51 protein-coding genes are annotated in these 57,671 nt (G+C 53.6%); 22 read left to right on the forward strand and 29 right to left on the reverse strand.

Features of this window, described 5'->3' with window-relative positions:
• The first annotated feature begins 143 nt into the window (after positions 1-143).
• From KOI40_RS01040 to glnG, 3 genes are all read left to right on the forward strand, one after another.
• Positions 144-668, forward strand: a complete 525-nt coding sequence (locus KOI40_RS01040) for a DUF4124 domain-containing protein (RefSeq protein WP_216095555.1) — start codon at positions 144-146, stop codon at positions 666-668.
• Between the two features lie 403 nt (positions 669-1,071).
• The gene (glnL, locus tag KOI40_RS01045) at positions 1,072-2,145 is read left to right on the forward strand and encodes a nitrogen regulation protein NR(II) (RefSeq protein ID WP_216095557.1); all 1,074 of its coding nucleotides are present in this window, start codon (positions 1,072-1,074) and stop codon (positions 2,143-2,145) included.
• Positions 2,135-3,568 (forward strand): nitrogen regulation protein NR(I), encoded by a 1,434-nt coding sequence (gene glnG / locus KOI40_RS01050; RefSeq protein ID WP_216095558.1) that lies wholly within the window; start codon positions 2,135-2,137, stop codon positions 3,566-3,568. Before glnL ends, glnG begins: the two co-directional genes overlap by 11 nt.
• Here glnG and KOI40_RS01055 read toward each other — a convergent pair.
• Positions 3,565-4,797, reverse strand: coding sequence for a tetratricopeptide repeat protein (locus tag KOI40_RS01055; RefSeq protein WP_216095560.1), 1,233 nt, complete (start codon positions 4,795-4,797; stop codon positions 3,565-3,567). The two genes, glnG and KOI40_RS01055, sit on opposite strands and share 4 nt — an antisense overlap.
• Before the next feature lie 207 nt (positions 4,798-5,004).
• Between KOI40_RS01055 and KOI40_RS01060 the strand changes: the two genes are divergently transcribed.
• Positions 5,005-6,630 (forward strand): peptide MFS transporter, encoded by a 1,626-nt coding sequence (locus tag KOI40_RS01060; protein WP_216095561.1) that lies wholly within the window; start codon positions 5,005-5,007, stop codon positions 6,628-6,630.
• Between the two features lie 123 nt (positions 6,631-6,753).
• On the forward strand, positions 6,754-7,236 hold the full coding sequence (locus KOI40_RS01065) for a GFA family protein (RefSeq protein WP_216095562.1): 483 nt from the start codon (positions 6,754-6,756) through the stop codon (positions 7,234-7,236).
• A gap of 192 nt (positions 7,237-7,428) precedes the next feature.
• Here KOI40_RS01065 and KOI40_RS01070 read toward each other — a convergent pair whose 3' ends face one another.
• On the reverse strand, positions 7,429-8,979 hold the full coding sequence (locus KOI40_RS01070; protein ID WP_233709863.1) for an arylsulfatase: 1,551 nt from the start codon (positions 8,977-8,979) through the stop codon (positions 7,429-7,431).
• Between the two features lie 171 nt (positions 8,980-9,150).
• Here KOI40_RS01070 and KOI40_RS18800 point away from each other — a divergent pair, with 171 nt between their 5' ends.
• From KOI40_RS18800 to KOI40_RS01085, 3 genes are all read left to right on the forward strand, one after another.
• On the forward strand, positions 9,151-9,756 hold the full coding sequence (locus KOI40_RS18800) for a tautomerase family protein (RefSeq protein ID WP_369413127.1): 606 nt from the start codon (positions 9,151-9,153) through the stop codon (positions 9,754-9,756).
• Positions 9,757-11,199, forward strand: coding sequence for a cardiolipin synthase (gene cls / locus KOI40_RS01080; RefSeq protein ID WP_369413128.1), 1,443 nt, complete (start codon positions 9,757-9,759; stop codon positions 11,197-11,199).
• Positions 11,200-11,437: 238 nt separating this feature from the next.
• The gene (locus tag KOI40_RS01085) at positions 11,438-12,820 is read left to right on the forward strand and encodes an amidohydrolase (RefSeq protein ID WP_216095564.1); all 1,383 of its coding nucleotides are present in this window, start codon (positions 11,438-11,440) and stop codon (positions 12,818-12,820) included.
• Positions 12,821-12,917: 97 nt separating this feature from the next.
• Here KOI40_RS01085 and KOI40_RS01090 read toward each other — a convergent pair whose 3' ends face one another.
• From KOI40_RS01090 to KOI40_RS01100, 3 genes are all read right to left on the reverse strand, one after another.
• Positions 12,918-14,147, reverse strand: a complete 1,230-nt coding sequence (locus KOI40_RS01090) for an MFS transporter (RefSeq protein ID WP_216095566.1) — start codon at positions 14,145-14,147, stop codon at positions 12,918-12,920.
• Between the two features lie 89 nt (positions 14,148-14,236).
• Entirely contained in the window at positions 14,237-15,448 is a 1,212-nt protein-coding gene (locus tag KOI40_RS01095; protein ID WP_216095567.1) for a serine hydrolase domain-containing protein, read from the reverse strand.
• Positions 15,449-15,604: 156 nt separating this feature from the next.
• Positions 15,605-17,845, reverse strand: a complete 2,241-nt coding sequence (locus tag KOI40_RS01100) for a TonB-dependent receptor (RefSeq protein ID WP_216095568.1) — start codon at positions 17,843-17,845, stop codon at positions 15,605-15,607.
• 123 nt (positions 17,846-17,968) lie between these two features.
• Between KOI40_RS01100 and KOI40_RS01105 the strand changes: the two genes are divergently transcribed.
• Positions 17,969-19,003, forward strand: a complete 1,035-nt coding sequence (locus KOI40_RS01105) for an AraC family transcriptional regulator (protein ID WP_216095569.1) — start codon at positions 17,969-17,971, stop codon at positions 19,001-19,003.
• A 35-nt stretch (positions 19,004-19,038) separates the two neighbouring features.
• Here KOI40_RS01105 and KOI40_RS01110 read toward each other — a convergent pair whose 3' ends face one another.
• The 12 genes from KOI40_RS01110 to KOI40_RS18315 form a co-directional block, all read right to left on the reverse strand.
• Positions 19,039-19,929 carry a chemotaxis protein gene (locus KOI40_RS01110; RefSeq protein ID WP_216095571.1) on the reverse strand — a complete coding sequence of 297 codons (891 nt, stop codon included), beginning with the start codon at positions 19,927-19,929 and terminating at the stop codon, positions 19,039-19,041.
• A gap of 105 nt (positions 19,930-20,034) precedes the next feature.
• On the reverse strand, positions 20,035-20,328 hold the full coding sequence (locus tag KOI40_RS01115; protein WP_216095572.1) for a hypothetical protein: 294 nt from the start codon (positions 20,326-20,328) through the stop codon (positions 20,035-20,037).
• 36 nt (positions 20,329-20,364) lie between these two features.
• The gene (locus tag KOI40_RS01120; RefSeq protein WP_216095574.1) at positions 20,365-21,324 is read right to left on the reverse strand and encodes an ABC transporter ATP-binding protein; all 960 of its coding nucleotides are present in this window, start codon (positions 21,322-21,324) and stop codon (positions 20,365-20,367) included.
• On the reverse strand, positions 21,318-22,382 hold the full coding sequence (locus KOI40_RS01125) for an ABC transporter ATP-binding protein (RefSeq protein WP_216095575.1): 1,065 nt from the start codon (positions 22,380-22,382) through the stop codon (positions 21,318-21,320). The genes KOI40_RS01120 and KOI40_RS01125 overlap by 7 nt, the downstream gene beginning before the upstream one ends.
• Before the next feature lie 2 nt (positions 22,383-22,384).
• Positions 22,385-23,827 carry an ABC transporter permease gene (locus tag KOI40_RS01130; RefSeq protein WP_216095577.1) on the reverse strand — a complete coding sequence of 481 codons (1,443 nt, stop codon included), beginning with the start codon at positions 23,825-23,827 and terminating at the stop codon, positions 22,385-22,387.
• A 4-nt stretch (positions 23,828-23,831) separates the two neighbouring features.
• Complete coding sequence (locus KOI40_RS01135) at positions 23,832-24,776, reverse strand: ABC transporter permease (RefSeq protein ID WP_216095579.1); 945 nt, start codon at positions 24,774-24,776, stop codon at positions 23,832-23,834.
• Between the two features lie 48 nt (positions 24,777-24,824).
• A complete protein-coding gene (locus tag KOI40_RS01140) occupies positions 24,825-26,477 on the reverse strand; it encodes a peptide ABC transporter substrate-binding protein (protein ID WP_216095581.1) in 1,653 nt (550 codons plus the stop codon).
• Between the two features lie 199 nt (positions 26,478-26,676).
• Positions 26,677-26,919: a GrxA family glutaredoxin gene (locus KOI40_RS01145; protein ID WP_216095582.1), complete on the reverse strand. Its 243-nt coding sequence runs from the start codon at positions 26,917-26,919 to the stop codon at positions 26,677-26,679.
• A gap of 143 nt (positions 26,920-27,062) precedes the next feature.
• Positions 27,063-27,413 carry an MGMT family protein gene (locus KOI40_RS01150; protein ID WP_369413129.1) on the reverse strand — a complete coding sequence of 117 codons (351 nt, stop codon included), beginning with the start codon at positions 27,411-27,413 and terminating at the stop codon, positions 27,063-27,065.
• 90 nt (positions 27,414-27,503) lie between these two features.
• On the reverse strand, positions 27,504-28,004 hold the full coding sequence (gene secB / locus KOI40_RS01155) for a protein-export chaperone SecB (protein WP_216095583.1): 501 nt from the start codon (positions 28,002-28,004) through the stop codon (positions 27,504-27,506).
• A gap of 146 nt (positions 28,005-28,150) precedes the next feature.
• Positions 28,151-28,408, reverse strand: a complete 258-nt coding sequence (gene grxC, locus KOI40_RS01160) for a glutaredoxin 3 (protein WP_216095585.1) — start codon at positions 28,406-28,408, stop codon at positions 28,151-28,153.
• A gap of 26 nt (positions 28,409-28,434) precedes the next feature.
• Positions 28,435-28,833 carry a rhodanese-like domain-containing protein gene (locus KOI40_RS18315; RefSeq protein WP_304504156.1) on the reverse strand — a complete coding sequence of 133 codons (399 nt, stop codon included), beginning with the start codon at positions 28,831-28,833 and terminating at the stop codon, positions 28,435-28,437.
• Positions 28,834-29,071: 238 nt separating this feature from the next.
• Between KOI40_RS18315 and gpmI the strand changes: the two genes are divergently transcribed.
• The 5 genes from gpmI (at position 29,072) to KOI40_RS01190 (ending at position 35,248) form a co-directional block, all read left to right on the forward strand.
• Positions 29,072-30,619 (forward strand): 2,3-bisphosphoglycerate-independent phosphoglycerate mutase, encoded by a 1,548-nt coding sequence (gene gpmI / locus KOI40_RS01170; protein ID WP_216095588.1) that lies wholly within the window; start codon positions 29,072-29,074, stop codon positions 30,617-30,619.
• Between the two features lie 168 nt (positions 30,620-30,787).
• Positions 30,788-31,927 carry a murein hydrolase activator EnvC family protein gene (locus KOI40_RS01175; RefSeq protein WP_216095590.1) on the forward strand — a complete coding sequence of 380 codons (1,140 nt, stop codon included), beginning with the start codon at positions 30,788-30,790 and terminating at the stop codon, positions 31,925-31,927.
• 275 nt (positions 31,928-32,202) lie between these two features.
• On the forward strand, positions 32,203-33,606 hold the full coding sequence (locus tag KOI40_RS01180; RefSeq protein WP_216095592.1) for a S41 family peptidase: 1,404 nt from the start codon (positions 32,203-32,205) through the stop codon (positions 33,604-33,606).
• Positions 33,607-33,726: 120 nt separating this feature from the next.
• On the forward strand, positions 33,727-34,704 hold the full coding sequence (locus tag KOI40_RS01185) for a divergent polysaccharide deacetylase family protein (RefSeq protein WP_216095593.1): 978 nt from the start codon (positions 33,727-33,729) through the stop codon (positions 34,702-34,704).
• Between the two features lie 316 nt (positions 34,705-35,020).
• Positions 35,021-35,248: a DUF6316 family protein gene (locus KOI40_RS01190; RefSeq protein ID WP_216095595.1), complete on the forward strand. Its 228-nt coding sequence runs from the start codon at positions 35,021-35,023 to the stop codon at positions 35,246-35,248.
• A 74-nt stretch (positions 35,249-35,322) separates the two neighbouring features.
• Here the strand turns inward: KOI40_RS01190 and hisF are convergent, their stop codons facing one another.
• From hisF to hisB, 3 genes are all read right to left on the reverse strand, one after another.
• On the reverse strand, positions 35,323-36,096 hold the full coding sequence (gene hisF, locus KOI40_RS01195) for an imidazole glycerol phosphate synthase subunit HisF (protein WP_216095598.1): 774 nt from the start codon (positions 36,094-36,096) through the stop codon (positions 35,323-35,325).
• Positions 36,097-36,152: 56 nt separating this feature from the next.
• Complete coding sequence (hisH, locus tag KOI40_RS01200; protein ID WP_216095599.1) at positions 36,153-36,806, reverse strand: imidazole glycerol phosphate synthase subunit HisH; 654 nt, start codon at positions 36,804-36,806, stop codon at positions 36,153-36,155.
• A gap of 77 nt (positions 36,807-36,883) precedes the next feature.
• Complete coding sequence (hisB, locus tag KOI40_RS01205) at positions 36,884-37,477, reverse strand: imidazoleglycerol-phosphate dehydratase HisB (protein WP_216095600.1); 594 nt, start codon at positions 37,475-37,477, stop codon at positions 36,884-36,886.
• A 303-nt stretch (positions 37,478-37,780) separates the two neighbouring features.
• Here hisB and KOI40_RS01210 point away from each other — a divergent pair, with 303 nt between their 5' ends.
• The 3 genes from KOI40_RS01210 (at position 37,781) to KOI40_RS18560 (ending at position 40,682) form a co-directional block, all read left to right on the forward strand.
• A complete protein-coding gene (locus tag KOI40_RS01210; protein ID WP_216095601.1) occupies positions 37,781-38,089 on the forward strand; it encodes a hypothetical protein in 309 nt (102 codons plus the stop codon).
• A 138-nt stretch (positions 38,090-38,227) separates the two neighbouring features.
• Positions 38,228-40,348 carry a TonB-dependent receptor gene (locus KOI40_RS01215; protein WP_216095603.1) on the forward strand — a complete coding sequence of 707 codons (2,121 nt, stop codon included), beginning with the start codon at positions 38,228-38,230 and terminating at the stop codon, positions 40,346-40,348.
• Positions 40,349-40,550: 202 nt separating this feature from the next.
• On the forward strand, positions 40,551-40,682 hold the full coding sequence (locus KOI40_RS18560) for a hypothetical protein (protein WP_255568198.1): 132 nt from the start codon (positions 40,551-40,553) through the stop codon (positions 40,680-40,682).
• Between the two features lie 187 nt (positions 40,683-40,869).
• On the opposite strand, the gene KOI40_RS01220 is transcribed toward KOI40_RS18560, so the two are convergent.
• Together KOI40_RS01220 and KOI40_RS01225 are read right to left on the reverse strand one after the other, a co-directional pair.
• Positions 40,870-42,612, reverse strand: coding sequence for a phytoene desaturase family protein (locus KOI40_RS01220; RefSeq protein ID WP_233709865.1), 1,743 nt, complete (start codon positions 42,610-42,612; stop codon positions 40,870-40,872).
• A gap of 46 nt (positions 42,613-42,658) precedes the next feature.
• Positions 42,659-43,156: a DoxX family protein gene (locus tag KOI40_RS01225; RefSeq protein WP_216095604.1), complete on the reverse strand. Its 498-nt coding sequence runs from the start codon at positions 43,154-43,156 to the stop codon at positions 42,659-42,661.
• A gap of 171 nt (positions 43,157-43,327) precedes the next feature.
• Here KOI40_RS01225 and KOI40_RS01230 point away from each other — a divergent pair, with 171 nt between their 5' ends.
• The 4 genes from KOI40_RS01230 (at position 43,328) to ppk2 (ending at position 47,101) form a co-directional block, all read left to right on the forward strand.
• Entirely contained in the window at positions 43,328-43,888 is a 561-nt protein-coding gene (locus KOI40_RS01230; RefSeq protein WP_216095606.1) for a PadR family transcriptional regulator, read from the forward strand.
• A 132-nt stretch (positions 43,889-44,020) separates the two neighbouring features.
• Positions 44,021-44,911 carry a helix-turn-helix domain-containing protein gene (locus tag KOI40_RS01235; protein WP_216095608.1) on the forward strand — a complete coding sequence of 297 codons (891 nt, stop codon included), beginning with the start codon at positions 44,021-44,023 and terminating at the stop codon, positions 44,909-44,911.
• 268 nt (positions 44,912-45,179) lie between these two features.
• Complete coding sequence (locus KOI40_RS01240) at positions 45,180-46,058, forward strand: helix-turn-helix domain-containing protein (protein ID WP_216095609.1); 879 nt, start codon at positions 45,180-45,182, stop codon at positions 46,056-46,058.
• A gap of 257 nt (positions 46,059-46,315) precedes the next feature.
• Positions 46,316-47,101: a polyphosphate kinase 2 gene (gene ppk2, locus KOI40_RS01245; RefSeq protein ID WP_216095611.1), complete on the forward strand. Its 786-nt coding sequence runs from the start codon at positions 46,316-46,318 to the stop codon at positions 47,099-47,101.
• A gap of 59 nt (positions 47,102-47,160) precedes the next feature.
• Here the strand turns inward: ppk2 and KOI40_RS01250 are convergent, their stop codons facing one another.
• The 4 genes from KOI40_RS01250 to KOI40_RS01265 form a co-directional block, all read right to left on the reverse strand.
• Positions 47,161-47,496 carry a hypothetical protein gene (locus tag KOI40_RS01250; protein WP_216095612.1) on the reverse strand — a complete coding sequence of 112 codons (336 nt, stop codon included), beginning with the start codon at positions 47,494-47,496 and terminating at the stop codon, positions 47,161-47,163.
• Between the two features lie 198 nt (positions 47,497-47,694).
• Entirely contained in the window at positions 47,695-48,336 is a 642-nt protein-coding gene (locus tag KOI40_RS18805; RefSeq protein WP_216095613.1) for a YajG family lipoprotein, read from the reverse strand.
• Between the two features lie 264 nt (positions 48,337-48,600).
• Complete coding sequence (locus KOI40_RS01260) at positions 48,601-49,668, reverse strand: Glu/Leu/Phe/Val family dehydrogenase (protein ID WP_216095614.1); 1,068 nt, start codon at positions 49,666-49,668, stop codon at positions 48,601-48,603.
• A 53-nt stretch (positions 49,669-49,721) separates the two neighbouring features.
• Entirely contained in the window at positions 49,722-53,267 is a 3,546-nt protein-coding gene (locus tag KOI40_RS01265; RefSeq protein WP_216095616.1) for an indolepyruvate ferredoxin oxidoreductase family protein, read from the reverse strand.
• Positions 53,268-53,499: 232 nt separating this feature from the next.
• Here KOI40_RS01265 and KOI40_RS01270 point away from each other — a divergent pair, with 232 nt between their 5' ends.
• Positions 53,500-53,976 (forward strand): Lrp/AsnC family transcriptional regulator, encoded by a 477-nt coding sequence (locus KOI40_RS01270; RefSeq protein ID WP_216095618.1) that lies wholly within the window; start codon positions 53,500-53,502, stop codon positions 53,974-53,976.
• 83 nt (positions 53,977-54,059) lie between these two features.
• Here the strand turns inward: KOI40_RS01270 and KOI40_RS01275 are convergent, their stop codons facing one another.
• The 3 genes from KOI40_RS01275 to KOI40_RS01285 form a co-directional block, all read right to left on the reverse strand.
• Positions 54,060-54,416 (reverse strand): DUF6164 family protein, encoded by a 357-nt coding sequence (locus KOI40_RS01275; RefSeq protein ID WP_216095619.1) that lies wholly within the window; start codon positions 54,414-54,416, stop codon positions 54,060-54,062.
• Between the two features lie 49 nt (positions 54,417-54,465).
• A complete protein-coding gene (locus KOI40_RS01280; RefSeq protein ID WP_216095621.1) occupies positions 54,466-55,170 on the reverse strand; it encodes a 2'-5' RNA ligase family protein in 705 nt (234 codons plus the stop codon).
• A 202-nt stretch (positions 55,171-55,372) separates the two neighbouring features.
• Positions 55,373-57,616, reverse strand: a complete 2,244-nt coding sequence (locus KOI40_RS01285; RefSeq protein WP_216095622.1) for a PHA/PHB synthase family protein — start codon at positions 57,614-57,616, stop codon at positions 55,373-55,375.
• Positions 57,617-57,671: the final 55 nt, after the last annotated feature.

The raw sequence follows: 57,671 nt of genomic DNA on the forward strand, positions 1-57,671 counted from the left end.
CCGCTTTTGCGGCCTTTTTTTGTTTCTTCAGCACACCTCTAAAAGCTCACACCCCACGCGCCTGTCACTCGCCACACCAGCAAAAACCCGCTAATCTAAGCGACATGACCTTCACCGGTATCACTTTCGACACGGACAGCGATATGAAAATCACTTACGCAGTTTTGTTGTGCTTCACCCTGTTTGGCCTCGCCGCACACGCCGAAATTTATAAAACCGTGGATGAACATGGCAATACGGTTTATACCGACAATCCCGGCCACAATGACAAGGCCGAGCCAGTGGATCTGCCGGAGCTGAACACCCAGCCCCCAGTGCCCGTCAAGCTCCGTCCAGAGCCGAAAGAAGAACCGTCCTCGCTGCAGTATGAGGTGTATATCAACAGTCCCCAACCCGGTACTCAGGTACCAATGGGGCAATACGAAATCCCGGTCAGCCTGAGCGTGACCCCGGAACTTCAGGATGGCGACTATATTCAAATCCTGCTGAACGGCCAGCCCTTTGGACAAAACTTTTACACCACCAGCATGGTCCTGCGCGACGTCTACCGAGGCGAACATCAGCTTCAGGCTGTGATCCTCAATGGTTCAGGCATCGAGTTGGCCCGCTCAGACTCAGTAACCATTTATGTGCAACGCCCGTCCGTGCAACGTAAAAGTCCGCGCTAATCACAGCAGCGGAGATTTAAGAGGACTTAGGCGTCCCAATCTAGGCCATAAACAGCGCTTAGATTCGGGATTGCACCAAGATTGCACACAAATTCGTAGAGGCATCTGCCAACATCCCCCTTAAATCGCCGGATTTCACCGAAAAGGGGCGAGTGCGCTGTATTGGTTCGTTTCTTGCTAAATAAAACCTTAAAGATCTTGTCTGGGCAAATATCTGTTGGGGGATGCACCCCGAGTCAATAAGGTGCACACGGCAAGATCCCGGCGTTATTTCTCTGAAATTGATGACACTGGACCGGTTGCAACAGGCACCGATACGAACAAGGGACTGGCAGAGAACCCTGCAACCGGTCAGGGATCGCAGAAGACACAGAGAGCCTCGCGCCTCATATACGGAATACACATGCCATCAGAACAACCTTATAAAAGCATACTGGAGCATCTGAACGTCGCCGTGGTCTTTGTCGACACCAGCCTCCGTCTGAAGCACATCAACCCGGCTGCCGAGGTGCTGCTGGCGGTCAGCCAGGCAAAAGTTATTGGCACGTCGCTTCTGCACTATTTCCGGGAAGACGGCAGCTCCACAGAGACCCTGCGCAAGGCCATTATTGAAGAAAATCAGTTCACCAAGCGCCGCGCCCAGTGGCAACTCCACAATGGCGAACAACTGACCGTCGACTATACCGTCACGCCACTATCGAATCAGGACGGTGTCATCATTGAGATTGTTGCTCTCGACCGTCTGTTGCGCATCAGCCGGGAAGAGGCCCTGATCTCGTCCCAGGAGACCGTCCGCAATCTGGTGCGCAGCATGGCCCACGAAATCAAAAACCCTCTCGGAGGTATTCGCGGCGCGGCACAGCTGCTGGAAAGAGAGCTTCCCAACAGCGATCTGGAAGAGTTCACCACCATCATCATCGAAGAGGTGGATCGCCTGCGCAACCTGGTGGATCGCATGCTCGGTCCGCGCCAGCTGCCCCAATTTGCCCCCACCAACGCCCACGAGGTGCTGGAACGCATTGCCACCGTGATCAAGGCCGAGTGTGGCAGCGACATCCGCATTCGCCGGGACTACGACCCGAGCATTCCCGAATTCGAGGCCGATAAAGAAATGCTGATCCAGGCTCTGCTCAACATCGCCCGCAACGCCATGCAGGCCCTTCAGGAAGCTGATCTCAACGAACAGAGCATCATCACCCTGCGCACCCGCATTCAGCGACAATTTACCATTGGCCAGCAGCACCACCCTCTGGTGTGCCGGATTGATATTGAAGATAACGGCCCCGGTATACCGCAAGACATGCTGACCAATATTTTCTACCCGATGATTACCGGTCGTCCCGAGGGCACAGGTCTGGGACTGGCCATTTCGCAACATCTGATTCAACAACACCAGGGACTGGTCGAGTGTGACAGCCAGCCAGGAAAAACCACCTTCTCCATCTATATACCACTGGAACAAAATCATGCAGCCTAGCCGAACACCTTCTAACAATGTCTGGATCATTGATGATGACCGCTCCATCCGCTGGGTACTGGAGCGGGCGCTGCAACAGGAAGGCATTGCCTGCACCGCCTTTGAGAGCGGTGACCGGGCACTGAATGCCATGAAGACCAGCCGTCCGGACGCCGTGATTACCGACGTCCGCATGCCCGGCACCGACGGACTCTCCCTGCTGAAAATCCTCTCAGAAGACGTCCCCGGCATGCCGATTATTATCATGACGGCGCACTCCGATCTCGACAGCGCCGTCTCGGCCTATCAGGGCGGGGCCTTCGAATACCTGCCCAAACCCTTTGATGTGGATGAAGCGGTTGCCGTCATCAAGCGCGCCCTCATTCACGCTCAGGAACAACAACAGGAACACGTGCCCCCCGAGCCCGAAATGGCCACCGAGATCATCGGTGAAGCGCCCGCCATGCAGGAAGTCTTTCGCGCTATTGGCCGTCTGTCCCAATCCAACATCACCGTGCTGATTAACGGTGAATCCGGTACCGGTAAAGAGCTGGTGGCCCGCGCCCTGCACCGTCACAGCCCGCGCCGCAACAACACCTTTATCGCCCTGAACATGGCCGCCATCCCCCGCGACCTGATCGAGTCGGAATTGTTCGGCCATGAAAAAGGCGCCTTTACCGGTGCTGGCGGACAGCGTCAGGGACGTTTCGAACAGGCCAATGGCGGCACCCTGTTTCTCGATGAAATTGGCGATATGCCCGCCGAGACCCAGACCCGTCTGTTGCGGGTACTGGCTGACGGAGAGTTCTATCGGGTCGGTGGTCACACCCCGGTGAAAGTGGACGTGCGCATCATTGCCGCCACCCACCAGAACCTCGAAACCCTGGTGGAAGACAACCGCTTTCGGGAGGATTTGTTCCACCGCCTGAACGTTATCCGTATCCACATTCCCAAACTCTCCGACCGCCGTGAAGACGTGGCCAAGCTGGCACAGCACTTCTTCCACAAGGCTGCCAAAGAGCTGGAAGTGGAAACCAAGGTACTGCTGCCTGAGACCGAGAACTACCTCTGCAACCTGGACTGGCCTGGTAACGTTCGCCAACTGGAGAACACCTGTCGCTGGATTACCGTGATGGCGTCCGGTCGCGAAGTGCATCTGGAAGATCTGCCGCCGGAGCTGATGGAGAGCAAAGGTGAAGACAGCCCCTCCGGCGACTGGGAGAAAGCCCTGCGTCACTGGGCCGATCAGGCTCTGGCTCGCGGTCAGAACGACATCCTTTCGGAAGCCGTTCCCACGTTCGAAAAGGCCCTGATTGAAACCGCTCTCAAGCACACCGCGGGCCGCAAGCGCGACGCCGCCAACCTGCTGGGCTGGGGACGCAACACCCTGACCCGCAAGCTGAAAGAACTGGGCATGTCTGACGGCCCCGACGGGGACGATTAATCCCGCTCAAGGGTTGTGAGCTCACCCATGTGCTGTGGTGTGAGCTCCGCCAGCCATTTTTGGTACTGACGTTTCTGCGACTCGTCGCGAGCCAGCACTATGGCTTTCTGTAATTGCCTCTGCGCCTCCCCCTTCCTGCCCAGTGCGCTGTTGATCTGTGCGGCCAGCCCGTAAAAGCGTGAATCCTGATTGTGCCCCTCGATGGCGGCTGTAATGTTTTCCAGTGCGGAATCCAGCTTTTGGGAAGCAAACGCTTCACCGGCTTGAGAATAGCGATAATAAGGGTTTCTGGCACGGTATCGGGCAGCCAGCTGCTCGTAGTGCTGTGCCTGCTCCAAATCGCCCAGCTGCCGATACAGGCGCCCCAGATTACTGACGATCATCAAGTCCCCGGAATGCAACTGCAGTCCCTTTAAATAGGCGACTTCTGCTTCGCGGTAGTGTCCGCCCCTGCGGTACACCGTTCCCAGATTCCCCCACAAAAAAGAGACGTCCGGTTGCAGCGCCAGCGCTTCGCGTAACAGTAAAAAGGCCGCAGCCGGTTCCCCGTCAATCAGCGACTCCATCGCCAGATTGTTGTAATACTGAGCCACGGCGTACTCATCCGGCACCAGATCCTGATCATACTCCTCGCGGTAATTGCCCAGGTTGATGTCCACAATCCTGCGCTGCCTTCCCGCATTGACCACCACATTCATATGACGGTAATTGACCTGCGTGCGGGCACTTTGCATATCCCAGCTGGGGGGCACCTGCACCTCGTTAAATCTGACCTTGAGCCCCACTTCGCGCCCCAGAGCCACCATCAACAGGGAAAATGACAGACAATTGCCCTCCTGATAGTAAAAGGTCTCGGCGGCGCTGTAGGTTTTCATCGGATTGTAGCTGATGCCCAACAGCCCGCCGTGCAGCAAGGCCTGCAGCAGCTGTTGAAGCTTGCTAACGGGGGCGGATTCGGAAGACACATAGGCGTGAATAAAACGTTCCATATCGGCGTTGACCGCCAGCGGGTCCTCTGACAACAGAGTCTCTGCGGCACGCACTGCCTCGGGGTTGGCATCGGCCAGCAGCAGTTCGCTGTCGAGCAACCGCTGAACCTCGGCCTCAGGCACGGATGAAACGTCGGGATTTTGCAGCGTGCAGCCGCTGACAGACAACAGCATCAGCACACCGGCCACAACCGATACCCCGAACCTGCTTTGATCACCAAACACAAACCTGATCGTCATGACGCGGTCTGGACAGAAACCAGACCCTCCTCCACTGACGCGAACCTTGTATTTATTTTAGCCTTTATGACATCCTAAAGACCGTCAGATTGTGGAATAGCCATCAGGCCACTTATATCTGTTTCTCATACCGGACCTCGTAGCGGATACGCCTGCACGAGGCTGACACACACCATCAGGACGCCGCCCATAGGACATGACCCGCTTATGACCACCACCAGCCAGTCTGAATCCCTGCCCGCTGAAGAGTTCTTTGGCCACCCCAAGGGGCTGTATATCTGTTTTGCCACGGAATTGTGGGAGCGCTTTTCCTTCTACGGCATGAAGTTCCTGCTGTTGCTCTACCTCACCAAATACCACCTGTTTACCGATGCCGCCGGTTACGACGTGCTCGGCGCTTACGCCGGCCTGGTCTACGCCCTGCCGGTGATCGGCGGCCTGCTGGCCGACCGCTATCTGGGCATGCGCAAAGCCGTGGTGTTTGGCGCTGTCCTGCTGTGCTGTGGTCATTTGCTGATGGCCTACGAGGGTCAGGAAGCGATGTCCTTTGCTGCGGGATCGGTATTGAGCTCGTCCATCACCCTCAACGATGGCAGCGTGCTGGCGGCCGGAACCGAGCTCACCGAGGCCGTCATCATTCAGGACGTGATTGCGCTGGACTTTTTCTTTCTTGCCCTCGCACTGATCGCCGTGGGTGTGGGCTTTCTCAAACCCAACATCTCCACCATCGTCGGCCAGCTTTACGGCAAGGATGATCCCCGTCGCGATGGCGGCTTCACCATTTTCTATATGGGCATCAATATCGGCGCCTTCAGCGCCACCCTGCTGTGTGGCTGGCTCGGAGAGACCTACGGCTGGAACTACGGCTTTGGCGCTGCGGGTATCGGCATGCTGCTGGGGCTGGTGACCTTCCTCAAGGGACAAAAATACCTGATGGGGCTCGCCGAGCCGACCAATCCGGCCATCCTCAAACAGAGCGTTATTGGCCCCCTCAACCGTGAATGGGTTATTTACCTCTGCGGCCTGTTATCACTGGCCGTGGTGTGGCTGCTGCTGCAAAACGAACACGTCGTCCACCTGGGTCAAAATGTTCTGCTGACCATCGCCCTGATTGCCCTTCCCGCCTTCGCCTTGTTGAAAGGCAGCCGCGAAGAATTTCAGCGCACACTGGTACTGATGATTTTGATTGCCTCCTCCGTGGTCTTCTGGGCGCTGTTCGAACAATCCGCCGGCAGCATGACCCTCTACGCCGATCGCGTGGTAGACCGCAGCCTGTTCGGCAGCGAAGTGCGCGCCTCCATGTTTGGTTCACTCAATCCGTTCTTTATCATCACCTGTGCGCCACTCTTCGCCGCGCTGTGGATCTGGCTGGCCCGTCGCGGATGGGAACCGTCCACCCCGGTCAAATTCGGACTGGGGATTATTCAGGCCGGACTGGGGTTCGGCGCCATGGTCGTAGGGGCACAGTTCCTCGGCGAGGACGGCAAGGTCGCCATGGTCTGGTTGACGCTGGCCTACCTGCTGCACACCACCGGCGAGCTCTGCCTCTCACCCGTCGGTCTTTCGGCAGTCACCAAACTATCCATACGCCGCGTCGTCGGCGTCAGCATGGGTACCTGGTTTCTCGCCATGTCCCTGTCGGAAACCGTCGCCACCCGCCTCGGCAAAATGGCCTCCATCGACATCGCCGCCGGCGAAACTCAGGACGTGGCTCATGCGCTGGCGACCTATACCGAGCTGTATCAGTTTTTGATGTGGACAGGTATTGGAGTCGGTGTGTTTATGATTTTGATATCACCGTGGCTGAAAAAATGGATGTGCGGTGTGAGGTGATCGGTAGAGGCAGACTGTTTAGCTACCGGTAATAGATTTAAACACTTTGTGGTCAGGCGTAGTCACTATCGTTATATTGGGCTACTAAGCTGAAGACGCTGCCATGCAAATTAAGAGAAGACAATGAATCAAATTAATCCCGGACAACACTGCCATTGTGAATGCGGTAAGACTGAATTCACCATAACAGGCAAACCGCTGATGCGTATGTTCTGCCATTGCACAATCTGCCAGGAATTCAATGACGCTAATTTCGCTGATGTGACCATTTTTTTATCAAAAGACATTGAATTCGACCAGACTCAACATGTCGATTTCAAAAAATATAAGTCACCTCCAGCCGTTGACCGCGGCAAGTGTGGCTCATGCCATAAACCCATAATCGAGTTCCTAAACTTGCCGCTGTTTCCATCGCTTACCATTATTCCCAGTCAGAATATTGAAGCTGGAAGCAATTTGCCTGATGCTTGCGCCCATATTTTTTATCATCGCCGGGTCCAGGAAATAAATGACAACCTACCTAAATATTCAGGCTATGTTAGCAGCCAGGTTTTAATGACAAGAAAACTCTTATCCGGCATGTTAGAGAGAAAAAAACAGGCTTAACAAACAAGGGAAAAAATCCTTCGACCTACACTCACAACATCAAAAGCTGGACTTGTGACTTTCCTTCATTAGGACTCATCACCATCCATAAGTTTTTCTTGCCATAAAAATAAAAAACCCGAGTCTCACCATCAGGTCAGACTCGGGGCGGAGACTTATTTCAGCTTTTTACGTTGTAAACAGAACTGCAGCCTAGTGGGTTTTTCTCAGTTTCAAAATCTGTTCCTGAACCCCTTCAATGGTTTTACCCACATCGGCACTCATGCCCAACTGGCGGATCGGATAGTCTTTAAAAGTTTCCAAATGCTGTTGCGCAATATTAACGATCGGCGTGAGCACCCAGGCTTTGTGTTCCGCGTACTGTCGGTTGAGATCACCGGTTTGACGCTCAAACGGATCCATTCGCAGGTTGGTCACCATAGGCCGTCCCAAGTGCTGCAAAGGGCTGTCCCAATGATCACCCAGTTTGGCAGAAAAGGTCACTTTAAACTGCTTGTAACGAATCGCCGTTAGCACGGTTTCGTCATAATAAAAGATAAAGTCACGTGCGGATTCTTCACTCTTGCCAGAAAACAACGCCGTCTGATCAAACCCATCCAGATGCAACTTATAGTTGCGACCACCATAAGACGCACCTTTTTTCAACTTGCTGACCACATTCGGCTCGCCAGCGGCTGCAGCCAGTGTCGGGAAGAAGTCGGTCATATCGACGATGTCACTGCTGACACGTCCCGCTGGGGCACCCGGCCAGCGCACAATTGCCGGAACCCGAACGCCACCTTCCCAAGTGGTACCTTTGTCCCCCCGGAAAGGCGACGTGCCGCCTTCAGGCCACATGTACTGATAGGCACCGTTGTCGGTGGTGTAAATCACAATGGTGTTCTTATCAAGACCGGTTTCATGGAGCTTGTCGAGTATTTTGCCCACCTGCTCGTCATGTTCTTTCAGGCCATCGCCGTAGATATCCTCTCTGCCCGCGCGGGACTGCCCCTTGGACTCGTCTTTAAGATGAACAAACACGTGCATTCGGGTTGAGTTGTGCCACAGGAAAAACGGTTTTTTATCCTTGGCCCGTCGCTCAATAAAATCGATGGATTTGGCGGTCACTTCATCGTCAAAGGTTTCCATCCGCTCGGTGGTCAGCGGGCCTTCATCAATGGTGCGGCCATCAGCCGTGCCGGAAATAATGCCTCGAGGGTCGTATTTTTTACGGAAGTTCTGATTGGTGGGACGATCCGGGTCTTCCAGATCTTCATTCGCATTCAGATGGTAAAGGTTACCCCAATATTCATCGAAGCCATGTCGATGCGGCAGGTGCTCCTCGAGATCTCCCAGATGGTTTTTGCCATATTGAGCGGTCATATAACCGCGGGTCTTAAGTACTTCGGCCAAAGTGACGTCCTCTTTCTGCAAACCTGCAGGAGAACCGGGTGTACCCACCGTTGTCATCCCGGTGCGCACAGGGAGCTGACCGGTCAAGAAGGCCGCACGACCGGCCGTACAGCTGGGCTGGGCATAAAATGAAGTGAGCTTAAGCCCTTCGCTGGCAAGCTTATCGATATTGGGTGTTTTGACCCCCATAATATCGCCACCATAAGAGGATACGTTCATGTAACCGATATCGTCACCAAAGATCACCAAAATATTGGGTTTGTCTTCCTGAGCATAAACGGGTGCCTGACTGACCAGTCCCAGAATGAAAATCATTGTTGTGTAAATCGAAAACCGCTTTCGGTTGCCCATGCTTCTAACTCCCTTTTCTTGTTTATATCAACGATCCGGATCGGATGATTGTGACTGTGGTCGACACAAGGATAGTTCATAAACCACGCCTGTGTAGGCACATGTGAATAATTCAGATTCGGTCGGGCTATCGGTGAATTTTGCATCGTGATCTTGAGATGCCTTTACAGAGTGAAAAATGGACAATGCGATACTGACATCCTCTGCAAAGCTCAGTATTCACTTGATACGACTGACATATCTGGCATAGAAATACCTCAAGCATTAACATTAAAGACGCCAGTGAACCCGAATGCGGAAGTTCGATATCGAGACGACATGATTGTTGTATATGGTATTACCGACAAGTTGAATCCGATCAAAGCCCAGCTGTCAGACCTACTGCATGGCTGCATGCAGTCAGTGCTCGGCATGCCGGAAGACAAGCGTGCTCATCGCTTTGTGCCGCTTGACAGAGACAGCTTTTATTATCCGGCCGGGAGATCAGATGCCTATACTGTGATAGAAATCAACATGATGGCCAGACGCAGTCCGGAAACTCAAAAGAAGTTGATTAAATCAATATTTCGCGAACTGGAAAACAAGCTGTTACTCTCGTCAATAGACGTGGAAATTACGATAAAAGAACAGCAACCCTACCTGTGGGGATTCAGAGGCATGACCGGAGATGAGGCGAAAGACCTGCGCTACGAGGTTAACGTGTCATTACCAAAATGCCACATCTTCTGTTTTGTTTCGACCTTTAACATCCAGCTTCGCCAGACAACAAGGATCTAAGTGGATATAGCATTACTTGGCTTATTGCTGAACATGGCAATTGTGTTATCGCTGATCGTGCGGGTACTGACACGCCCTCATCGAGACCCGGCGTCCCGCATTGCCTGGATTGCGGTTATCGGGGCACTTCCGGTACTTGGAATTGTGGCCTATTTTCTGCTCGGTGAAACCAACATTGGCCACCGTCGCACTGCGCGCATGAAAGCCGTTATCCGCAACATGCCATCCAGCATGGTGGTGAGCGACAGCTATCATGAAAGTACCCTGTTCCATGTTCCCAAACGCTTTCAACTCTTGTTTCGCATTGGAAAATCTATCAATGGCTTTGATGTCACCGAGGGCAACTCGGCCCAGTTGATGGCCGACTCTAACGCCACCATTCGCGCAATGGAAGCTGACATAGACGCCGCCACAGACCATGTGCACTTGATGTTCTATATCTGGCTTCCCGACAATAACGGTTTGCGGATTGTCGATGCCCTGAAGCGCGCAGCGTCCAGGGGAGTCAGCTGTCGCGTTATGGCCGATGACATCGGCTCGCGTACCATGATTCGTTCGCGGCACTGGAAAGACATGAAACAGGCTGGGGTCTACGCGGTACGCGCCCTGTCGGTGAAAATTCCTCTGTTGCGATCTCTGATCGTGCGGGTGGATTTACGCAATCACCGCAAGATTCTGATCATCGATGGCAAGATTACTTACTGCGGCAGCCAGAATTGCGCGGATCCTGAATTTCTGGTGAAAGCCAAATACGCCCCTTGGGTGGATATGATGGCCCGCTTTGAAGGGCCGGTTGTGCGACAAAATCAGTACCTGTTTGCCAGTGACTGGATGAGCCATACCGACGAAAACATCAACTCACTGCTCAGCCTGCCCGTTGAAACCCCAGCAGCCGGTTTTCCAGCTCAGATTATTGGCACCGGGCCCACCGTGCGCTACTCAGCCATGCCAGAGCTGTTTGGTTCTCTGTTTCACGCGGCCCGTGAAGAATTGATCATCACCACGCCTTATTATGTACCCAACGAATCCATGCAAAGTGCCCTCTGCTCTGCGGCCTGGCGGGGTATTAAAACCACCATAATATTCCCCGCAAAAAATGATTCGTGGATGGTCGCCGGCGCGAGCCGCAGCTACTACCGGGATTTGCTCAAAGCCGGTGTGGAAATATTTGAATACGAAGGCGGCCTGCTACACACCAAGTCTGTCACGATTGATGGCGAAGTCAGCCTGATAGGATCCGCCAATATGGACCGACGCAGCTTTGAATTGAATTATGAAAATAACATGTTACTTTACAGCCCTGAATTGACGGCGGATATCCGAATACGACAGCAGGAATATCTGTCGCAATCAAAACCTGTTACGCTGGAAACGGTCGATAGCTGGTCGTTGGGCACTCGATTATTGAACAACACTCTGGCCACGCTGGGACCGGTTTTGTGAGTAAAAATCACAACAAGGTGCCCGTATTGCTCAGGTTTCCTTTTGGTGACATCACCTGCCGCACCGGCAGTTTATTGCAAACCATTCAGACCCGGACACAAACTGGCGTTAAGAAACCGGATGAGACTTCACTTTCGAAGCAGGCTTGCTCCGTCAAGTTTTTCGCTTGAACAGGCCAACCTGAATTCATCAGGTTCATCTGTCTGGCTTCTCCCCTGCAGACAACCGAGGACATAACATGGGAACTGTATTCCGATCATTCAACCAGTCACTGTTAGCCATCTCCATTTCCCTGTTGTGCTTACCGTTAGCCGCCAAAGAGCCAGCGATGCCTGCAAGCGGATTGCCCATAGAGCTGGTGAATAAAATAACCGCCACGGTCGACCGCGACACAGCTCGCCTGCAGACCATTTTTAAAGACCTTCACCAACATCCCGAACTGGGTTTTATGGAAACCCGCACCGCTGGCATTGTCGCCAATGAACTGAAAAAGCTGGGTTATGAGGTCAAAACCGGAATAGGCAAAACCGGGGTGGTGGGAATTCTCAAAAATGGCAATGGCCCCACCGTGATGTACCGCGCCGACATGGATGCCAACTCGGTAGAAGAAGCCACCGGTCTGCCATACGCCAGCAAAGTGCGAGTCACTTTACCCGACGGCACCGAGACACCTGTTGCCCATATGTGTGGACACGATGCACACACAACCTGGTTAATCTCGCTGGCGAAGACCATGGCCACCTTCAAAGATCAATGGAGCGGTACGCTGGTACTCGTGGCTCAACCCGCCGAAGAGCTCATCGAGGGTGCCACCGCCATGGTAAACGACGGAATGTTCACCCAACATAACGTCCCCAAACCGGAATACCTGCTTGGCCTGCATACGGCTCCATTGCCCACCGGCGTTATCATTGGCAGTGGCGGGCTTTTGCAAGCAGGTACTGAACAGCTGGATGTCACCTTTCACGGCTTGGGTGGTCACGGCTCATCACCCCATCTAACCAAGGACCCCGTTCTTATGGGCGCTTATGCCGTGACCCAATACCAGTCGATTATTTCCCGGGTTCTGGATCCGCGGGACGTGGGCGTTATCACTGTCGGTGCGTTTCAGGCCGGCGCAACCAATAACGTCATTCCTGAAGAGGCAACGCTTAAACTCAACTTCCGTTTTTTCGATGAGAGCACTCACGAGACTCTCTATGAAGGTGTCGAGGCCATCAGTAATGGGATCGCCAGAACCTATGGCATGCCGGAAGACAAGCTGCCGACCATTATCCGAAAAGGCTACTCCTCACCGCTGGTCAATGATCAGTCTCTTATCGATCAATTAAACCGTGCGCTGATGAATTCAAACCTTGTCGCTGAAAAAAGCCTGATCACCCGGGTCCGGCCCATTACCGGCTCCGAAGATGTTCACATGCTGGTGCAAAATATGGAAGGCGTAAAACTGGGCTATTCAGCGGTCGGCGTAGCAGAGCCTAAGCTGTATAAGGCCGCGAAAGCGAAAGGACTGGAACAGCCCTTTTCTAATCACAGCCCATACTATCGAGTCGATCTCAATGCCATTCCCTTTGGCGCGAAAGTGGCAGCCATCATGACGATGGAGCTGTTAAACAACTGAGGATCAATTAACCATTTCAGGCGTATGGACGGCGATGATTCAAATGAAACTCAGTGGACATCGTATCCGATAAAGTAACGTCTATATGACTGGCATATCATTTATCGCTATGTCCTTCGGACAATCCAAGGTTCTGCCCCCGGTTTAAAGCTGAACTTCGGGGTGTTTTAAGCTGGCTTAAAACAATTAACCCCAAGCAAGCTATAGCCCCTATCCCGCCAACCACATTGACCACTGATAACCCGTGCGACTCCAGTAACCATGACGCAATGGCTGGACCAACAGAAAAGCCCCCCCAGACAAACACATTACTGATAACGATACCTTTTCCTGAGTGATCGATATCCGCCAGCAAACCCAACAGGTAGGGAATCAACAGGTTCCAGGCAAAATTGAACAGTGAAATCGCCACCAGATAGCGACTGAACGGGATCACATCCACCAGCACACTGATGGCCCACAACTGCGCAATCAGATTAAGGCCAATGGGCAACAGACGACCAAACCGAACCCCCAGTATTACCGGTACAGACGCGCCTGCAATGGCCGCCAGGTTGGAAATACTCAGCGCCATACCGATATCTTCTGTCGTAAAGCCGGAATGATCACCGATCCGTTCAACATAAGTCCACACGGCACCCTGGGTTGCAAAGAAACAGCCTAAGGCCAGCAACACCACACAGGCCCGCCAGGGAATCCGCACGCCGTTGTTACTGTCAACGCCACCGTCGGCATGGTCAGAGGGTATGTGCGAGATACCTGTCATGACCAGCAGAGCGAACACAATCAACAGCACATAGGCGGCATTCACTCCCCAGAGAACCATCAGGTAGGGCAAGGCCCAAACCGCTACTGCGGCGAAGATGACCTCTGCACCGATAATAATGCCGAAGGCACGATCAGGCTGAGATGTTTGGGCAATGGCCACCCAGGCCAAAGCCGTCAAGGTCCCCGCGCAGAAACCTGTCAGCAGGCGCACGATCGCAAACAGTGAGAAATCCTGAATGCCCAGAGTCAGCAGATTGCCAATCAACATGCCGGACAATGCCAGCATCGCCACCTTGCGCCAATTGATACGATGCAGCCAATACAGGCCCACCAACCCCGCCACTGCCAGACCACACATTTCCAGGGCCGACAGATAACCCGCTTGCGACTCGCTGAAGCCACGGCTTTCCACCCAACCCGACACCAGCATGGGAATGATGAGAATGATTGAGTCACCCAACACCCCCATAGCGATCAGAGTGGGCAGCGTAAAGCGTGTCCGCCGATTACCCGGCTCTGCCAAAGACAGAGTGTTATTGGTGCTCAATTCACTGCTCAAAAATATTCTCCTGCAAGTTGAGAATTACTAATAAAGAACATCATCGGTTTTTTCACCAAGGACTCTCTGTTTACACGTTACTGCAGCCGCTAGCGTACTGCTGTCAGAATGGCGGCATTCAGCTGCTGCCAAGCAGCGAACAATAACGCATCATCCTGCACCGGGTAGGAGCCGTATCCCAGAATCATCAACTCCTGTCGCTGGTCGTACCAGACCGTCTGGCCGTGAATGCCGAGCATGGCATACTGCTGCTGTTCGGGACTCAACACCCAGAATTGGTTACGGTATTGGGCACCGGGAAAGTACGCAGCATCCGCACTCTTGGCAAAGGCCTCTTTTGAACTCTCTCGTACAGTGAGGGTATCGGCAATAAATTCCGGCGGTAACACCTGTTCTCCGAGAAGGTTCTTGCCGCCGTTGATCATCAACAATGCCCAGCGAGCGAAGTCTCGCAGCCTCAGGCTCAACTGGCCTTCCGCAATCGCCACGCCAAAATCGTCGGTGTTGAACCAGGCTTGCGCTTCTGCACCAATTCGGCAATAAATTTTTTCTTCCAGCACGTCCAGGAAGTCACGGTCATAGGCCACAGAAATCACCATGCCGAGGACATTGGTCAGGGGTGAGGTGTAACAGAACTGTGCACCAGGCTCACTGCTGCGAGAAGTCATATGTTGCAACATCCAGGCTTTATGGCCAATGCGTGCCTCACTCAACTCGCCAGCGTAGCCTACCGCCTGGGCATAACTGAAATAGGGACAGTTCGGGTCGGCGTAGTCTTCGGAATACTCAATACCGGTGGCCATATCCAACACATGCTGCAGGGTCACCCCCTGCCAGGCCGGCAATATCCTTAACTCCGGAATATACTCGGCCACTTCAATATCAGGCGAGACCTTGTTTTCCGCTATGGCGATACCCACCAGCATGGCGATCAGTGACTTGGTGGTGGAATGCTGGACGTGATGATCTTCGGGACGCATGCCATTGCGATAGGATTCATGCAGAACCTGCCCCCGATGAACAACCATACAAGCATCATTAAACAGACGACGATTCAGAAAGTCATTCGCTGCCATCGGCTTACCAGTCAGGGGATCGTGCAGAGGCAAAGCTTCCAGATCCAGGGGTAGCTCCGCACGGGGCAAATCGATCGTTTGACCGGGTTGCAGATAGCGAACCGGCATCATCTTGTCCATATGCCTCTGACTCAGGGCAAGATGGGATGGATGATCCCAATTGGAGCTGTTGATGCCCCAGTTGGAATCGATTTCCCCTTTATTGGGCGTATTCTTAAAAGTCATGACCTTGATTATCTCTATCTCTGAACGGCGGTAAACATCGTGTTATTTTTGTATGACTCAACCAGATAGATACAGCGGGACGTTCGTTACTTGAGCATCAATCGAATCCCGCTGTACCCCAACTAAATTTCTATTGCTTTAGTTCCGGTTGTCGTTTCAATTCCAGTTATAGTTAAGGCTAACACCGTAGGTGCGCGGCATGCCGTAGGCAAAAATGTAGTTACCGTCACCCTCCTGATCAAAGGCTTCCACCACATACTCTTTGTTGCTCAGGTTCTTGCCCCACAGCGACAAAGACCACTGGTCACTGTTCGGCGTCAGGATTACATTCGCATTCCACAAGGTGTAACTCTCGGAGGCCAGCTGAGGTTTATTGTCAGCGGTTTTAAACACGCTGTCCTGGTAATTAAAATCCGTCACCAGCGCCAGGCGATAATCCGGGGTCATGGACCATTCGTAGCGCACCAAACCATTCACACTCAGCTCCGGAGCGTTAGCCAACTCCAATCCTTTGTACTCGTCGTCCTTGTTTTCCGTATCCAGGTAACCAACCCCCATTTTGATGTCAAACCCCGCCGCCGGTTTCCACCACAGATCCATATCCAGACCGGTAATTCTCGCCTCTTCAGCATTACTCAAACGCAAAACGGTCAGGGCATTGGTGACCTCGGTGGTGAACAGCTGCATGTCGGAATATTCGTAGGTGAAAACAGCAGCGTTCCATTGCAGGGTGCGATCCAGCAGGGACGCTTTAAAGCCCAATTCCAGCGCCAGCAGCTCTTCCGGTTTGTATGGCGCTAATTCGTCATCGGAACCGGCGTAGCCACCAGAGAAACCACCGGATTTGTAGCCCTTGCTGTAGCTGGCGTAAATCAGCCAGTCATCATTGGGGGTAAAGTCGATGGAAATTTTTCCGGACAGATCCCGGTCTTTAATGTCTGTGTCTGTGTAAGCGTATGCCACAACCCCATCGGTAGAGGGATTATCCAGAAACGGGCTAGCTCCTAACGGGTTGAGATCCCACGTACCACCTTCAAAGGATTTCTTTTCCTGTGTATGACGTAAACCGGTCGTCAACTTCCAGCTTTCTGCAAACTGCCACTCGGTGTGTACATATGCCGCCGCCGATGAGCCCTTCTGTTTCCAACGCACAAGCCAATCCGTGTCGTACCAGCCGGTACTGTTCAGGTATTGGTTTTGATCCGCAACAATATCGTCGGATGAGTAATAGAGACCGGCGATCCAGTTGAAACTCCCGGAAAAATCCGACACCAGACGCAGTTCCTGTGACCAGAGTTCCAGCTCGTTGTCGTAATAGAGATCGAGCCCCACTGCAGCACTGCCATCGGCGTCCTCTTCCAGATAGCGTTCGTAGGACTCGTAACCGGTAATCGAAATCAGTGAGAGGTTTTCGAAATCTTTGCGGATATTGAGTACCGCACCCAGTGAGTCGGCTTCGATCACGGGCTCCATATTCCAGTCACCCGTGAATGGATCGCCGTCGTCATCGCTGTAACCGAGAACATCAGAACAGCTGGCGGGATCCCAGCTGCCGGCTTGCACCGCATCACACAGCTCAAAGGACCATGGATCACTGGCGTCCAGCACACCTTGGGATGTCCAGGTGGTTTGCGCATCGGAACGGTCGCGACCACCGTGCAGACCGAACAGAATGTCCAGATCATCGGACGGAGTCCAGGCCAGCTGGGCACGCCAGGCGACGGTATCAATCTGGCCGTAGTCGTCATTGCCTGTGGTACGGTTACTGATGTGACCACCCTGACGCTGGGTGGTTGTGAAAGCAAAGCGACCGTTCAGGTTCTCTGCCAGATTGCCCCCTACAGCACCGGCAAGATCGAAAGTCTGGTAATTGCCGTAACCCACATCCACATAGGCCTCAAACTCTTCTGTTGGTTTGCGGCTGACAAAGCTGACTGCACCGCCTGTGGTGTTGCGTCCATAGAGGGTGCCCTGTGGCCCTTTCAGAACTTCAATACGTTCCATATCAAACAGCTGGAATCCGAGCATCGCCGGTGAACTGAGAAAGACTTCGTCAACATAAACACCGACTGTAGGGCTGTTGTTGGGGTTAAAATCATTCAGCCCTACACCGCGAATGGTAATCACCGGATTGCCAGAACCGAGTGTGTTCTTCACATCCAGATTTGGGGTTTGTGCCCCGATCTGGGAGGGGTCACTCCAGTTAAGTTCGCGCAATTCATCGCCATTAAAGGCGGATACCGCGATGCCTACATCCTGCATACTTTGGGCCCGCTTCTGGGCGGTGACCACAATTTCCTCAATATGAAGATCTTTCGCCAAACTGACCTGCGGAATAGTAAACGCCACCGTCATAATCGCAGCGACCTCTTTTGCCAAGGGTTTTCTAAAGAACATTTGCCGACTCCTCAAGTAACTTTTATTATCAGACTCCATTATTGAGGGACTTAAACACTGACGAAACGGCATGAAATGCCAAAAGCTGTCACCTGATGTACCTAGAATTCGGCGATTTTATTGATGAACTCCTCTTACAAGGGCAATGCGGCACAGATTTCAGTGGCCTTTGCTCGGGTAATTTTCCGGTATTTACAACGACACGGGATTGACCCTAAGCCTCTGTTGGCAACTCATGGTCTGACAGAGGATCTGCTGCGACAAGACGATCAGCTAATCCCGATGACGGTATTTCTGGCGTTATTGAATCAAACCGCCTCGATGGCGAACGATCCTTTTCTCGGCCTGCACATTTACGAAGACATGGATTTCACCGATCTGGGGCTGCTGGGTTACGCCATGCTCAACGCCACAACACTCTCGGATTATTGGCAGGCGAGCATTCGTTATTACAATGTGTATCAGGGGGAGAGCGAGCAGAAACTGATTATCAAGGAGGACTGCGTAGAGTTCACCTATCGGATCACCGATACCAGCCTGCCTTATTGCCGACACGATTCCGAGATGAGTATTCTGTTTGACATTATGTTTTTGCGGCAGTTACTGGGGGATGACTGGACTCCCCGAGCGGTTCACTTTCAACACCCGGCACCAAGCGAGACGGATGAGTATCAGCGTGTCATTCAGGCTCCGGTGGTTTTTAATCAACCCACCAACAAGTTAATCGTCGAGCGCAGCCTGCTGGATTTTGCCATCACCAGTGCCGACCAGCGCCTGTTTAACGTTCTTAAAGCCAGTCTGGAAACCCTGCAATCCCGCCTGCACACCAAGTCCGATCTGGAACAAACCATCAAAGACCACATCGCACACACCATTGCTGACGAAATTCCCAACGTCGAACAAACTGCCAAACAGCTGCACATGAGCGTTCGCACATTACAGCGCCGTCTGTCAGACGCCAACCTGACTTACAGCGAACTGATTGATGAAACCCGGAAGATGCTGGCGGAACAATATCTGGAAGAAACCCGGTTGCCTCAAACCGAGATTGCCTCATTGTTAGGCTACTCTGGATCCAAGGCATTTTATCGGGCATTTACCCGCTGGCACGGAGTAACTCCCCAGGATTATCGCAAGACGTATGGAATGCAGAATTGAGAACAGAACTGTTCAGTCTTCAAACATAGAAATCATTAAGCCACTTTGTCCGCACCACGCAGCATCGCATCGATCAACTCACGAGCATCAAACTTGGTCAGAGCCTCATCCGCCCCCACCTGTTTGGCCTGCCCAACGCTGATCTCACTGGACAAGGATGTGTGAAGAATAATATAGGCCTGAGATAGTTGCGGATTATCACGAATCGCAAAGGCCAGTTCATAACCATCCAGCCCCGGCATCTCAATATCGCTGACCAGCACATCCACCGGATTACCCGCTGCCGCCTGCTCACACATGTAGTTGAGGCCATCCTGCCCGTCATGGGTAAAGTGATAGGGGACATTGATGTTGTCCAGCGCATCACTCAACTGTTTTCTGGCCGCCCGTGAGTCATCCACCAACAGCAGATGGAGTGGCTTGAGTTTTTCACGCTGCACATCGGTAATGGTTGTTCGCGCCCGGCCGGGAGCCAGCGGGAACAAACGGGACATGATGACTTCAACATCCAGCAGCTGCACCAGCTTGTCCTGCTCTTTCACCAAACCGGTGATGTAAACGTGATTGCCCAGATTGCTGTCCGGTGGCTGAATGTCACGCCAGTTGGTCTGGATGATCTGTTCGATACTTCGCACCAAAAAACCCACAGTCTGACGCTGCACATCAGTGACAATGATGTAACTGCCGGCTTTCTCCTCGTCGGTCACGGGACGTCTGCCGACAGCGTGGGCCAGGTCGATAACGGTGATGGTATTGCCTCTGAAATTCAGTGCGCCGATGACACTGGGATGCTGTTTCACCATGGGGGTAACTGGCGTGTACGGAATCAACTCCCGGATCTTCAGGGTACCCAGACCGAAAATCTGGCTGCCGGAGAGGCGGAATAACAGCACGCCCTGGGAATGCTCAGACCTCTGGGTGGACATCGTATGGCTCCGAATTGCAGTGACTTTGGCTAAAGTCTACGTTTGGTTAAAGTCTACGGCCTCAGATGACTGGTGAACTCTGGATCGGGGTTACCGAACAGAGCCTCAAATCCGAGTGCTCAACCTTTTTATCGACTGCAGCGGCGTTAACTGTAATGGTTTTTTTGCCCAGAACTCGGGCGAGTCAGAGCCATAGCGACGCATAAAGCGGCACAAGAGCGCGTAGAGTCTCGACAGCACAGGAGCAATGGCCTTGCGCAGCTCGTGGTCTTCGCCCATGGCCTGATCCAGCTCCACATCCTCTTCCGTACCCCAGCCAATGGACAAAATAGTGGCAGTGAAGGTATCCCGCGCCGGGTCAAAATCCATCTCGGCCAAGCGCTCGGGCGAGATAGCCATTGATGGCCGAGATATCCAGTACCCGAGGATCAGCTGTCAATCATCGTACAGGTGACAGGCCACAAGATGATCACTGGCCACCGGTTTCAGCAAGGGGCGCTCCTGACGACATCGCTCCATAATCCGATCGCAGCGTCCGGCAAAACGACATCCGGCTGGGAGATTCACCGGTGAAGGCACCTCGCCAACGATGGCATCGTGGGCCCTCTGTTTTTCTTTTTGTGGGTCGGCCAGCGGATTGGACTTGGTCAACGCCTGGGTATAGGGATGTCGGGGCGAAAAGAACACCTCATCAGACGGCCCCTGTTCCACCACGGACCCCAGATACATCACCACCATGGTGTCTGAAATATAGCGAACCATGGATAGATCGTGGGCAATAAACAACAGGGTTAACCCCATGGATTGCTGCAACTCACCCAGCAGGTTGATGACCTGCGCCTGAACTGACACATCCAGTGCCGAGATGGGTTCATCGCAGACCACAAAGCCGGGCTCGGTAATCAGTGCCCGGGCAATGCCGATACGCTGACGCTGGCCGCCGGAGAACTCATGAGGGTAGCGGCCCAGATAGGCAGGATTCAGACTGACTTTTTCCAGCCAACTGGCCGCCAGTTCACGTCGCTGTTGCGCATTGTGTTTTTGACCACCGGTTTGCAGTCGCAAGGGCTCCGTCAGGATTTCCTCAATGGTCATTCGCGGATTCAGGGACGCATAGGGATCCTGAAAAATCATTTGAATGTCTTTGCTCAAACGACGGAAATCGGCCGAGGTGTACCGCTCAGGCAACGGTTCTCCCCGAAACAACACCTGCCCCCCGGATTTTTCGTGCAAGCCCACCAGGGTTTTGCCCAATGTGGACTTGCCCGAACCACTTTCTCCCACGAGACCGACAATGGCGTTCTCTTTGATATTCAGACTGACATCATCCACCGCGTAGAGGGTTTCGCTACCCACCTGAAAATGTTTGCTCAGGTTCTTAATTTCCATCAGCATGTTGAAGCCCCCGGTTGATACAGAGCGTCAACATCTACCTGCGCCTGAGCGTGCTGCAACCAACAGCGGGAGGCGTGACTGTCACCGACCGAAATCAACTCCGGTAACTGCTGCTCACAGACATTCATGGCATAGTCACAACGTCGACAATAGCCACAACCGGCCGGCGGGGAAAACAAATCCGGCGGACTGCCGGGAATCGCCATCAGTCTCTCACCGACATGCATGGAGGCCGTTGGCATGGCCGCTTTGAGTCCCAGGGTGTAGGGATGTGCACTGCGATAAAAAATATCATCCACACTGCCCCGCTCGACAATTTGTCCTGCGTACATGACGGCCACCTGATCCGCCATACGAGCCACCACCCCCAGATCGTGGGTGATCAGCACAATGGCCATTCCCTCTTCGCGCTGAATTTCCCGCATCAGTTCCAGCACCTGATTCTGAATGGTCACATCCAGTGCGGTGGTGGGTTCATCGGCGACCAGCACCGACGGACTGCAGGCGAGACTCATGGCAATCACTGCCCGCTGCAACATGCCGCCAGAGAATTCAAACGGGTATTGTCGAACGCGCTTGCGCGCTTCAGGGATCCTGGTGCGCTCCAGTAAATCCACCGCTCGTTTAAGAGCATCCCCGTGCCCCATTCCCCGATGGATCATCAACGTCTCGGCGATCTGCTCGCCAATGCGCATGGTGGGATTCAGGGCGCTCATGGGATCCTGAAACACCATGCTGATATCGACACCGCGAATTTTATTCAATTGTTTGACCGGTAAATGCAACAGCTCTTTACCATTCAACTTCGCCGAACCACTGACAATCCTGCCCGGAGGCATCGGAATCAATCCCATGATACTCATCATGGTGACGGACTTGCCGCAGCCGGATTCGCCGACCACGCCCAGTGTCTCGCCTGGCTGTACCGAAAAGGACACGCCCCGCACTGCCTGTACACGTCCACCCTGTGCCGAAAACTCCACCTGCAAATTGTCCACGGCGAGTGCCGGTGTCTCATCCGGTTTGCGGTTCAACGGATGGTTATCAATGTCGCTCATGCTCAACCTTTCATCTTTGCATCGAGGGCGTCACGCAGACCATCGCCCAACAGGTTAAACGCCAGCACCGTCAAACTGATAAACAGTGCGGGAAATAACAATTCGTGGGGATGGCTCATAAAGGACTTCACGCCATCATTACACATCGCGCCCCAGCTGGGTGTCGGTGGGGCAACGCCCATGCCGATGAACGACAAAAACGCTTCGGTAAAGATGGCAGACGGAATGGAAAAGGTTAACGACACCAGCACAACACCCATCACGTTGGGCAGCATGTGGCGCCAAATTAAATAATGGGTATTGGCTCCCATCAACTGGGCGGCCTCAACAAAGGGTTGCTCACGCAGCTGCAACACCTGTCCCCGCACCAACTTGGCAGCCGTCGGCCAGCCCAGCAGCACCATGGCAATCAGCATCGGCGTCACGCCGCTCTCACCGGGACCAATCCCCATGGCCACGCGAAACAAAATCATGAACAACAAAAACGGCAGGGCAATCACAAAGTCGGCAAAGCGCATCATGACTTCATCAATGCGTCCTCCAAGATAGCCCGACACGCCGCCGTAGAGAATGCCAATTGCCACAAACAGCAAGGGCGCGACAATGCCAATAAATAACGATGTCTGACCACCATAGACCAGCCTCGCCATCAGATCGCGACCGAGGTAATCGGTGCCCATCAAATGGCGTTTCAACTCGACCTCCTGCCCCAGCATCGCCTCGGCGTCATTGGCATCCACCAGCCCGCGACTGAGTGCCGCACGCAAACTGATGGCGTGTCGCGGTTTCACTTCAACCGTGCTGTAATCCGACAATTGTCCGTCGTAACTTACCGCCTGAACCGAATAGTAATAACTGATGTTTTGCAGCTTGAGTCGATCTTCAAACGAAATCTGACCCGGTTGATCCGTCTGCCCCAGTGGCAACCCCAAATCGGCCGGACCGCTGGGCACCAGCAGATGTCGATACACCCGATAGCCGATGGCACCGGCAAGCGGCTGCCAACTCAGGCGGACCGATTCGGTATTGGCTTCGCCAACCACTTCCAGCCCCGCAACTTTTGCCCGCGAATCAAAGGGCGCTGTCTGCAACTGTCGACGCTCGCCCTCTTCGACAAAACGTCCGGCCCAGGGTTTTGTATCCACCACCAGCGACTGACGTCCCAATCCCGGAGGCTGGGAAATCTGCGTCAGATCCTGCTCGGCAATATCAAACGACACAAACAGCGGCAGCAAATAAGAAAAGGACAGCAAGCCGATGATCAAATACAGGGAATAGATCGCCCGGCGATTGCGCTTCAGTCGCTGCCAGGTGTCCTGCCAGAATGACAGGGACGGCCGCACGATCAGATCTGCCTGACGGGTTTTCACCAGCGGTTCAAAATCCGCCGGCGTCATTTGCGGGTTGGAGGTTAAGGTCGGATTGGTCTCCAGAGTCTGATTCATGCCATCACCCCCTGACCTTGCCGACACGAATTCTCGGATCTATAAAGCCGTAGAGAATGTCCACCAACAGCACCATGATCACCAAAAACGCACCGTAAAAAACGGTGGTGCCCATGATCACGGTGTAATCCAGTTGCTGTACCGCCTGCACAAAAAAACGACCCAGCCCCGGAATGGCAAACACCAGCTCGACCACAAAGCCACCGGTGGTAATGGCGGCAATGGACGGTCCCAACACGGTAATGACTGGCAGAATGGCATTGCGCAATTGATGCTTGTAGAAAATTCGCAGCGGCGGCACCCCCTTGGCCTTGGCGGTGCGAATGTAATCGGCACTGGTCACTTCCAGCATGGAAGAACGCATCAAACGGGTCAGGTAGGCCATGGTGCCCAGGCCCAGCACCAGTGCGGGAACCAGCATGTGCCCGAAACTCCCCCAGCCCGCCACCGGCAACAGAGAGAAACCGAGCCATTCATTCATGGCGAGAATACCCAATTGCCCCAACATGGCGAACACAAAACTGGGCACCGATACCGCGATCACCACGAGGAACATAATCACACTGTCGGGCCAGCGGTCCCGATAGACTGCGGTCAAGGCTCCCCAGATCACACCGCCAACCGTCGCAATGATTAACGCCAACACGCCCAATACCGCAGACACCGGGAAGTGTTCGCGAATGATGTCGTTGACGTAACGGTTCTTTTGCGTGAACGAGATTCCAAAATCACCGCGCAACATATTGCCGAGAAAAATTCCGTACTGCTGCCACACCGGTTTATCCAGCCCGTAGCGAGCTTCCAGATTGCGACGGATCTCGGGCGCGACCGCTTTTTCGTTGGCCAGCGGATCCCCCGGTACGGAGTGCATGCCGATAAACGTGGCGGTGGCAATAAACCAGATGGTAATCACCCCTGACAGCAGGCGTTTTAAAATAAACTGTGTCACTGCGCAGTTCCTTGTGCAAAACGTTTGAGCCAATACATTTAATGCGCGCTATGAATCCGCTGGCGGTTCGATATAGGCAAAATTGAAATTGGGGTCGCCACCCAGCGCCCGACGCGAGACACCTTTCAGGCGCGGATGATTCACGTACACCCGCCCGCGCTCGTAGAGAGGCACAATCACCGCGTCTTCAAAAATGATGCGCTGCAGCTGATCAAAGGCGTGTACACGTTCACTCACATCCAGCGAGCGCTGCGCCACTTCAACCCAGTGATCGTATTCTTCGCTGGCGTAACGGCCACGGTTGTTCATGTTGTGGCTGGCAAACAGATCGGCATAGGTCAGCAAATCGTCGTAGTCCGGCCCCCAACCAGAGACCACCAGGTCAAACTCGCCGGTTCCCATTTTCGCCAATCGCTGTTTGAAAATCTGCATGTCCACACGGATTTCCAGCCCCAGCGCCTGCCCCAGCATGGTTTGCAAATACTCTGCCGTTTTCTGCCCTCCCGGGCTGTCATCCGCCAACAGAGTGATTGGCGGTAGCGTCTCAACACCCAATTCCTGCTTCGCCTTGTCCAGATAGCGCCTGGCTTTTTCCATATTCAATTCAGGTTTCTGCGCCGGATGCTCGCGCACAAAAAAATCTTTCTCGCCTTTCATCCAGCGCGGAAACAAGGTGTAAGTGGGATAACTGCCGGGGCTGCCCATCACCTTGTAAACGAGATCATCGGTATTGAATACCTGCTGAATCGCCTTGCGCAGATGGCGGTTGCGGGTCACCCGGTCTGCGCGCTGGTTGAACTCGATATAAAAGATGGCCCCGTCGAGAAATGTTTTGATCTGCATGCGCTCGCGCAGCGCACCTTCGAGACTTTCGGAGTTGAGATCACTGGCGATGGCCACCTTGTGATCGCGGTACAGGTTCATCCGCGCATTGGCATCTTCGGTGATGTAGGGAATGTCGATCAGGTTCAGCCAGATGTTGTCGCGATTCCAGTAGTGCGGATTTTTCGACATGCTCACCGAAGCCCCGTGCACCCATTTCGACAGGGTAAAGGGACCGTTATAGAGCAGGTCTTCGGCATCGGCACCGTAACGGGAACCTCTGGCGGTGTAGAAGGATTCCTTGACCGGAAACAGGGTACGGAAAGCCGTCAGCCCTAGAAAGTAGGGACAGGGTTGATGCAGGGAAACTTCCAGCGTGTGATCATCCAGCGCCCGCACTCCCAGCTGTGAAGGATCCATACGACCCTCGTTGACAGCCTGCGCGTTAGTGATCGGAAACAGAATCGAGGCGTATTCGGAAGCCACCGAAGGCGTCACCGCCTGCTGCCAGGAGAACACAAAATCCTGTGCCGTGACCCGGGAACCGTCGCTCCATCGGGCGTCTTTGCGCAACCAGAAGGTGGCGCCATCATCCCGCAACTGCCAGCGCTCCGCCACACCGCCCACCAGATTGCCCTCAGCATCGTAGCGCAGCAGGCCTTCCATCACATGGCCGAGGATCATCCCGCTGACCGAATCGGTCGAGGTAATGGCGTTAAGATCGGGGGGCTCCTGACTCATGGCCAGACGAATAGTCCGCGACTCGTAATCCAGTCCCTCAGCCTGAACACTACCGCTCGACATCAGGCAAAACAACAGACACCACATACCTGTGATCCGCTGGATGCCGGCCACAGAATGCCACCTGAAAAAGCCCATATCCCCCATTCCTAAGTCACTTATTACCCTCAAGCATAAAGGTTTTCATGGGCAGATGAGACGGGAAATTGTCAATCCTGTGAAATTCCGAAGCCCGGACGTAAAAAACCAGCGCCTCCGTGAACAGAGACGCTAGCTTGAGATGACGCAATTGCGGGCTATGCGGCCTGGGACAGCTAACCGTGTCCGAGCGGAGCCATCAGGCCTCGGTCAACGCCAAATGTTTCTCCAGCGCTTCAAAACCGCCGATGTACTCCTGACCGTAGAAAATCTGAGGTACGGTAGTCACGGTCTGACCCACGGTTTTCGACAGGTCAGCCTTGGAAATATTTTCCTCGTGGATATCCACATAGCGGAACGGCAGCTCCTTCTCTTCCAGCACCTGTTTGGCGCGACGACAGAAACCACATTGTTGATGACCAAAAATCGTGTAACGGGACATAAGCTTTCTCCAATCCAGATGCTGTTTGATGGGTAAACAGATTACCGACCACAACCTAATTAGTGAAATTAATTGATTTTAATAGCCTGATAGCCAAAACCGCATTACGCCCGAATCCTGTCCAGCCTGCCGGCTTTGCAGAATCATTCTCCCTGATAGGGCAGCCAGCGATACTGACCGAGATCAACGCAACCGGCTTCTGTGACCTCAACCCCCTCTTTTATCAGCTTTTGCTTCTGAAGCTCGAAGGCCTGGGGGTCTGTCAGGGCAATTTTGCCCGCCTTATTGATGACCCGATGCCACGGCAGCCGGTACTTTGATGACAGGGTATGCAGCAGCCGCACCACCTGCCGCGCCGCCCGGGGGCTGCCGGCTGCGGTGGCAATATCACCGTAGGTGGCCACTGAACCCTCTGGAATCGCGCGAATCAGACGAACAACAGCCTGACTGAAAGGTGCCAGCCCCGGCAATTCTTCAGCTGCACTGGTATCCACGACCCTCTCCACTCTTCATACACCCGCTGAGCATACAAAAAAGCCCCGCATCAGCGAGGCTTTTTAAACACCAGGTTCAGTTGACCGAACTCAGTTTACTGTTGCTTCACCGGCTTCGGCCTGCTGCTTGGCCTGGGCAATCGCCTGGGCGAACAGTGCGTCGAAGTTGATGGGTGGCAACATCAGGGCAGGGAAGCTGCCTTTGGTGATCACGTTGTCGATCGCTTCACGAGCATACGGGAACAGGATGTTCGGGCATACGGTGTTCAGTACCTGAGCCAGCTGCTGACCTTCAATGCCCTTAATGCCAAACAGACCCGCCTGATGTACTTCCACCAGGAACGCCGTGTCATCTTCCAGCTTAACGGTGATGGTCAGGGTCAGAACCACTTCATACAGACCATCTTCAATCTTGTTGGTCTTGGTGTTCAGCTCCTGGTTAACCTGAGGTTTCCACTGCTTGCGGAAGGCTTCTGCCCCCATAGGCGCTTCGAAAGACAGATCTTTCAGATAGATGCGCTGCATCGCAAATTGTTGACCTGCCTGCTCTGCGGCGCCTTCTGGAGTTTCGGTGGTTTGTTCATCAGCCATAGTACTGTCTTCGCTCTTTTATAATGGGGGTTAAAAATTATTGCTATTCAGGCTCACTGTGAGCCACAAGTGGAATAAGTTATGGGGGCTGCCCAAATGAAATCAACCCCAACACAACAGATTTTACGATTTTGGCGACGGATGAGTTAGTCTGCTGCCAGCATCGCATCCAGATCGCCGCTGCGCTCCAGTGCCATCAACTCATCACAGCCACCCACATGGTGCTCGCCAATCCAGATCTGCGGCACCGTGTGACGACCACTCTTGGCCATCATTTCCTGTCGCAACTCGGGATTGTTATCCACACTGATGTCCGTATAGGTCACAGCCTTGTGGTCCAGCAGCGCTTTGGCACGAACACAAAAAGGACAATAGCGGGTGGTGTAGAGGGTTACAGCGGCCATAATACTAACTCTTCGTGAATATTCCGTTACTTAACCAGCGGCAAATTCTGTCCCTGCCACTCGCTGATACCGCCCTGTAAACGGCTGACATCGAAGCCTTTGGCTTTCAGGGTGCGGCCGGCAGCGCCAGCATGTTGACCCATTTTATCCACCAGCAGGATGGTTTTGCCCCTGTGGCTTTCCAGCTGCGGCAACTGCTCGGCCAGCTTGTTGTGCGGAATATTCAACGCATCGACAATATGACCGGCCTTGAATTCTTTCGCTTCACGCAGATCCACGACCACGGCTTCACCGTTGTTGATGATGCGGGTGGCGCTGTGAATCGACAGGGTAGCACCGCCCTTGCGACCCTCAGTCCAGAAATAAGCAGCTACCAGTACGGCCAGCGCACTGACCAGAATCCACTGCTCGGTGACAAAAATCAGGATATTTTCCACAGAATCTCACGTCCTACACAAATTGAAATCGATAACGGCCACTCCGGCAGCCGACAAAGCGGTGAAGTATACACGAATGACCTGTCTGGGGCAGGCACAGTCTATGCGTTCGATAGTCGTGCCCTAATGGAGTTGCCCCGGTGAAACCGGTAGAATTGGCGACTTTACAGAGCGCTGCTGCGGCAGCCTCAAGACTTCACTCACCACCGGACACTGAAATTTCGCCATGACTGATGTAAAAAAACCTTTGGTACTGCTGGTTCTCGACGGCTTCGGCTACTCGGAAAACTCCAAATACAACGCCATTCAGGCGGCCAAATCCCCCGTCTGGGACAGTGTCTGGAGTGAGCGCCCACACACCCTGATTCATACGTCAGGCATGGCTGTGGGTCTGCCAGAGGGCCAAATGGGCAACTCTGAAGTGGGCCACATGACCCTGGGCGCCGGCCGGGTGGTGTACCAGAACTTTACCCGCATCAACAAGGCCATTGCCGATGGCGACTTTTTCACCAACCCGGTGTACGTCGACGCCGTGGACAAGGCCGTCAGCAATGGCAAGGCCGTGCATATTCTGGGACTGTTGTCGCCCGGCGGTGTTCACAGCCACGATGACCACATCAAGGCAGCGGTGGATCTGGCCGCCCAGCGCGGTGCAAAAGAAGTCTATGTACACGCCTTCTTGGATGGCCGTGACGTGCCGCCGCGCAGTGCCGAAAAACCTTTGCAAGAAACCGAAGACAAACTGCGCGATCTGGGCATCGGCCGCGTGGCCAGCATTATTGGCCGCTTCTTTGCGCTGGATCGCGACAATCGCTGGGACCGGGTTCAGCAAGCCTACGATCTGCTGACCAGCGGCAAAGCTGATTACCAGTCGCCTACCGCCGTTGAAGGCCTGATGGCCGCTTACGATCGCGATGAAAACGATGAATTCGTCAAGGCCACCGTCATCGCTGGCGACGGCGAAAGTGCAGCCACCGTGAACGACGGCGACACCATTCTGTTTATGAACTTCCGCCCGGACCGCGCCCGTGAAATCACCCGCGCCTTTGTCGAGGATGACTTCACCGGTTTCACCCGCAGCACCCGTCCGGCTCTGGCGGCTTACGTACAGACCACCGAATACGCCGCCGACATCGACGCCCCCATCGCCTTTCCGCCAGTCGATCTGGTGAACTCCTTCGGCGATGTCATGGCCAAGGCCGGCAAACAACAGCTGCGTATCGCCGAGACCGAAAAGTACGCCCACGTGACGTTCTTTTTCAGCGGCGGTCAGGAAGATACCTACACCGGTGAAGACCGCATTCTGATCCCTTCACCCAATGTGGACACCTACGATCAGAAACCGGAAATGAGTGCCCCGGAAGTGACCGAAAAGCTGGTGGAAGCCATCGAATCCGGTAAATACGACGCCATCATCTGTAACTACGCCAACTGCGATCAGGTCGGTCACACCGGCGACTTCGACGCGTCCGTCAAGGCCGTGGAGGCCGTCGACAGCTGTCTGGCGAAAGTCTTTGCCGCACTGGAGAAAGTGGGTGGTGAAGCGCTGGTCACCGCCGACCACGGTAACGTCGAAGAAATGTTTGATGAAACCTCCGGTCAAAAACATACGCAGCACACCACCCTGCCGGTGCCGTTTGCCTATGTGGGACCACGCCAGTTGAAGTTGAAAGACGACGGCAGCCTGGCTGACGTTGCCCCCACCATGCTGGCACTGCTGAACGTTGAGCAACCGGCGGAAATGACCGGCCACAGCCTGGTTGAACTGCCTTAAGCCGTACTCCCTGCTTGAGTCAGCCTCTCTGCCTGACAAAATCACCTCCCATGACAGTGCGCCCATTCGGGCGCCACTGTCACATCCTGTAGACGCCCCCATACCCACCGCCCTCGCGATCCGTTACACTGACTTTTTTTGATTTTCCGGATACGGGTAAAGCTATTTATGTTGAGGCACAGCCTAATCGCTCTCTGTCTGCTGTTCGCCAGCGGCAGTTTCGCTCAATCCTCCAGCGATGAGGACTACCAGGCGAAGCTGGAAGAGCTGAAACAATCCATCGCCCAGCTCAAGTCCGAGCTCGGCAAAGTGAAATCCGACCGCGACAAATTGCAGGACGACCTGCAAAGTTCAGAAGTGGACATTGGCGCGCTGGTGAAAAAAATTGAGACGCTTCAGGGGGAGCTTGCCAGCCAAAAAAAGCAACTAGCGCAACTCAACCAGAAGCAGGATGAGTTGCAACGCGCCCGCCAGGATCAACAAACGCAGATAGCCGAGTACATCAACGCCGCCTACCGCATGGGCCAGCAAAGCCAGCTGAAACTGCTTCTGAATCAGGAGCAGCCGGAAAAGCTCGCCCGGATGTCGCGCTACTACCGCTACTTCCTCGATGCCCGTGCCGATAAAATCGATACCTATCTCGATACACTGGCCGAGCTGGATGAAATCAAGCCCCGTATCGAAGCCCGCACCCAGGCCCTGCTCGACAACCAGCAGCAGCTCAAACAGCGCCATCAGCAGCTGACCCTGAAACAAAGCGAGCGGCAGAAGACCCTCGCCCGCCTCAGCCAGAGCATTCAGCGCAAGGATCAGGAGCTGAAACAAAAAGCCCAGGATCAGCAGCGCCTCGAACGTCTGATTGAAGAGGTCAGTGCTGCCATTGCCAATCTGACCCTGCCCGGTGACGGCCAGCCTTTTGCCAAGCGTCGCGGCAAGATGACCATGCCTGCCAAGGGACACCTGCTGAAGAAGTTTGGCCACACCAAAGTGGCCGGCAAACTGAATTGGGAAGGGGTACTGATTGGCGCCAAGGCCGGCTCCGAGGTAACAGCTATCCACCACGGACGGGTGGTGTTCGCCGATTACCTGCGCGGTCAGGGATTACTGATGATCATCGACCACGGCGACGGCTATATGAGCCTGTACGCCCACAATCAGGCACTGCTTAAAGAGACCGGTGACTGGGTCAACAGCGGAGAGCTCATTGCCCGCGTGGGCAACAGTGGCGGTCAGACTCAGGCCGGCCTGTATTTCGAAATCCGCTTTAAAGGCAAGCCCACCAACCCGACACTGTGGTGCCGCTCATGACCCTCAAACACTGCACAGCCCTTGCTGTCGCGCGGGAGCAGCGGAACTTCACCCCCGATATGGCATCCAATCCATGGCGACCAATTCACACTTACCAACGCCGGCGAACCGTCTACAATAAAGACAGGTGCAGCCATTAACCGACTCAGTATATATTGGTAATTCGTCATTAAATCAGCAAGTTACAGACACCTCTCGGTCATCGTGATCAGGATCCCTCAACCGGCCCCTCCGCACCCCATGACAGAGCCTCGTCCAGCCATTTGGAGTACAACATGCCTTTAACTTCACTCTTTCGCCCTCTGGCGCTGATGATCGCCGTCGCCAGTCTGACCAGCCCCGTGGCTCTGGCGGATGAGGCCCCCGCAGTCCCGCCAGCCCCCGAGGCCTCCAGCGCTGCGGACAGCGAGGCTCAGGGGCTGCTGCCACTGGATGACCTGCGCACCTTTACCAAGGTCTACGAACACATTCGCCAGGGCTATGTGGAAAAGGTGGAGGACAGCACCCTGCTGGAATACGCCATCAAAGGCATGCTGTCCGAACTGGACCCGCACTCGGCCTATCTCGGCGCCAGCTCGTTTGGCGACTTGCAGATGAACACCACCGGTGAATTCGGCGGTCTCGGCATTGAGGTAGGACTGGAGAACGGCTACGTACGGGTGATCTCTCCCATTGATGACACCCCGGCGGCCAAAGCCGGTGTTCAGGCCGGCGACCTGATCATCAAGCTGGATGAAAAACCCGTTAAAGGCATGAACCTCAATGACGCGGTCGACCTGATGCGCGGTCCCAAAGGCAGCAAAATCACTCTGACCATTGTCCGCGAAGGCGTTGAACAACCCTTCGATCTGGAACTGACACGCGACACCATCACGGTACAGAGCGTGCGCTCCAAGATCATTGAAGAGGGCTACGGTTACCTGCGCATTGCCCAGTTTCAGGTAAATACCGGCAAAGATACTGTCAAGGCCATCCAGAAACTGGAGAAAGAAGATCCGGATCTGAAAGGACTGATTCTGGATCTGCGCAACAATCCCGGCGGGGTTCTGCAGGCCTCGGTGGAAGTGGCGGACGCCTTTCTCGAAGACGGTCTGATTGTCTACACCGAAGGCCGTGTCAGTAATGCCGACCTGCAGTACAAAGCCAAGCCCGGTGACCTGACCCACGGCCTGCCCATCGTCGTGCTCATCAATGACGGCTCGGCGTCGGCCTCGGAGATTGTCGCTGGCGCCCTTCAGGATCATCGACGCGCCGTAATTCTCGGGACCCAGAGCTTCGGCAAGGGCTCGGTACAGACCGTAATCCCTCTGGGTGAAGACCGTGCCATCAAGCTCACCACCGCACTCTACTTCACGCCCAACGGCCGCTCCATTCAGGCTCAGGGGATTATCCCCGACATCGAAGTTGACCGCGCCCAGGTCACGGCTCTCAGATCCGGGGGCCTCCACGTTACTGAAGCCGACTTACAGGGCCGACTGGACAACGCCAACGGCGGCAAGGCTCAGGACAGCAAGTCCCGCGCCGACGCCCAGCGTAAAAAAGACGATTTGTTCGCGGAAGACAATCAGGTGTTTGAGGCCCTGAATCTGTTGAAGGGACTCAACCTGTTTGGCAACCATCTGCCGCGTCCGGCCAAGACCGTTGCCGCACTGGAAGATACGGTTGCGGAAGAGGACTGATCTCTCAAAGTGGACGTGTGTGCTGTGCTATGATCGCCTGACACTTGCCCCAACGGTTGCGGCAATCCTGTCTGACCGGGCTGACTGACACAGCACTCACGATCAACGCGAGAGCCTCTATTGAAACAACTGACCACACTATTTCTCTACACCGCTCTGGCACTGTGTCTGGCACTGTTCGGCCACTCCCTCTGGAAAGCCACACTCGGCAAGCCCGGCACACCTGAATTCAGCACCCAGCCCCGGGAACTGCCCAGCGCACGGTTCTCTCAGCCTGTGCCAGCCCAGCAAGAGCAGCTGCCCAAGCCACCGCAACCCAAAGCATCAACCATCGAACTGCCGGAGCCTGCATCGCCCAGCGATCACAGCAGCGCCATTCAAGTTGCCATTATTATTGACGACGTGGGTTACAGTCTGCCCTACGGCCGGGAAGCCGCCAGCCTGCCCGGCGCGTTGACTCTCGCCGTGTTGCCGCACAGCCCACACGGTGTTGAACTGGCGGATCTCGGACATCAGCAGGGCAAGGAAATCATGCTGCACGTCCCCATGAGCACGGTTCAGCACCGCAAGCTCGACACCGGCGGTCTGACCGAAGACATGAGCCAGCAGGAATTTGAAACCACCCTGATGGACAATCTGGCCTCGATTCCCCATGTGCGGGGGCTCAACAACCACATGGGCAGCGAATTGACACAACACGCTCAACCGATGCAGTGGCTAATGGCCACGCTGGCGCAAAAAGAATTATTTTTTATCGACAGTCGCACCAGCGCCGGGAGTGTTGCCCTGCAAACTGCGGAGGCCAACCGGGTACCCACCCGCAAGCGGGATGTGTTCCTCGACAACATTCGCACCCCCGAAGCCATCGGCCGCCAGTTCGACACCCTGATTCAACTGGCCCAACAACATGGCAGCGCCATCGCCATTGGCCACCCCTATCCGGAAACGCTCGCCTATCTCAACCAGGCTGTACCCCGGCTTTCCCGCCAGGGAATTAATCTGGTGCCAGTTTCTCGGCTCTTATCGAGGACTGGGTCACAGAAGCCATCGACTCAGGCCTCAGAGAAATTGCCTTCGCAAAACACGATCTATAATTAAAATAACAATCAGGACAACGGCCAAAGGGCATCGACCCCGCCCATTTACCGGCAGCCAGTTAATACAAATGGCCAGCAAAAAGGTGTCACGAGTTGCCCCAGTTCCCGAACAGTATGATGATGGTGTTTCTTAGAGCTATCTTCGGGCAAGGAAGGCACAGAAGGGCGCTTGACCTTTACGCTTCAGGCGGTAAAGTTCCGGCATCCGTTGGCGCGTAAATGGTTTTTCAGAGTGTCACGCTCTCGCGTTGAATATTACACGCGCCAGTTTTCACAGTGGTAAGAGATTCTGTAACGGTGATATAAGGAGGTAAAAGATGAAGGCTTTACGTCAGGGTGAGACAGGAAGACCACCCGAAAGAAATGATCGCTTTTTCAAAAAAGACGAGTACTGGTATTACACCACCCGCGAGGGCGTCGATATCGGCCCCTTTGACAGCGAGGATGACGCCATAACCGGCTGTTCCGACTTCATTGAGTTTATTTTTACCAGTGATCCCGATTTCCCATCGACACTGGAGCAATACGGACGCCACGTGGCATAAAACGCCGGTTTTCACCCTGAAGTGATGATCGAGCGCTGGCTTACGCGCACCGGCCAGTCCGGCGCGCGTAACACTTACAGCCTGACTTCAACACCCTGCTGCTGCATAAAGGCCTTGGCCTCGGGCACAGAGTACTCGCCGAAGTGGAAGATACTCGCCGCCAATACCGCATCGGCACGCCCCTCTTTCACACCATCCACCAGATGCTGCAGGTTACCCACACCACCCGAGGCAATCACGGGCACCGGTACCGCATCGCTGATGGCACGGGTCACCCCCAGATCAAAACCGTTTTTGGTGCCGTCCCGATCCATGCTGGTGAGCAGAATTTCACCGGCACCATAGTCGGCCATCTTGGCGGCCCAGGCGACAGCATCAATCCCGGTGGGTTTGCGACCGCCGTGGGTAAAGATTTCCCAGCGACCGGGCTCGCCGTCGGCACTGACTCGCTTGGCATCAATCGCCACCACAATGCACTGGGCACCGAAACGGTCTGAAGCCTGACGCACAAAATCCGGGTTGTGTACCGCCGCCGAGTTAATGCTGACTTTATCAGCACCGGCATTGAGCATGGTACGGATATCGTCGATGGTGCGAATGCCACCGCCAACCGTCAGCGGGATAAACACTTCCGATGCAATCTGCTCCACCGTGTGTACGGTGGTATCGCGGCCTTCATGGGTGGCGGTAATGTCGAGGAAAGTAATTTCATCTGCGCCCTGTTCGTTGTAGCGCTTGGCGATCTCCACCGGATCACCGGCGTCGCGTATGCCGACAAAATTCACGCCCTTCACCACGCGACCATTGTCTACGTCGAGGCAGGGGATAATACGTTTTGCGAGAGCCATAACTTTGTTCCGAAAAATGGGTTCCGATTGCGGATCAGAGGACTTGGGGCAGGACGTTACACCCGCCCGTTCCAGTTGACGAAGTTCTTCAGCAACTGCAGACCTGCGGTGTGGCTTTTTTCCGGGTGGAACTGCACTGCAAACAGGTTGCGATCGCTGAGCGCCACGTCAAAATCGAGTCCATAGTGACAACGGCCCACCACCTGTTCACGCTTCTCTGCCTGCACGTAAAAACTGTGCACGAAGTAAAAACGACTGCCGTTTTCAATCCCCTGCCACAGCGGGTGATCGGTCAGCTGGGATACCTGGTTCCAGCCCATGTGCGGCACTTTCAGATGTTCACCCTGCTCATCGAGCAGGTTTTTACCGAAAAACTTCACCGTGCCCGGCAACTGGCCCAGACATTCCACGCCGTTATTCTCTTCGCTGTGATCCATCAGGGCCTGCATTCCGACGCATATGCCCAACACGGGCTTGCCACTGGCAATCACTTCCGGCACCAGGGCATCAAAACCGGAGTTGCGGATTTCCGCCATACAATCGCGGATCGCACCCACACCGGGGAAAATCACACGATCAGCCTGTTCAATCACCGCCCGCTCGGAGGTTATGGTCACTTGCGCTTCCGGCGCCACATGCTCCAGAGCACTGGCCACGGAGTGAAGATTGCCCATTCCATAGTCAATCACGGCAATGCGATTCGTCGACATACTGCTTCTCTGTATTTTAGCTATCTGAAAACCCGAGCGGTGTTACCACCGGCCGGGCTCGGGATCTGTCAATTGACTTACAGTGTCCCTTTGGTGGACGGCATCATTCCGGCCATGCGCGGATCCAGCTCCAGCGCCATGCGCAGAGCCCGGCCAAAGGCCTTAAAGACAGTCTCAATCTGGTGGTGCGCATTGTGGCCACGCAGGCAATCGATGTGCAATGTCACCTGAGCGTGGTTGACGAAGCCCTGGAAAAACTCCCAGAACAGCTCAGTATCAAACTGGCCCACACGCTTTTGGGTGAAGGGCACGTCCATAATCAGTTCAGGACGCCCGGAAAAATCAATCACCACCCTCGAAAGGGCTTCATCCAGAGGGACATAGGCGTGACCGTAGCGACGGATGCCTTTCTTGTCGCCCAGCGCCTGCGCCACAGCCTGTCCCAGGGTGATGCCGATATCTTCCACGGTGTGGTGATCGTCAATATGGGTATCGCCTTTGCAGGTGATATCGAGATCAATCAATCCGTGACGGGCAATCTGATCCATCATGTGCTCAAGAAAAGGCACACCGGTATCAAAGTTGCCTGAGCCCTTGCCATCAAGGTTGGCTGTCACAGTAATTTGGGTTTCGAGCGTATCGCGGCTCACGGATGCGGTACGTTCCGCCATATTGATCTCCGGTCATTCGTGAAAATCGGCGTGTCTGACTGCCCCTCTGAGGGTTCAACAACCAGCTGCCGGTATCGAGCCGCGGATTATACCCCGCTCCGAGCCTCTTGGCCTACTATCGGCCTCCTATTGTTCCCATAGCCCGCTCCAATGATCATTTCCTATGCCTCAGAAGCGGTGATAGAAGGCCATTATGGATTGTGAATCACACTTTCGATCAATTTGAGCTTGCGCTCTACACACCTCAAATGTAACTATATAACATTATTGATTTTACAGGTTCAGGCATCAGCCAATATCGCTATGCTTTCGACACACACCATCCAATTCACCAAACGCTGGCTACCGCTTCTGCTGTTGCTGGTGGTGCTCGCGCAGCTGGTCACCAACGCGCACGAACACCGGGATGAGCACAGCGTTACCGATTGCACCCTGTGTCTGCACCACTCCCATTTCAATGCCCTGCACGGCAGTCATGCCCTGCCTGGCCTGCCGGTATTGGTGGCCATCGCCCCCACTACCCCGATAAACACCCACCATACTCCCGACTTCTTTCGATTCAGCGCTATCCGCGCGCCCCCAGTGATGTCTCCCGCTTCGTTACTGGCGTAAAGCTCCGCTTAGCGCCCTCAATACCTTTGCGGCTGAAAGCCGTATTGAACACGTATTAACGACATCGGTGTGTCCGCTGTGACGTACAGGCGTGCGAACCTGTGCCCCACACGCCGATGAGATTCACTGGAGAGTTCCATGACCTTTCGTCTTTTGCCCCTGGCCGCCATTATCATGACCGCCAATGCCTCACTGAGCCTGAATGCCTACGCTGATCAACAGGGTCCGCAAGCATCAAAGTACAACAAGCCGCACAGTCACAAGGCTTCCGACAAACTGGAAGAAGTGATTGTCAGTGTCTCGCCCATTCACAATCTGCACAGCGATAACGCTCGTCCGGTTGCCGTGCTCAACGGCGATGACCTGCGACGCAATGCCTCGGCAACCCTGGCAGATACCCTCACCGGTCAGGTAGGTGTCAGCTCGGCCTCCTTTGGCCCGGGGGTGGGCAACCCGATCATTCGCGGCCAGAGCGCCAACCGGGTGAAAGTCATGCAGGACAACCTGGATACCCTGGACGCATCCAATACCAGCGCCGATCACGCCAACACAACCGAGCCTCTGCTGGCTGATCAGATCGAGATCCTGCGCGGCCCTTCGACCTTGCGTTTCGGCAGTGGCGCGATCGGTGGTGTGGTCAATGTGATCGATGGCCGAATCCCCTCCCGTCAGGCCGAGGGTGTCAGCGGCGCGCTGGAAACCCGCTACAACAGCGTTAATGATGAGTCAGCCAGTGTTTTCCGGCTGGACGGCGGAGCCGGCGCTTTCGCCTGGCACGTGGACGGCCTGTATCGCGACAGCAATGACGTGGAAGTTCCCGGTTACAGCAATCAGGAAGATCACGACGAGGGCGGTCACGGCTTCATCCCCAATACCAATGCCCGCGCCGATGCTTACACGGTTGGTGGTTCCTGGGTCGGCGAGCGGGGCTTTCTGGGATTGAGCGTGAATCATCAGAACAACCTGTACGGCATACCTGCAGGCGCTCACGCCCACGAAGAAGGCCACGATGATCACGATGACCATGATCATCACGACGAGCCCGAAGAGCACGGCGAAGAGAGCGTCCGCATCGACATGCAGCAAACCCGCTACGACCTGAAAGGCGAACTGCACGAGCCCCTGCCCGGCTTTGAACGCCTGCTGGTGCGCATGGCTCACAACGACTACCAGCACATCGAACTGGAAAACGGCGAGAAGGGCACCACCTTCACCAGCAAAGCCTGGGAGAGCCGGATCGAACTGGTACACAACCCCGTCTACGGCTGGCAGGGGGCTTTCGGCCTGCAACATCAGGATCGCGACTATGGCGCCGAGGGCGAAGAAGCCTTTATTCCGCGGATGACCAATATCCAGAACACCGGTTTGTTCTGGATCGAAGAAAAGCACTGGGACAGCCAGTGGGTTGAACTGGGGCTTCGCTATGAGCATCAAAGCGTGGATCCGGACAGCTCCCGCACCGGCAGTCCCATCCCCAACGACGCCATTGACCACAATGCCGGCAGCGTGTCACTGGGCTACCACTGGAACCTGACTGAAAACCATCATTTCAGCGCCATTTACAGCTACGCCGAACGCGCGCCCAGCATGGAAGAACTGCTTTCAGACGGCGCCCATATTGCCACCCAGACTTACGACCTGGGCGACGCCGATCTGGATAACGAAACCAGCCGCAACCTGGATCTCGGCTACGAGTGGGAGCCTGCAGGTAACGGTCTGGTCAGCAATCTGAAAATCAATCTGTTCTACAACCAGATTGCGGATTATATCTATCAGCAGAACACGGGCGTCGAAGACCACGACTCCGAGCTGTTGGTCTATCAATACCAGCAACAGGATGCCGACTTTCACGGTGCCGAGATCGAGACCAACCTGAATCTCAGCCAGAATTTCAGCCTGCGCCTGTTCGCGGATGCGGTGCGCGCCAAATTTGATCGCGGCGGCGATGTGCCTCGCATCCCCCCCCATCGTGTTGGCGCCGAACTGACGTTCAACCAGCCGGGCTGGTATGGCTCTCTGCAGGTTATCGAAGCGGGTTCACAGAATCGCAGCGGTGACGGCGAAGAATCCACCGACGGCTACACCCGACTGGACGCACAGGTCAGTGTCCCTCTGGAACTGGGACCCGCAGGCAGCCTGGTCTTTATCCGGGCAGATAACCTGCTCGACGAGGATATCCGTCACTCGACCTCGTTTTTGCGGGAAGTGGCCCCCGAAGCCGGTCGCGGCGTGACGGCCGGTATCCGACTGACGTTCTAAACCACCCGCCTTAAAAACTGACGCCAGAGTCCCTCCGGATACCTTCTCCCCGGAAGCTCTGGTGTCAATCTCCACTACACTTGATATGCATCAACTGATTTTTTCTTCCTGCAGGTAATCTGTAGCCATCAACTCGTTATCAACCCGCTGCAAGCAACTCGGATATACCTGCACATCATTATCGACAGAACAGGAGAAGGTCATGGTCGAACATGTATTGGTTGGAACTCTTGGCGCAACCCTCAGTATGGCAGCCATTCTGGTGGCAGGCTTGGCCGGAGGGCTGTTATTGATCTGGCTGGACAGCCACACCGATCACGGCGAAGAGCACTAAAGTCAGTTAACTCCTCTTTGATCCGGTGCTGGACTCCGGGTCAATTCGATTTCGTGCAATCCGATTTCGTGTAGGGTCTCTCTCATTTCAGACCTTTCGTCGCCGGCTCATGCGGTATCTACCTCCTCGACCGGCAGCTGGCATCGACCGGGAGAGAGTGCCCTCTTTTTTTGCATCAAACCAGCCATCACTGATCCGGTACGACTGGCTTGTAATTTTTCAGCAGTGACCTCACCTTGCCCATGTGTCGCAACCCCAGCATGCGCATGGTCGTCAGCATTCCGCCCATCAATCCGCCCCCCACTCCGGCCGTCATCACATCAACGCCCGTCAGGTACAGATTTTTCACCGGCATTTCCGGATGCAAAAACGGCTGCTGAAAGCGCTCCACAAAGTGCCCCAGTCCGTAGATTTCACCGCGCTCACTCTGCTGGTAAAACTGGGTCGACAGGGGGGATGACAACTCGTAGTAATCGAGAGCCTGACGCAATTGTGGCCGGTGTTTGAACAACACCTCCAGCAGTCTCTGTGACAACTGTTCCTTGTATTCTTCATAACCTTCACCCCGCTGCTGCCACTGACTGCCACGCCAGCGCTCAAAGTGATCCATGGTTGAAATGGTGACAATTTCTACCGTGGACTTGCCGGGGTAACGGCGCTCCCACTGCGGATCCTTGCTGGAGGGAAAAGAAATATAAACAAGCGGAAACTCAGCCTTCTCATCAGCCATAAAACGATCGAGGTTGCCCTCGTGATCACCACTGGGATAAATCCACAAATTGGTGGTATCCAGCCCCAGCGTCTCGGCATCCCCCTGAAAACCGGCGTACAAGCACAGGGAAGCGCTGGAGCGCTCCACCCGCCGAGTCCACTCGTGGGTACGATGCTGGCGGCGACTGATCTCAGGCAATAAATGGTTCACGGTATTCATCAAGCCCACATTGCTGACCACCTGATCGGCGGTCACTTTGCTGCCATCGGCCATAAGCACACCGTAAGCGCAATTGTCCCGGACCAGAACCCGCTCCACTTTGGCGTAGGTGAAAACATCACCGCCACGGGACTCGATGGTGGGAATAATACTGCGGGCAATGGATGAGGCACCGCCCTCCGGATAGGCGCCACCGGATAAATAGTGTCTGACCAGCAAGGCGTGCATCAAAAAAGCGGAGTCTCTGGGCACCTGGCCATAGTCCCCCCACTGGCCGGTAAGCACAGAAATGAGTGACTGGTTGTCCGTCAGGTTTTCCAGCACCTCGCGGGTAGATTGAAAATACTCTTTGCGCAGAAACCAGGGCCGCAGCCCATTGTAGAGTCGCGCCATCCAGCGAGGCATGGCCTGGGCGGCAAAAAATCTGGAGACCTTGGCACTGACATCCTGCACCAGAGCCACATAGCTTCGAATAGCGGCTTCATCCTGCGGAAATTTTTTCACCAGTTCGGCGATAAAATGCAGACGCCCGGCGACGAAATCGACGCTGTCGTCTCCCACCATGATGCGGTCGTACACCGGGTCCATTTCACTCCAGCGCAGCCGACCTTCACTGACCACATCAAACAGCCGGCGCATGGGCGAGTGCTCCAAATGCACCTCGCCGATGTAGTGAACCCCCACATCCCACTCGTAGCCCTCGCGCTCATAGGCGTGAGTAAACCCGCCCGCGGTGTAGTGCTGTTCCAGCACGCAGACTTTTTTACCCAACAGAGACAGCAGCGCAGCGTTTGCCAGCCCGCCAATACCGGAACCCACCACGACCACATCGTAATGATCTGCCGCCCGACCGGGTCGATAGCGTTTACCGGTGCGGACCTGAGGACGAAGCGCCTTGCCAGCTTTTTGCTGAAGGCCATCGGGAACGTTATGACCCGGCATGTCCAGCAGGGGTGATTCAGAAGAGGTGGCCAAATTGGCTTCAGCGGCAATAGTCATGGTAAATCCTTTTCCAGAAAGAGCGTCCCTCATAGGCTCTGATGATTCACGAGTTCTTCAAGGGTTTTACATCCGCAGCTGCGATACACAAAAACCAGGTCCAGCCCAGCAACAACAGTTGCAAAGGCCCCCGAATCAGCAGGTAAACCGGTCCCCACTGGTGGCCGCCGAGGCCGACGCTGTTGAGAGCAGCATACACATTGGCGGGAAAGAACACGATCAATACCACCGCAGCCAATTTTGCAGCCAACAGCTGCCATCGCGGGATAAATAACGCCAGACCAATGGCCATCTCTAACGCTCCTGTGGCGTAGACCAGCGATTCCCGCCAGGGCATCCAGGGAGGCAGCATTTCGATCATACCGGCAGTCTGCACCACGTGTCCCATTGAAAAAAACAGGAACGCAACGCCCAGCCCCCAACAGGCACAGGGATGAAATTCCGCAAGAGAAGCCGGTAACGGTTTCCCGCGAATCACAGACACCAACACTGCGACCAACGCCGGCAGTATTAACAAACACAGGATAATGATGGGAGTGGTCACAGATACCTCCTCAGGTACGCCAAAAACGGCTCAACTCACCAGGCATATCAATCAACAGAAACCATATGCAACTTGTTGCATAAGACTAGACTGCGACCACCCGATATGCAATAAATTGCATATAACCCGTTATACTCAAGTTTTTATCACTCACACCCGCTAGGAGATTTTGTGTCTCTCAAACACGCAGTTCTGGCTCTGCTGGAAGCCGAAGAGGGCAGTGGCTATGACCTGCTGAAACGCTTTCAGGCCCGACTGGGCTATTTCTGGAATGCCAGCCATCAGCAGATTTATCAGCAATTGAAGAAAATGCACGCTGAACAGCTGATCGAGTTTGAGGTGGAAAGTCAGACCGACAAGCCCGACCGCAAGGTCTACAGCATTACCGAAACCGGTCATGAAGAATTGCTGAAGTGGATGTCCCAACCGGTCAAACCCAACAAAGTGAACGACGCCCTGCTGGTGAAACTCTACGCCGGTGAACTCGTCTCACCCGAACAGCTGCAGGCAGAAATTGCCCATCACCGGACGCGCCATCAAAACACCCTGAACACGTTTCTCGCCATTGAAGCCGAGTACCTGGCCAGCCCTGCCGCCGAACAGAAAACCTTGCAGCTACCCTATTTGACGCTGCGCCGAGGCATTTTGGGGGAGCAATCCTGGCTCAACTGGGCCGATGAAGTGGAGGCGGCACTGCTCAAACGGACCTCAGCGGAGGCGACCAAGCGATAACAACGCCCCCATACTTTAGTCTGATGGATAGTGGTATCACTGAAATAAATACAGTTGATTTTAATATTCGCCATGCCATATTAGGCAACCACCAAAAATGACAATAACAGAAGCTTGAAAGGTGATACCGAGATGAGCGAACAGGCACTTCCCGTTTTCTATATCAACGACAAGCGATCCTTGTATTTGGGCCGCTCGCCGGCGCCTTTGCGAGAGATCCACTCCGGCAACCCCTGGTTTGCAATCTGTTTGCAGGGCCAGCTTCGGTTTCGAGCCAACGGCCACGATGAATGGATCACAGCAAAAAGCCTGTTGGCTTCCGCAGGCACACAGATCACCATTGATAATCGCAACTCAGTGTCCGTCGCCATCCATTTAGATCCGGCAAAACCTGATTTTGCAGCATTAAAAAGCTTCATGCAGCCCACACCCAGTGGTGTTTATTGCCACCACACCCATGAAGAGCAGCTGATAAAGCAGCTGCTTGACTTACGAGAGAAAGAACCTGACTTTGACACCGCACAGGCCTGTGTGGAAGAGCTGATCTACGGGCCACTCGGAGAACGGCGGAACGACCTGAAAGCCGATCCGCGCATCGAACATGTGATTCAGCGTATTCGCGATACATCCGCGGAGAATCTCTCGGTAAAACAACTGGCCAAAGAAGTCGGTATGTCCGAGTCAGGGTTGATCAAGCTGTTCAGAAAAAACGTCGGCGCGCCGATTCGCAAACATCGCCTATGGTGCCGTCTCATCAACTTCATCACCTTTGTGATGGCAGGCAAAAGTATCCCGCAGGCGACGACCCTGGCCGGATTTTCGGACGCGTCTCATTTATCCAAGTGTTACAGCAGCTTAATGGGTGTCCCCGTTTCCATCGCCTTTGCCCGAACCCCAACCATCAAATGTGTCATCTCGGATGAGAACCTGGCACGCGCTGAACAAATGGAACCCAAATCCGAGCGCCTGCCAGTGGATCCCAGAGAGTATTTTGCCCGGCTGGCCATGGCCAAGGCCAGCTAAGACATTTAGATATCCGTACTGCTCCGACATCATGCTTTACAGGTTCCAGCCAGCCCCAAGAGGGCTGCTGTAACCTGTCCTGCCCTTTTTGACCCCCGCCTCTCAAACCACCGCCTCTCTGATGCCACTGAACGCTCTCATTCAGTGCTTCATACTTTAGCCTGGAATATAGTGCTATCACTGAAATTAATACGGTTGATTTTAATATCCAGCATGCCATATTAAGACTGCCAAAAATGACAATAACAACGGTTTCAGTGAGGTAATTATGAGTAATGAACCCCTTCCGGTTTTTTACATCAGCGACAAACGCTCTTTATACCTGGGTCGATCCCGTGCACCACTGCGCGAGATTCACGCCGGTAATTCCTGGTTTCTTATTTGCCTGTCAGGCCAAGTACGCTTTCGAGCCAACGGCCACGAAAACTGGATTTCCGCCAAAAGCCTGCTGATTCCGGCAGGAAGCAAAATCACCATTGATAATCGCGATGCCGTATCTTCGGCTTTCTATCTGGATGCCGCAAAGCCGGACTTCGCGGCGCTTAAAGGAATGATGCAGCCAACACCCAGTGGAATTTATTGCCATCATTCACACCAGGACCACCTGATTCAAAACTTAATTGAGCTTCGCGATCAAGAACCGGATTTCGACACCGCGCAAGCCTGTCTGGAAGAATTGATTTATGGTCCTTACGGAGAGCGTCGTTCTGAACTTAAAATCGATCCACGGATCGAGCATGTGGTTCAACGGATTCGCGAGACTGCATCAGAAAACCTGTCAGTAAAGGAGCTTGCCAAAGAAATTAACATGTCCGAGTCCGGACTGATCAAACTGTTTAGAAAAAATATCGGAGCTCCGATTCGCAAACACAGATTGTGGTACCGCCTGACCAATTTTATTACCTGTGTCATGGCAGGCAAAACCATTCCAGAAGCCACAACACTGGCCGGATTTTCCGATGCGTCACATCTCTCCAAATGCTACAGCGGACTGATGGGCGTTCCTGTTTCGGTGGCTTTTGCCCGTACACCGACGATCAAATGCATAATTTCCGACGAAAAACTCTCAATGGCCGAACAAATGGAACCTCAATCCATTCGTCTGCCAACAGACCCATACGAACTTTTCAGCCGTATGGCCAGCTAGAGGCTCATCAGGGCCAGTGGCAACAAACAGCCACTGGCCTGTTCCTGTAATCATCTTCTCCTTTCTTTCCGACAAATAGCCTGCGCTCAACACTGGCCTTCAATTCTTCAATTCTTCAATTCTTCAATTCTTCAATTCTTCAATTCTTCAATCCAGGATTTTAAAAACGCCCAAGCTCAATAAAAATCCACGGGTATTTTGGACAATTTTTCACTCAGACCTAAACTTATACTTCAACTCAATATTTCAGGCCTGGCATGAACACAGATCACCCCGACCTCATCCATTACAAAAAACTGATGCACGATCTGCAAATCAAGCTCGTGCATCTCCAAAGCCATATTATTCGCAATGAGCTGCAATTATTGATTATCTTTGAAGGTCGCGACTCGGCGGGTAAAGACGGGGCCATCAAGCGTATCACTGAACATCTCAGCCCACGAGACATCCGCGTTGTGGCGTTAAACAAACCTACCGAAAGGGACAAAAACTCCTGGTATTTCCAGCGCTATACCGACTACTTGCCCAGCCGCGGTGAAATGGTGCTATTTAATCGCAGCTGGTACAACCGCGCAGGTGTTGAACCGGTGATGGGCTTCTGTACCGAACATGAATATCAGCGATTTCTTCACACAGTGCCGACATTTGAACAGATGCTCATGGAATCCGGCATTCAGATCGTTAAATACTATCTGGACATATCCAAACCAGAACAACATAAACGGCTGGAAGATCGGCGCACCAATCCATTAAAACAATGGAAAATCAGCCCCATTGATCAGCTTGCTCAGGATCAGTGGGACGACTATTCAAAAGCCCGGGATGAAATGCTGAGCAGAACCCACACAGACAAAACGCCCTGGTATATTGTTAACGCCAACAATAAAAAACGGGCGAGATTAAATATAATCCGTCATCTGCTGCAGGTTATTCATGTGGATCAAACTCAGGAGAACAACGGTCATACACTCCAACAAGTCGATAGCAGCATTGTCTTTCCGTTTTCAGAGAGTCATCTGACTGACGGCACACTCTATTCATAGCAAACAGTTTTCCACCTGCCAGCCAGTGACTTCAGATAGACAGTTTCAAGAAATTATGACTAGTCTTTAAACAGTTTTTTCTCGTCATGATCTTTTGAATGTTTCTTGGAGTCCATAAGGTCTTCTTTTTTATCGCCCAGGCTCTCTTTTTTATCTGCGATATCGTCCTTTTTATCGTCAATACGATCCTTGGCATCCTCTTTAGCATTTTCCGCAACCTTCTGGCCATCACACTTGCCACTGACACCGATTGTTGCATCCATTGCTGCATTTCTGGCGGCTTTCTTCGGATCACAATCCAGAATGTCGGGTTTAAGATCAGCCAGAGCCAATGCGGGCAACAGGCAAACGGATACAAACATGGCTTTTGGAATCATGCTTTTTCTCAAGTTCATTGTACTCTCCTTACTATCCTGAAAAACAAAACGAGATGACAGACCGGACAACAGATACTTCCGACATCTGTTGAGTATAGACAGTTTTCTCATTTCCACTTCACTGGAGGATATCCACAGAAACCTCAGAGAGCACGAACACATAAAAAAGGGAAGGCACAGGCCTTCCCTTTTTGATCATCAGGAATCAGGTTACAACTACAAACCCTTGGCATCCATCATGTTATCCATGTTTTTCAGAAAATCAGCAAAGGCTCTTTCATAGGCCAGCTGCCAGTTGGCGTCACTGGCAACCTGCCCTTTGTTCAGACCGTAGCCACTCACTTTGAATGTTTGTGTGCCGTTTTCTGTTTCGACATTGACTTTGCACAACAGGTTGGATTCAAAACTGATTGCCCACATACCCGGTGTAAACCAGGCCCAGAACTTTTCAACATCGACGCTGATCCTGGGGCGGACATTCGCATCGTCTACAACCTGATAGCCACGACTTTCCAGGCCCAGAGTTATCAGATCGCGAACCTCCTGATCAACCGTACCGCCTTCGGGCAAGGCCACGTCTCCCATGGCCTTGCCAAAGCCGTTTCTCTGTCTGCCGATTAATGTGGCCAGTGTCTCTGGAGAGGTGCTGCTTAACTGACCATCCACCGAGGGCGTTGACGGATCACTGGGTGCCTGTTCGAAGACGCGCTTATCCAGAATCTCACCCAGATAAACAGAGCCCGAAGCGGTTTTGTCAGTTTCGAAGGCCGGTGCTGACACATCCACATTGCGTGTTCCCACCACACAACCAGACAGCACAACCGTTAAAGAAAGGAGTAATAATTTAAGACGTTTCACCAGTAAGTTCCCTTTATCGCTTGTTAAAATCACTTTTAATCGACCGGTAACTTATCTTAACTTCTTTTGATTTACAACCGCGTGCCCCTTCACTGATGACGAACCAGCCCAACTGACAATGGCCGCGCCATACCATCAATGACAGGGATGCATTATGGGATGATAAAAACTTGATCAAAAAACCGGCCTGACGATTTAAGCCTCTCGATGATGTGAAGTGATTAACTCAGGGTCTCCCGGCTGTTTTGAAGCCGGGAATTTGAATCAGGCAACACAGTCCACAGAAGAGAAGTCCGGATCAAAACGACGACGGGCAACCTTGTCGGCAATCACATTAGTCGCTTCGCCTGTTGAGGCTGAACGCTGAAAAATTTCCTGCAAGGTTTCGGTAATTGTCTGGGTAATGTGTTTGTGCGCCCGGGCGTAAGGCAACCCCTGACGCTGGTAGTAGACATCAATAATGCCACCGGAGTTGATGACATAATCGGGCGTATACAAGACATCCCTGGCTTTTAACGCCGCGCCCAGATCATCATGGGCCAATTGATTATTGGCTGACCCGGCAATAACACCGGCCTGCAATTGGCTGAGCACAATATCATCAACAGTTGACCCCAATGCACAGGGTGCAATGACCTCTACCGGCAAGGAAAAAATCTGATCGGGATCCACCACATGAGCACCTAACTCTTTGGCCGCCCGCTCAGCGTTCTCTTTATACAAGTCGCTGACCCACAGTTCTGCCCCTTCTCTGGCCAGCATCTCAGCCAGACGATAGCCCACATTACCCACACCTTGCACGGCGACTCTCATACCTTTGAGATCCGTGGTTTTATAGCGCTGTTCCACAGCGATCTTCAAGCCAATAAAAACACCATAGGCTGTGGCCGGTGACGGATCTCCGCGCTCTCCCGCCTGAGCAGAGAAACCAGCAACGTGTGCGGTTTCCTGCCCCATAATGCGCATATCCGCCTCGTTAATGCCGGAATCTTCGGCAGCCACATAGCGTCCTCCCAGAGAGTCGATAAAACGCCCCATGGCCCTTAGCAGCTCTTCCGTTTTATAGTGTCTCGGATTTCCCAGAATCACGGATTTACCACCACCCAGTGGCAAGTTGGCGGCAGCCGATTTATAGGTCATGCCACGTGATAGCCTCAACACATCATTGATGGCTTCATCATCGCAGCGGTAATCAAACATTCGACAGCCACCCAGCGCATTTCCCAGATGACTATTGTGAATGGCGATAATCGCTTTAAGGCCACTTTTTTTGTCGTGGCAGAAAGCCACGTGCTCGTGCGCATCAAACGACCGATGTTCAAACACACTCATAGTCAAACTCCTCAGTAAGCCCTTGTGAGGCAATTGGGGCTGAGACTGCCCCGCTATACGACCTGATCAAGGTCAACAACATGAACCGCTGAGGCTTCACTGCCGTAAAAGCGATCCAGAACTTCGTTGCGCTTGTGGCGCCATTGTTCAACCGACTTTTCTTTAACGGGACCAAAGCCCCGGACTTTTTCAATCAGGGCAACCCATTCAGTCGCCGTTTCAACATTGTCTTTTTTGAGATTAGGCAGAATTTCCCGCTTCATCAACTCTTCAAACTCTGCGATTAAGGAAACCTCCAGTTTTCTCTCTTTGGTGTAAGAAAAAATATCCAGCGGGGTGCCACGCAGGAACTTCAATTTTGCCAGCACGGAAAATACATTCATCATCCAGGAACCAAACTCTTTCTTTTGTGGACGCCCGGTATCCGGATCAATTCTGGAAAAGATGGGTGGTGCCAAATGAAAGTGCAGCTCATAGTCACCTTCCGCATTAGACTCAAACTGTTTTTTGATTTTTTCCTTAAACCCGGTTTCTGTGAAGAGTCTTGCCACTTCGTATTCGTCTTTTATCGCCAGCAGTTTGAAATAACTTTTGGCCACCGCCTGAGTGAAACTATCCACCGCCTCCGCTTCAATATTTTCCCGTGTTGCCGCATCGCGACACTGCTCCACGAATTTCTGATAACGCGTGGCGTATTTGGCGTTTTGGTAGCGAGTCAGATACTCCCTGCGAAACTGAATCACATCATCGGTATTTTTAAGCGGCTGGAATGGCGGCTTGTGCTCAGGCAACAGGGACAACACGGCTTTTTCGTCGTGGGCTGCACGGCGCCCCCACAGAAATGCCTGTTTATTAAACTCAACCGCAACACCATTCAGTTCGATCGACTGTTCAATCGCAGTGGCATCAACCGGTATCAAGCCTTTCTGATAGGCGAAACCAAGCAGAAACAGGTTACCGCCGATGGCATCTCCCATTAATTCCACGGCCAACTGGCTGGCATTGATAAAATGTGTTTTCTCTTCGCCCACTTCGGCCGCAATGGCTTTTTTCATGGCGACTTTAGGAAAACGCACATCGGGGTCACGGGTAAACGCGGCTGTCGGTGATTCGTAATCATTGATGATGGCGTAGGAGAGCGTCTGGTTCACTTTCGCCAGCGCTTCTTCACCGGCAGCAACCACCAGATCACAACCCAGTAACAAATGCGCATCGCCTGCCGGCACCCTGACCGCATGAATATCACTCTGCTCCCGACCGATGCGTACATGGGACACTACAGCGCCAAATTTTTGGGCCAGACCGGTGAGGTTCAATACCGAACACCCTTTACCCTGCAGGTGGGCAGCCATGCCCAAAATCGAGCTGATGGTCAACACCCCCGTGCCACCAATTCCGGTCATCACCACATTCCAGGGCTTGTCGAGAGAAGGCAACACCGGATCGGGTAAGGACATATCCAGAGACTGGGTGACGGAACTGCGCTGCTTGCTCAGCTGACCACCGTGCACCGTGACAAAACTGGGACAGAAACCCTCTACACAGGAGTAATCTTTATTGCAGGCACTTTGATCAATGGTTCGCTTGCGCCCCAACTCCGTTTCTTTCGGCAATACCGACAGACAATTGGAAATTTCACCGCAATCACCACAGCCTTCACACACGTCACTGTTGATCACCACTCGTTTTGCAGGATCGGGAAATTCACCTTTTTTGCGACGGCGACGTTTCTCTGCGGCGCAGGTCTGGTCATAAATAATGACGGTGGTACCTTTTATCTCCCGCATGGCTTTTTGAATCGTGTCCAGACGGTGACGATGATCAATGGTCAGACCATCAAATTCAGGAAAGTCTGCCGGGTATTTATCCGGCTCGTCAGTGACGACGGCAATACGGGTAATGCCTTCGCCACGCAGCTGCTCAATAATCTGGGCAACGGTTAAAGAGCCGTCCACCGGTTGGCCACCGGTCATGGCCACCGCATCGTTGTAGAGAATTTTGTAAGTGATGTTGGCTCCGGAGGCGACCGCCGCCCGAATGGCTAACAGTCCGGAATGAAAATAGGTTCCATCCCCCAGATTTTGAAAAACGTGTTTGGTTTCAGTAAACGGTGCCTGTCCCAGCCAGGTCGCCCCTTCGCCTCCCATTTGCGTGAAGGTATAGGTTTCCCGATCCATCCAGGTCACCATGTAGTGACAACCAATACCCGCCAGAGCCCTGGAACCTTCAGGCACTTTGGTCGAGGTGTTGTGAGGACAACCGGAGCAGTAGTGAGGTGAGCGCTCAATCAACTCTCTGGGACGAGCCAGTGATTGCTCCTTGTGTTCCAGAAACGTCAGTCGACGATCGATATCATCACTGCGGTAAAAGGGTTTGAGTCGTGCCGCTATCGCCCGGGCGACCATGGCGGGAGTCAGCTCACCCAAATTGGTCAGCAGGGTTTCGCCATGCTCATCATACTCGCCCACAACTCGGGGACGCTCATGCACCGGCCAGTTGTAAAGCTGTCCAGTCAGTTGATCTTCGATGACCGAACGCTTCTCTTCCACTACCAGAATTTCGGTCAGCCCCTTGGCGAATTCGTGCGTACTGACCGGTTCCAGAGGCCAGGGCATACCCACTTTAAACACCCTGAGGCCGATGGATGAGGCCATGGCTTCATCAATCCCCAGATCATCCAGGGCTTGCAAGACATCGAGGTAGGCCTTGCCGGAAGTGATGACGCCCAAATGCGGCGTAGGGGTATCATGGGTGATGTAGTTAAGTTTATTAACCCGGGCAAATTCCCGCGCGGCGTAGATTTTGTATTGATTCAGCCGCGCTTCCTGCTCCAGAGGCTTGTCTGGCCAGCGGGCGTGAAGTCCACCTTCGGGCATTTCAAAGGCTTCAGGAATGACAATGCGAACCCGATCCGGGTCAATATCCGCAGAGATGGCCGAGTCCATATTCTCGGTAATGGCCTTGAGGCCTACCCAGCAACCACTGTAGCGGGACAACTCCCAGCCAAAGATGCCCAGATCCAGAATTTCCTGTACGTTGGATGGCGCCAGCACCGGTGCAGAGGCGGCCATAAAAGAATGCTCACACTGATGCGGCAGTGTTGATGACTTGCAGGCGTGATCATCCCCGACCACAGCGAGGACACCGCCATAACGGGAAGTGCCGAAGGCATTGGCGTGTTTCAGAACATCCATGGAGCGATCCAGCCCCGGTCCTTTGCCGTACCACATTCCGAAAACGCCATCGTATTTGGCCCCCTCGAAAAGGTTGACCTGCTGCGACCCCCAGACAGCGGTCATGGCCAGGTCTTCATTGACGCCGGGATTGAAAACAATATTGTGCGGTTCAAGATAGTTTTTGGCCTTCCACAGTGCCTGATCCAGTCCGCCGATCGGGGAGCCACGGTAGCCGGAAATATAACCCGCTGTATTCAATCCGCGAGCCATATCCCGCTGGTGCTGCAGCATGGGCAGGCGCACCAGCGCCTCGATCCCGGTCATATAGGCCCGACCGGAAGCCAGACGATACTTGTCGTCCAGTCCAATGCTTGTCACTTTGGATTCACGACTTGAATTGTCGCCCAATTTCACTTCTGACATAGGTTTTCTCCTGCCAGGCTACACACTCGGTGTTCGCGGCTCTGCCTTATAAATTTATTGTCATGAGAGAAGGCTGCTGAATGTAACGATAGGCTCAAGTGGCCCGACCGGCCAGTCAGCTCTCACACACAAAATTCTAATAGAGAGGGGGAGGTATTTTTTTGTTTTCTTGCGGGCTACAGGGTCTATAGTGAATATATACACCCAGAAACTGACTTATTTTGGAATAATCATGCAAGAAAAAATCACTGGCCCGGATCTCAAAATCCTCAAGCTGCTACAGGAAGATGCCAGCCTGACCGCCGCAGAACTGGCAGAACGTATCGGACTTTCCCAAAGCCCTTGCTGGCGTCGGGTCAACCGACTGGAGAGTGAGGGGTATATTCAAAAGCGAGTGGCGTTACTCAACGCGGAAAAGCTGGGCATGGACGTGGTGGTCTTTTGCAGTGTCAAACTGAGCGTACACGGTCGCCAGTCGCTGGAAGAGTTTGAACATGCCGTGTCCCTGCTGCCGGAAGTCACCGAGTGCTACACCATGACCGGGACCATGGACTATATGCTGAAAATCGTAACCAAAGATATCCGACACTATGAACAGTTTGTCCGAACCTTCCTGGCCCAGATGCCGGGCATACAAGAGATACACTCTCACGTGGCGGTGACTGCGATAAAAAACACCACGTCGCTACCTCTCGACACTCAGCTGTAAAAGAGCCTGCTGGCAGCCCATACCATTCATATTGGCGGTTAGGGTTGTCGAACTGCTGGTTGGCCGTTAGCGCGAGAGTTCGATCAATGATCCCAGGCCGAGAGAAAGGGAACGATAGAAACGTAGAGGATAAAGCCGACGGCCAATAAGATAGCCAAAGTCTGAAGTGGATTACGAAGACAACGGTTCAGCAATGACTCCGGCGGGTGTTCATTGACGTAATCACGAGCCTTCAGCGACCGCTGCTGTTGATACTCTTCCAGCAGCACCTTCGCTTGTTCAAGCTGACTGTCATCGTGCAACCAAATCGCCGCCAATGATACCCCCCAGTTTCCGGCATGGGTTTCATAAAACTCAATACCAGCGTCCTCCAGTAAAGCCCTTACTTCATAAGCTTCGTCTTCAGGAACGCCATTCAGCTTAAACAGCAACTCTGCCATGGTTGTCAAAACACCTTATTGTTTATATCGCTTGTCACAGTGAATACCATTACCTGTTGCCGGATGCCGGCAGCAATTGAATGCGCCTTTCAAGCCTGAGCGGTGAAGTGACAGATCGCGCATTATAGGACAGCAAATCCAGAGAAGTCATATTGAGTTTGAGCGGCATGGTATCAATTGCAGACGTAAAATCTGCTGCCACGGCAGCCGTTTCAAACCGATCCCGATACAACCCCAAAGTCATGTGAGGGCAGTAAGCCTCGGTTCGGAAGTCATCCCCATTGGGCAGTAGCACCTTTCTCAGCGCAGCGAGAGTACCATGCTCATCCCACACTTCCAAAAACGGGGCTGACGCAAAGCTGTTAACGCCTCCCACATTCAGACTCCATATGTCTTCAGGGTAATTGCGCGCGCCCATATCGTTTATCAAGGCCTTGAGTTGCTCTAACTGAAGATTGAGCTTGTCAGGGGTAAAATCATCGTTGTGGGCAAAACTCAGATCTTTCGGCTGCCAAAAACCGCAGACTGCCACGGTTATATGGAGTTGATGATGATAATCCTCACGCAGATAGTAAGCGTAGTGCTGCTGTGCTGCCCGCCAGCGACTGGAGATCTCGTGCGAATCAACTGAAACGGCCCAGCAATAATAGTGCTCACGCCCCTTGTGCCAATCCGGATACTCTCCAGGTAAAGAAGGCAGGGTAAAGCGTGCATCAAGAAAGGTCCGATATACCTGAGGATAATAAAAAGACACGCCTGCTCCTGAACAACACTCTGCATACACGAACCGACACCACCGGTACGCTATCGGGCACTATTTCACAGAGTGTCAGGAAACACAAATCCACCACAACGCAGAAGGCCCGCAAATGCGGGCCTTCATTACCAGTGATTCAACCATCAAGACAAACTTTCAAGAGTCAGAGCCAGGCATTACCGCCCGGTCTCGGTGTATCTCAATTGACCTTCTCGTTGACATACAATCCAGGCGCAGGTGATAGTGGAGGATTCTGCTCACTGCCCAAACGTTCTGGAGCGAAGCGCTGTGAACCTGAGCGCTGCTGAATCCAGTTTGTCCAATGTTCCCACCAGCTTCCACTGTTTTTGGTGGCTGTTTCCAACCACTGATCCGCATCCGCAGACTTTTCATCGTTGGTGTAGTAGAAGGTATTGGCGATACCGGGCGGACGCAGAACACTTTGAATATGACCGCTGTTACTGAGTACAAAGGTGCACTTGCCGTCCACCAGATCCGGCGCTTCGAAACACTTCTTCCAGGGCATCAAGTAATCTTCATCGCCACCGACGCAGTAAAAGTCCATGGTCAGTTTCTTCACATCAATCGGATACCCTTTAACGACCAGAGTATTCGGTTTGGCAAAGGCATCCTTAAGGAAAAGATCCAGGAAATCGCTGTGCAAACCGGCTGGCAGACGGGTTGAATCGTTATCCCAGTACAGAACATCCATCGCCGGCGGCTCTTTACCCAACAGATAGTTGTTGATCCAGAAATTCCAGACCAAATCAGTAGGACGTAACCAGGCAAAGATGTGTGACAGAGACTTGCCATCCATGAAACCGGTCATTTGCGAAACCTTGCGGCTCATTTCGACCGACTGCCTTGAAGCAAACAACCCCAGCTGGAAGCTTTCATCCGCTTGCAATGCGGTCACAAACATAGAGTGTGAATGCACAAGAGGTTTGTTGGCGGCCTGCAGATAACCCAGTAGAGCCATGGAGGTCAAACCACCGGCACAGGCACTGGCAAGATTGATCTGATCACTGCCAGTGACTTCGCGCATCACCTCAATCGCAGACTCCAGTTCAGACACATAGCGATCCAGATTCCACTCAGCGTGATGCTTGGACGGGTTGCGCCAGCTGATAATGAACGGCTGCACGCCTTGAGATTGCAGGTATTTCACAATACTGTTTTTGGGCGTCAGATCGAACACATAGAACTTGTTCAATTGCGGCGGCACGATCAACACCGGACGCTCACTGACCACCTGGCCCTCTTCCATTTGGTACTGAATCAACTCCAGTACTTCACTGCGATAGATGACTGCGCCGGGAGAGATTCCCAGGTCTTCACCAACGGTGTAAGAACCTGCCAACACCTGACTGGGCATACCGTGGTTGTTCTGGATGTCATCGATCAGGTGTTTTAATCCTGAGACGACACTCTTGCCACCGGTTTGATAGGCACGCTTCACTGCCACCGGGTTCAATGGAGAGTTGGTTGGCGCCAACATGGCACTGAGCTGCTCATACAGAAACCGGCTGCGTCGGCGATCCGCATCGTCCATATCAAGATCATCCACCCAACCCGAGACTTCTTTATCCCAAGCCAGGTAGGTTTGCATAATAGAGCGATAAAGGAAATTGTCCCGCCAGACTGCATCGCGAAAACGTTTGTCAGTCCGCTCCGGCTCCAGCGAAGAACGGGACTGAACGATGTTCAGTAACTCTTTGGCAAAATTCGTATAGTGATGAGCAAATACGTCAGGCTGTTTGATTGCCTGGAGGAAAAATCGTGACGTGGATTCCAGCAGCCCTCTTCCTCTGAAAGGACCGTCAGCCTGCACATTGCCAATTCGACTGTAACGCAGATACTTCTCAGGAACGTTTTCGTGGAGCTGTACTCCAGACTGTTCCGTTGTCTCAACAGACTCAGACGTCACTTCTTCAAATTCAGCCTGAACCGATTCCGCCTGAATGGCAGCACTGGTATCAATACCAGGCTGTTCAGTCTCGCCCAGGTCGTATTGTTTGCGCAAGCCATCAGCAAATTGGTTCAATGCCTGAGAACTGCGACGCAACCTTTCGAGGCTGGATTCCAAACCACTTTCAGATTGAGATTCAAGCACTTCCTCGACATCGAGAGTCTCAACCGCCTCGACAATTTCGCAAGCGGCTTCAACTACCTCTGCAGCAACGTTTGAATCAGCCTGATCGGACACCGACTTGGCTATTGCAGAAGCATCGTCTTGGATGGCGCCATTTGTTGGGGTCTTTTGTTGCTTCTTGCTGCTGCCCTTCCTTGCTGAAGCGGGAGTGTGTCCGTGACTGGCTCGACCATTGTGCTTGCCGATACGCTTTTCTGTAGCCTTTTCAATAATTTCTACGTCTGAGAAAACCTCCGGTTTTACTGATGACCTTTTGTCTCCAATATCCGGAACTGCGCTCGCATGGTTCATAATCAGTCTTCACCCCTTGCTGAAACTTCTTAACCTCAGAATCTGAAGGCAACCC

This window comes from Pseudomaricurvus albidus (genome assembly GCF_018863235.1).
In the GTDB taxonomy this organism is placed as follows: Bacteria; Pseudomonadota; Gammaproteobacteria; order Pseudomonadales; family Cellvibrionaceae; genus Pseudomaricurvus; species Pseudomaricurvus albidus.

Excerpts from the sequence above, each read along its gene's own strand:
- KOI40_RS01220 (WP_233709865.1), bottom strand. The coding sequence starts at position 42,612 with ATGACTATTGCCGCTGAAGCCAATTTGGCCACCTCTTCTGAATCACCC.
- KOI40_RS01100 (WP_216095568.1), bottom strand. The coding sequence starts at position 17,845 with ATGTTCTTTAGAAAACCCTTGGCAAAAGAGGTCGCTGCGATTATGACG.
- secB (WP_216095583.1), bottom strand. The coding sequence starts at position 28,004 with ATGGCTGATGAACAAACCACCGAAACTCCAGAAGGCGCCGCAGAGCAG.
- ppk2 (WP_216095611.1), top strand. The coding sequence starts at position 46,316 with ATGAACACAGATCACCCCGACCTCATCCATTACAAAAAACTGATGCAC.
- KOI40_RS01235 (WP_216095608.1), top strand. The coding sequence starts at position 44,021 with ATGAGCGAACAGGCACTTCCCGTTTTCTATATCAACGACAAGCGATCC.
- hisF (WP_216095598.1), bottom strand. The coding sequence starts at position 36,096 with ATGGCTCTCGCAAAACGTATTATCCCCTGCCTCGACGTAGACAATGGT.
- KOI40_RS18560 (WP_255568198.1), top strand. The coding sequence starts at position 40,551 with ATGGTCGAACATGTATTGGTTGGAACTCTTGGCGCAACCCTCAGTATG.
- KOI40_RS01210 (WP_216095601.1), top strand. The coding sequence starts at position 37,781 with ATGCTTTCGACACACACCATCCAATTCACCAAACGCTGGCTACCGCTT.
- KOI40_RS01055 (WP_216095560.1), bottom strand. The coding sequence starts at position 4,797 with ATGACGATCAGGTTTGTGTTTGGTGATCAAAGCAGGTTCGGGGTATCG.
- KOI40_RS01180 (WP_216095592.1), top strand. The coding sequence starts at position 32,203 with ATGCCTTTAACTTCACTCTTTCGCCCTCTGGCGCTGATGATCGCCGTC.
- KOI40_RS01040 (WP_216095555.1), top strand. The coding sequence starts at position 144 with ATGAAAATCACTTACGCAGTTTTGTTGTGCTTCACCCTGTTTGGCCTC.
- KOI40_RS01105 (WP_216095569.1), top strand. The coding sequence starts at position 17,969 with ATGAACTCCTCTTACAAGGGCAATGCGGCACAGATTTCAGTGGCCTTT.
- glnG (WP_216095558.1), top strand. The coding sequence starts at position 2,135 with ATGCAGCCTAGCCGAACACCTTCTAACAATGTCTGGATCATTGATGAT.
- KOI40_RS01110 (WP_216095571.1), bottom strand. The coding sequence starts at position 19,929 with ATGTCCACCCAGAGGTCTGAGCATTCCCAGGGCGTGCTGTTATTCCGC.
- KOI40_RS01270 (WP_216095618.1), top strand. The coding sequence starts at position 53,500 with ATGCAAGAAAAAATCACTGGCCCGGATCTCAAAATCCTCAAGCTGCTA.
- KOI40_RS01215 (WP_216095603.1), top strand. The coding sequence starts at position 38,228 with ATGACCTTTCGTCTTTTGCCCCTGGCCGCCATTATCATGACCGCCAAT.
- glnL (WP_216095557.1), top strand. The coding sequence starts at position 1,072 with ATGCCATCAGAACAACCTTATAAAAGCATACTGGAGCATCTGAACGTC.
- KOI40_RS01260 (WP_216095614.1), bottom strand. The coding sequence starts at position 49,668 with ATGAGTGTGTTTGAACATCGGTCGTTTGATGCGCACGAGCACGTGGCT.
- KOI40_RS01250 (WP_216095612.1), bottom strand. The coding sequence starts at position 47,496 with ATGAACTTGAGAAAAAGCATGATTCCAAAAGCCATGTTTGTATCCGTT.
- KOI40_RS01115 (WP_216095572.1), bottom strand. The coding sequence starts at position 20,328 with ATGGCTATCTCGCCCGAGCGCTTGGCCGAGATGGATTTTGACCCGGCG.
- KOI40_RS01275 (WP_216095619.1), bottom strand. The coding sequence starts at position 54,416 with ATGGCAGAGTTGCTGTTTAAGCTGAATGGCGTTCCTGAAGACGAAGCT.
- KOI40_RS01125 (WP_216095575.1), bottom strand. The coding sequence starts at position 22,382 with ATGAGCGACATTGATAACCATCCGTTGAACCGCAAACCGGATGAGACA.
- KOI40_RS01060 (WP_216095561.1), top strand. The coding sequence starts at position 5,005 with ATGACCACCACCAGCCAGTCTGAATCCCTGCCCGCTGAAGAGTTCTTT.
- gpmI (WP_216095588.1), top strand. The coding sequence starts at position 29,072 with ATGACTGATGTAAAAAAACCTTTGGTACTGCTGGTTCTCGACGGCTTC.
- hisB (WP_216095600.1), bottom strand. The coding sequence starts at position 37,477 with ATGGCGGAACGTACCGCATCCGTGAGCCGCGATACGCTCGAAACCCAA.
- KOI40_RS01120 (WP_216095574.1), bottom strand. The coding sequence starts at position 21,324 with ATGCTGATGGAAATTAAGAACCTGAGCAAACATTTTCAGGTGGGTAGC.
- KOI40_RS01070 (WP_233709863.1), bottom strand. The coding sequence starts at position 8,979 with ATGGGCAACCGAAAGCGGTTTTCGATTTACACAACAATGATTTTCATT.
- grxC (WP_216095585.1), bottom strand. The coding sequence starts at position 28,408 with ATGGCCGCTGTAACCCTCTACACCACCCGCTATTGTCCTTTTTGTGTT.
- KOI40_RS01190 (WP_216095595.1), top strand. The coding sequence starts at position 35,021 with ATGAAGGCTTTACGTCAGGGTGAGACAGGAAGACCACCCGAAAGAAAT.
- KOI40_RS01130 (WP_216095577.1), bottom strand. The coding sequence starts at position 23,827 with ATGAATCAGACTCTGGAGACCAATCCGACCTTAACCTCCAACCCGCAA.
- KOI40_RS01095 (WP_216095567.1), bottom strand. The coding sequence starts at position 15,448 with ATGACTTTTAAGAATACGCCCAATAAAGGGGAAATCGATTCCAACTGG.
- KOI40_RS01285 (WP_216095622.1), bottom strand. The coding sequence starts at position 57,616 with ATGAACCATGCGAGCGCAGTTCCGGATATTGGAGACAAAAGGTCATCA.
- KOI40_RS01140 (WP_216095581.1), bottom strand. The coding sequence starts at position 26,477 with ATGGGCTTTTTCAGGTGGCATTCTGTGGCCGGCATCCAGCGGATCACA.
- hisH (WP_216095599.1), bottom strand. The coding sequence starts at position 36,806 with ATGTCGACGAATCGCATTGCCGTGATTGACTATGGAATGGGCAATCTT.
- KOI40_RS01265 (WP_216095616.1), bottom strand. The coding sequence starts at position 53,267 with ATGTCAGAAGTGAAATTGGGCGACAATTCAAGTCGTGAATCCAAAGTG.
- KOI40_RS01065 (WP_216095562.1), top strand. The coding sequence starts at position 6,754 with ATGAATCAAATTAATCCCGGACAACACTGCCATTGTGAATGCGGTAAG.
- KOI40_RS01175 (WP_216095590.1), top strand. The coding sequence starts at position 30,788 with ATGTTGAGGCACAGCCTAATCGCTCTCTGTCTGCTGTTCGCCAGCGGC.
- KOI40_RS01240 (WP_216095609.1), top strand. The coding sequence starts at position 45,180 with ATGAGTAATGAACCCCTTCCGGTTTTTTACATCAGCGACAAACGCTCT.
- KOI40_RS01145 (WP_216095582.1), bottom strand. The coding sequence starts at position 26,919 with ATGTCCCGTTACACGATTTTTGGTCATCAACAATGTGGTTTCTGTCGT.
- KOI40_RS01085 (WP_216095564.1), top strand. The coding sequence starts at position 11,438 with ATGGGAACTGTATTCCGATCATTCAACCAGTCACTGTTAGCCATCTCC.